Genomic DNA, 43,737 nt, shown 5'->3' on the forward strand with positions numbered 1-43,737 from the left:
ACAATTATGTTCGGCCTCATTCCTACAATAATTATTTAACACCAATGGAGGCCCGTTACAGTTAGATATTTATCGAACAAAGTGTTACAAAAATGCTTGACCAGTACAAATCCTTTTGCAGAATATTCCGGATTGTATATTGTTCTTTTACTGCGGGCAGCTGTTCTTCGGTCAGTTTCAGATCAAACACTTTTCCGGACAGCTCCTTTGTGAGAGTGTCCGGGCTCTCCTGACGTAAGATTATGCCTGAGCGGATCAGGATTACTTCTTTTGCAATGTGTTCGATGTCAGAAACAACATGTGTTGCGAATATGACGATTTTATCGCTGGCAATCTCGGAGACAATGTTCCGGATGCGAATGCGTTCTTTTGGTCCAGTCCGGCAGTAGGCTCATCCAGTATCAGGATTTTGGGATTATCCATGATGGACTGGGCAATCAGCAGACGTTGTTTCATACCTCCGGAAAAGGTGCTGATTCTTTGATCCGCCTGTTCTGTTAGATTGACAAGAGAGAGGACGCGTGGAATCTCATTTCTTGCTGTTCTTTTATCCATGCCTTTTAAGGAGGCGATGTAGGAGAGAAAACGATTGGCAGTAAAAGTTTCGTACAATCCCTGTTGCTGCGGCATAAATCCCAAAAGGGAGCGAAAGTCTTTTCCCAGTTTTTGGATATCCTGGTCATCATAAAGAATCGAACTTTCTGTTGGAACAAGATTTTGCGTGATCAGGTTCATCAAGGTGCTCTTTCCGGCTCCATTCGGACCAAGGAGGGCATAGATACCCGGAGTCAGGGTAAGGTTGATGTGATCCAGTACGGTTTTATCCCCATATTTTTTTGTGATATCCATAAGTTTCAATATCATAGAAATCCCCCCTACTCGTATTAGATAGTTGTATATAAAAAATTATATCAGGATACAAATGCAAAGACCAGTATAAAATGTGAAAATAGAGGCGCATAAAACAAACAAGTCAGAAAATTTTGGGGATTTAGAATCAGACATGCGTGTATAGTTTGATACAACATTTATACAAAAAGGATACAATGTTTTTTTATAATTGTACCAAGTCGCTAGCGCGACGGCTAGCCCCATGTACATGTTTTCGCCACTTTTTTCAAAAAAAGTAGCAGTTTTTGAATATATGTTGTATTGTTGAGATACCCCTACCTTAACAATAACATATAGAAAAAAACTGCTATGTCTACTTTATCATGGATTTTCATTCTCAACAACTACATATCTGAAAAATTTTTTATTCGTCCACCACCTCTTTTGAATTGTAACAGTGTTTCTTATTTCAACTTATTACATTTCAAAGGAGATTTTACGATGGACAAATATTTAGATTCTTTCAGGGAAATGATTTCCCTTCGCGGTCTTACCGACCATACTCTTAAAAATTACTGCACTTACATCCGGGCTTATCTGCATTACCTTACAAACTTTCTCCATAAACTGCCAGAAGACGTTTCATGGGATGAGCTCCGTGATTACATCCGCTGGCTCCAGAAATCCAGAAACCTTTCGGATCGTACAGTCAACTGCGCCATTTCTCAGCTGCGTTTCTTCACTCTTTATGCTCTTCATAAACCATGGGATGATACTCAGCTCCCTATGCGCAGGTTTGATGAATACCTTCCGTTCGTTCCTTCAAAAGAAGAAACCTGGCAGTTTATTTCTTCCATGCCTGATCTGAAACCGAAAACTATGGTCGCCCTCATGTATTCTTCCGGTCTTCGCGTCGGAGAAGTCTGCCGCCTCCGCTATGATGATGTCGAACGTAAAAATATGCGTCTTCACATCACTCACTCGAAAAACAGAAATGACCGGTATGCCATCCTTTCAAAAACAGCTCTTGACCTTTTGACGCGGTATTGGTTTAAATATAACCAGCCTAGGGGATACCTCTTCCCAAAGCAGTCCGGTGAAGACCGTCCCATTGATACCTTTTTTCTTTCCAGGCACATCCATGCCCATGAGGACAGACTGGGATGGGAACGCAGGCTTACCTGTCATTCCTTCCGTCATGCTTTTGGTACACACTTATATGAAAATGGAACGGATCTGCTTACCATAAAAGCTCTCATGGGACATAAATCCCTCCAGTCCACCACGATCTACCTCCATCTTTCAGGCAGTTCCATCCGGCAGGTGGTCAGTCCCCTGGATCGTATGGCTGGCGTTTATCATGAGTAGTTACAAGATCCGGCAGGTTTTTGAACAGTCCTATACTGACATTCTAAACAGAGCCGCTTTCAGTCTGATGTACAGCGCAAAGCCGCGCATGCCATCTTAAACTGTAAATCCGGCAGGCTTGGTGTAAACTTTAGCCAGTGTACGGACTGCGGGCACGTGGAAATACATAACAACTCCTGCCGAAACCGCAACTGCCCAAACTGCCAGGCAGTCCTGAAAGAACTCTGGGTGGATAAACGAAGAGCTGAGGTCATTGATTCCCCTTACTTTCATGTCGTGTTTACGCTCCCCCATCAGTTAAACCCTCTCATTTACTGCAATCAAAAACTGCTGTATGGGCTGCTGCACAGATGCTGCGCAGAAACACTTCTGGAATTATCGGCCGATAAGAAGTGGCTCGGAGCAACACCCGGTATCATCCAGGTACTGCACACATGGAACCAGGAACTGGATTACCATGTGCATATGCACTGCATTGTTTCCGGTGGCGGGCTTACGAAAGATGGGAAGATCCGAAAATCCTCCAAAAACTTTTTTATCCGCACAGAAGTACTGAGGGACAAATTTAAAGGAAAATATATGGCTCACCTTTCCTCGCTTTATAAAAGCGGCTCACTCGTATTTTCTTCTTCCTGCGAAAAGCTGCGTAATTCCTATCACTGGAAAGAGTGGAAAAACAGCCTTTATGAAATGGACTGGTGCCCATACATCAAAGAGACCTTCAACGGATTTGGCAATGCCATTGAGTATCTGGGACGCTATACTCACAAAGTTGCACTCTCCAACAACAGGATCCTTTCTGTTACCGAAACAGAAGTGACCTTCTCTGCAAGAGGAAAGAAACCCACTGATCCCAAGCGCCAGATCACACTCAGCCACGAAGAGTTTATCCGCCGTTTCCTGATGCATGTACTTCCTTTCGGTTTCCAGAAGATCCGGTATTATGGATTCCTTAATAACCGAATGAAATCCAGGAACCTGAAAATGATCTTCCGGATCCAGGGAGAGCAGCGGTTCCGCCAGCGCTACGCAGGTTTATCCATGGCAGAACTGCTCAAAGCCGTATGGGCCATTGACCTGGCTGTTTGTCCGCAATGCGGACACGCTGCCATGCAACAGCTGGGGAGGAGCTATGCTCCTTTCCCATAAAGCATGGATTTTTTCATATCGATTTTTTAAGACCTCCCAATGGAAGGTCTGCGGAGCATGCCCAAAAATCTGTCTGCTGGCAAAAACGTGTCCAATATACCAGGTTTTTATGGGAAATATGCACTTTTCCAGCCCCTGAAAAAGATACGATTCCCATAAGCGTGCTGGCTGAACATCCGCAACTTGGTACAATTAAAAAGAATCACATTCAGAGCAGTTCGATTTTACTCAGAACTGCTCTTTTTGTATCTGCTCTGAATCTGATACTTTTCTAATGAATTATATATGTTATGAAAGTCCATCAGTGGTGCGATCGTGATGTTCTTGTTTAGCCTGAGGATTTGGAAAAAAGATATCTAAATCTAAATTTTTGTTGTATAAAATATAAAAATAGTGTTATGATAGAACAAAATTTAGAGAAAGGAAACGAGAAATATGAAAAAGTTTGTATCATTAGTAGTTGCAGTCTGTATGGTATTTTCACTTGCAGCAGGTTTTGTGGGGACTGCATTGGCTTACGAGGAGCCACCTGAAATGACCCTTCCACATGTAAAGGGATATAATCAGGAAGTGTTGGATATGCTTTCGGTTATGGATGAAAAAACATTGGTGGATTACTCTATTTTGACTATTACTCCGGAGCAGTTTGAAGAAATCGGTGCTGCAGCGAAAGAGATTGTGGATGGAGCACAGACAGAGTACGAAAAGGTATATAGGATTTCTAAATGGGTGCACGAGAATGTGCGATATAGCTATGAGGGAACAGACCAAAATCCATATACAGTATTTAAAGAAAAGGTGGCAATCTGTCAGGGATATTCCAACTTAGTGAAAGCAATGTTGTCTTATCTTGAAATCCCATGTATTTTGGTAAATGGAGATTCTATTGCGGGAGGACATGCCTGGAATATGGCATATGCGGATGGAGAATGGATTTTTGTGGACAGCACATGGGGAACTTTTGGGGAGACCGTAGAGGAATTCAGCAAAACACACAGACCGTATTATAGTGACAGTATCAGAGTCAATGAGGGAGACTACCGCTTTACATATAATAATGGAATTGCGGTTGACGCATACCTTGGAGAGGAAAAAGAGTGGGTGATACCATCTAGTTTCCGGGGCTTGCCGGTAAGCAGTATTTCACAGAATATGTTTTATTTTTCATCAGATGTAGAAAAGATCGTATTTCCGGCAACACTTAAAAATTTAGATTCCGGTTATAATTTCAAAATGTTTTCAAGTTTAAAAGAGATTGTGGTGGATGAAAAAAATGCATATTTTTCTTCTGAGGACGGCGTTTTTTATGATAAAGACAAAAAAGAGCTTCTTGTCTATCCGGCAGGAAAAGAGGATGAGAAATTTGCTGTTCCGGGCAGTGTGACGACATTAGGAGAAACACTGTTTTATGAAAACCCACATGTAAAAGAGGTGTTGATACCTCCGAGTGTTACTTCTATCGGAAAAGAAATTTTTAGAAATCCACAGGAAATCACGGTGTATGCAGAAGAAGAAAGTTATGCGGAGAGCTATGCAAGGGGATATGGCATCGAAGTAAAACCATTGGAAGAATTTGACGATGGAAGTGAAGAGCCGGGACAAACTGTTTCCACCGCGATTTTGGAATATGCATTGCAGCTTGCAAAAAACGTGGATACAGACAATGTGATCGCATCAGTTGCGGGGAAATTTGAGCAGGCATATGCAAAAGCGCAAAATACATTAAAGAGAGCGCAGGAAGGCGATGAGACTCTTACACAAAGTGAAGTAGATCAAAGCTGGAAAAATCTGATCGAGGCAATGCAGTATTTATCTTTTAAGATCGGAGATAAGACACAGCTTAAAAAAGTAATTGAGGCAGCAGACCGTATTGATTTGACATTGTATATGGAGGAAGGAAAAGCTGCTTTTGAACAGGCTTTGAAGGATGCGTATGAAACTGTGCAGAGCGAGGATGTTTTGCAGGCGGAAGTGGACAGTGCATGGCAGAACTTGCTGAAGGCTATGAGTGAGCTGAGACTGAAACCGGACAAATCTCTTTTGGAGAAACTTGTGAAGACAGCGCAGGGATTGAAACCGGATTTGTTTGAGCCGGAAAGCTACCGTGCAGTGCAGACAGCATTGATGTCAGCGGTGGCGGTAATGGAAGATGAGAGCGCAGAACTTCAAGAAGTGGAAAAAGCGCAGAAAGATTTAGAGTCAGCCCTGAAAGGTCTGGTTGCCGTAAAGGGCGAGAAAGAGGCGCCTGTTGCAAAACAAGAGGTGATTGCCAAAACAACAGAGACAGAAAAGAAAAGCGCCGCAGATGAAAAAATAGTCAAAAGTGTTAAAACAGGAGATGAGGCGAAAGCAGCCACATCAGCACTGATGGCAATGATTTCTGCAGCTGTTTTTGGAATGGCAGTTGCCGGAAAGAGAAGAAAATAATAAAATCTGAATGTTGGAAAGGATGCTGTATTGTCAGTGTCCTTTTTTTATTCTACAGGAAATTTCGATTTCCTATTAGAATAAAACCCTCCGGGAGGATGCGCACGCCGCAATAAGGAATTTTACAAAATCTTCTGTGAAAAAGATTGAAGTTGAGTTGTGTTTATTAATATAGAGGGTAATCAACTGGTTTCTTGGATGGGAGGTGTGTGTAAATGAAAAAGAAAGGATGTTTGATTTTATTCTTGGTGATTTGTGTGACAGGGATGATAGGATGCCAAAAAGAACTGCCGGGGAAACAGAAGGTGGTATGGAATGTCACCTGTCCAGCAGGATTTGAAATGATGACAGCAGAGGAAACCTTTAAAAACTATGAAGAAAAACTCAATGTCATTTTGGATGAGAAAAAGGTGGGCTATGAAGTTGAAATTGAACCTATAGCAGCGGAAACCGGAAAAAATGAAGTAGATATTTTGAAAGAGAAAAAGTCACAGGGGAAACAGGCAGATGTCATCACTATTTTAGGGGGATTGATCAATACAGAGGCGCCGGAACAAAATGTGGAACTATACAAAGAATGTGCAGAGAACCAAATATTAAGTTCATTAGATGAACTGCTTGAATCAGATGCGGGTGAAGAACTCAAAAAAGTGATTCCAAAAGAAGATTTGGAAAATGCAAGAATCAATGGAAAAACGTATGGTATTTCCGCAGTGTTTCCGATGATTGATGCAACGGTTTATTCAAAAGATACATTGCAGGAAATTGGGATTGATCCGAAAAAACTTTCTGCGGATATTTTTGAAAATGAACAGATGTTTCGCGAAGTAAAAGAAAAGACAGGCTTTGCACCTTATCAAGTTAGGGGAACGAGCATTTATACAAAGGGAAAATACTGGATAAACTCCTCCTGTCCTGTATTAGGATACCGGGAAGATACTGGATTTATCAATTTGCTGGACACAAAAGAATACCGGGAATATATGCGAAAAATGTGGCAGTGGAAACAGGAAGGACTTCTGAAAATTCTAGGATTTGAAACAACGAACAATGAAAAGTGTATCGTGACAGATGAATATGCAATGGAGAATTACAGAATGGAGCGATACGAGGTAAAGGCAGAGAATAATGGAAAAGAAGAAACTTTGTATGTCGTACCAAATATAGAGCAAGACAATGTAGATCCTTATTGGGGAGATAACAAAAGCGGAATTGCGTCCTGGAGTAAGAACAGGCAATATGCAGAGGATTTTCTGGTCCGCTTGTTTACGGATGAAGAGATTGCAAATTTAATCCAATTTGGAGAGCGGGGAACCGATTATTCGCTTGACGAAGAAGGAAAGGCAATAGTAAAACAGCAGAGTAATATCATTACACGATACTTTGGCTATCAGTATACAAACCCAATGATCACCTATTCTACACCGACAATGTCCGAAGATAAGTTAGCTTATGCAAAAGAATATCATGAAAAATATGAAGGAAATCTGCCAAGAGGTTTTCGGATGGACGTCAGGCCAATTGCAGAGGAAGTAAAGAAGGTAAATCAGATATACGATGCTGTTATCACAAGCGAAGAAGAGAAGAATCAGACATTGGAGTGGAAGTTGTACACATTGAATGTGGAAAACACAGATCAAGCGATAGATGAAATTGTTTCCAAAGTGGATGATGCGGGGATGGGAAAAATTGTGGAGGAAACAAACAGACAGTTGAAGGAATGGCAGGAAAAGAACGGACAGTAGGGGGTGAATCAAATGAAAAAAAGAATAGGAGTTTTTTTGTGTTTTATCATGTTATTCTGGATTGCCGGATGTACCGGGGATACAGACAAACCTTCCAAGAGAGAAAAATTGGACAATGGAATTTATACATCTTATGGCGCAATGGGGATTGAGAGCCCGACAGGATTTTATCATGTGGATTCGGAAGGATTCTTATACTTTTTTGATTATGGTGTAAAGCAGGATGCAATCGTGTGCACTAAGCCAAATTGCAAACATGAGTCATGGGATGAGAATACTTTGGATGAAGAAAAATGTGCAGCCTATATCAAAACGAATTTAGGCGGCGTGACTGGATTTGTATGGGATGAGAAACTGTATTTATTTCAGAGAGATGATGAAAATATAGAGGAACCCGGCAATTTTTTGATAGAGTCGGAATTAAACAGAGGAGAGCAGAAGAAGATTGCAAAGGTTCCGGGTATGGTGATATATAGCTTTGCCGTAAAAGACGGAAAAGTGTATGTGACAGGAAATAAAGCTGAACTAAAAAAAGAAAATGGCGTTACAACACAGAGTTCTATGACAGTTTCCGATTTATACGAAATAGAGTTGGATTCGGGAGAAATAAGACCTCTTTTGCAAGAACAGAAACATTACAATGGTTCTTTTGAAATTTTAGGAGCTGACAGTCAAAAGCTCTACTTAATATATAGTTGGTTTGAAAAGGAATTTGATGGAACGAACTATGAAGAGACAAATAGACAGGTGCATTATTATGAGTATGATTTGAAAACCGGAGAATACAAGGAAACATTTATGAATCTGGATGGATGGCAGGTTGACAAAATAAGTGTATACGGGGACAGGATTTTTGTGGTTTTATCTCCACAGGGACAGCGGGGGACAGAGGAGAATCTTTCCTATGCAGCTGCCGAATACAAGGATGGAGTTTTTGAGAAGATTGCAGACTGTCAGGAGTTTCCAAGAATGTTTTCGGACTGTGTGATCTACAAAGAAAAGGGCGGGGAAGATTTTCAATATTTCTGGTTTGAAGATAGGAAACCAAAGAAATTGAAAGTGAAGAATCTGGATGAATACTATTTGATGGATGCAGGTGGTTGGTTTTATGTAGAGCAGAACAGTGATATGTCTTATGAGATGGTCAAGAAAGAGGATTTCTTTGAAGGAAAAGATGGGGTTAAAATTCACTGAGGTTAAGAAAATCGCGATAGCTTTCTATTGAAAGATTTTGTGTTCCTTTACAGCAGATAAAAATTCAAGGTAAAATATGGTGTATTCCAACCAAGGAAATGGTATAATACTATGATATGAATATTTCATATCGTGATCATTTAGTTGAAAACAGCACAGGAGGTTTTGCGATGAATATAAAACATACACCAGCATATGAGTTGATCGAGGAGAGGGCAATTCCCGACCTTCAGTCAAAAGGATACCTTCTGCGTCATAGAAAAAGCGGCGCAAGGGTGCTTTTGATGGAAAATGATGACAACAATAAAGTCTTTACCATTGGTTTCCGTACACCGCCAAAAGACAGCACCGGAGTTCCGCATATTTTGGAGCACTCTGTGCTTTGCGGTTCCAAAAACTTTCCGGTCAAGGATCCATTCGTGGAGCTGGTCAAAGGCTCTTTAAATACTTTTCTGAATGCCATGACCTATCCGGACAAGACTGTGTATCCGGTTGCAAGCTGCAATGACAAAGATTTCCAGAATTTGATGCATGTATATATGGATGCAGTGTTCTATCCAAATATCTATGAACACGATGAAATCTTCCGACAGGAAGGCTGGAGCTATAATCTGGAGTCTTCGGAGGATGCGCTGACATACAATGGGGTTGTATATAATGAAATGAAAGGAGCGTTTTCTTCTCCGGAGGGTGTTTTGGATCGAGTGATTTTAAATACACTGTTCCCGGACAATACGTACGCCAATGAGTCCGGCGGGGACCCGGAAGTGATTCCGGATCTTACGTATGAGCAGTTCCTTGCATTCCACAAAAAATATTATCATCCGTCCAACAGCTATATTTACCTTTACGGAGATATGGATATGGAAGAGAAATTGAACTGGCTGGATGAAAATTATCTGCACCTGTATGAAAAAGAGGAGATTGATTCCGCAATCGCATTCCAGAAACCATTTGATAAGGTAAAAGAGGTGGAGATGGAATACTCTATTTCCAGCAGTGAATCTTTGGAGGACAATACGTACCTTTCCTACAATAAAGTCATTGGAACAAGCCTTGATAAGGAGCTGTATCTGGCATTCCAGATTCTGGATTATGCACTTTTGTCCGCTCCGGGTGCGCCTCTGAAAAAAGCGCTGATTGATGCGGGAATCGGAAAGGATATTTTGGGTTCCTATGACAACGGTATTTATCAGCCGATTTTTTCCATTATTGCGAAAAATGCCAACAAAGAACAAAAAGAGCAGTTTGTGGAGATCATTGAAAAGACATTAAACGAGATTGTCAAAAACGGTGTCAATGAGAAGGCGTTGAGGGCTGGATTGAATTATTATGAATTCCGATATCGTGAGGCGGATTTTGGCAATTATCCGAAGGGGCTGATGTACGGGCTGCAGATTTTCGACAGCTGGCTTTACGATGACGAGAAACCGTTCATTCATGTGCAGGCGCTTGAGACTTTTGAGACTTTGAAGGCGAAAGTGGGGACGGGCTACTATGAAGAGCTGATCCAGACCTACCTTCTTTCCAACACGCATGGTGCGATCGTGATCGTAAAACCGGAGCAGGGAAGAACCGCAAGGATGGAAAAAGAGCTGGAAGAAAAATTGAAAGCCTACAAAGAAAGTCTCTCCAAAGAAGAAGTGGAGAAACTTGTGCAGGCCACAAGACAGCTGAAAGAATATCAGGAAGAGCCGTCCGCAAAAGAAGACTTGGAGAAGATTCCGGTATTAAAACGAGAAGATATTGGCATGGAGATTGAGCCGATCCGCAATAAAGAAATCCACATGGCAGATACGCTGATCGTCCATCATGAGATTGAGACAAACGGAATCGGATATCTGGAATTGATGTTTGATCTGTCCGGTGTACCGCAAGAGATGCTGCCGTATGTGGGAATTCTTCAGGGAGTACTTGGAATCATCGACACTACACATTATGATTATGCAGAATTGTTCAATGAAATCAATGTCAATACCGGAGGAATCGGAACATCACTGGAGCTTTATCCAAATGTAGAGAAAGCGAAAGAAAAAGAGTTTAAAGCAACCTTTGAGGTGAAGGCAAAAGCGCTGTACTCTCAGATGCCAAAAGCATTTGAGATGATGCAGGAGATTCTTATGGAGTCCAAACTTAGTGATGAAAAGAGACTCTTGGAGATTTTGGCGACTACCAAGTCCAGACTGCAGATGAAGTTTTTATCTTCCGGACATACGGTCGCAGTGATGCGTGCTCTTGCATACGAATCCCCTCTTTCCAAATATAAAGACATGACAAACGGAATTGAATTCTACCGCACAGTCACTTACTTAGAGGAACATTTTGAGGAGGAGAAAGAGAACTTAAAGGAGACGCTGAGAAAACTTTCCATCATGATCTTCCGCCCGGAAAATCTGATGCTCAGTTATACATCTGCAAAAGAAGGGCTTGAAGGAATGGAAACCTGGATTGGAAATCTAAAAGCGAGCCTTCACACAGAGCCGATCAAAGAAGAACACTGCGTACTGGTGTGTGAAAAGAAAAATGAAGGATTCCGCACATCTTCAAAAGTGCAGTATGTGGCAAGGTGCGGTAACTTTATTGACGCAGGATGCGAGTACACGGGAGCTTTGCAGATTTTGAAAGTAATCTTAAGCTATGACTACCTGTGGCAGAATATCCGTGTCAAAGGCGGTGCCTATGGATGTATGAGCAATTTCAATCGTATCGGGGACGGATATCTTGTATCTTACCGGGATCCAAACCTTAAGAAGACTTTGGAAGTGTACGAAGGCGTGGTGGACTACCTTAGAAACTTCGCTGTGGATGAAAGGGACATGGTAAAATATATTATCGGAACGATCAGCAATATGGACCAGCCATTGACTCCGGCGGCAAAAGGGGACCGTTCCATGAACCTTTACATGAACCATGTAAGTGAAGAAGTAATCCGTCTTGAGAGAGAACAGGTTTTAAAAGCCGGACAGGAGGATATCCGCAAACTTGCAGATATTGTAAAGGCAGTGCTTGATGCAGATCAGCTTTGCGTCATCGGCAGTGAGAGCAAGATCGAAGAAGAAAAAGAATTGTTTAAAGAGACAAAAGATTTATTTTAATGGAGGATAGAATGCAGGAAAATTTAAAATCCGGATTTGTGACACTGATTGGAAGGCCGAATGTGGGGAAATCAACCTTGATGAATTATCTCATCGGGCAAAAGATTGCCATCACATCAAAGAAACCACAGACAACGAGAAATAGGATCCAGACCGTCCTTACAAGAGAGGAAGGCCAGATCGTGTTTGTGGATACGCCGGGAATCCATAAGGCAAAAAACAAGCTTGGCGAATACATGGTCAATGTGGCAAAACGCACGCTCAATGAGGTGGATGTGGTGCTCTGGCTCGTGGAGCCGGCCACATTCATAGGAGCAGGTGAAAAGCACATTGTAGAGCAGATAAAAAAAGTGACGACCCCGGTGATCCTTGTTATCAATAAAGTGGACATGGTGAAAAAGGAAGAAATCCTCGCTATCATTGACGCGTATCGAAAGCTTTATGATTTTGCGGAGATTGTTCCGGTATCCGCAAGATGCGGCGACAATACAGAGGAACTTTTGCGTGTGATCTTCAAATATCTCCCGTACGGGCCGATGTTCTATGATGAGGATACCGTGACGGATCAGCCGGAACGCCAAATTGTGGCGGAGATTATAAGAGAGAAGGCTTTGCACAGTCTGAACGAAGAAATTCCACATGGTATCGCTGTGTGTATTGACCAGATGAAGGCGAGAAAAAAAGTGATGGACATTGACGCTACAATTATCTGTGAAAGAGATTCCCACAAAGGAATCATCATCGGAAAACAAGGTTCTATGCTGAAAAAAATCGGCAGCACAGCAAGATTTGAAATTGAAAAAATGCTGGATTGCCAGGTAAACTTAAAACTTTGGGTCAAAGTAAAAAAAGACTGGAGAGACAGTGACTTTTTGATCAAAAACTTTGGCTACCGTAAAGACGAAGAGTAATGCAAGGCAGAAGAATTGGCAAAGATCCACCAGTATGAAAGAGAAGGAATCGGAAAACCTAATGCTAGAGGTGATTACGATGGAAGAAAAATACTGGGACGAATTTATGAAAAGCGGGCTGGTTGACGATTATCTGCTCTATAAGGGGATGCAGATCGCAGGAGAAGTCATGGACCGGTATGAAGAAAGAGACAAAAGTGAGCAGGTGTTAGAAAGTGACGCAGACAGTAACAGTGACAGGGATGGTGTTATCCTCCGCGCCGATTGGAGAATTTGACAGGCGCATTGTATTGCTGACAAAAGAAAAGGGGAAGATTTCTGCTTTTGCAAAAGGGGCGAGAAGGCCGACAAGTCATCTTTTGGGAATCGTGAACCCTTTTTCTTTTGGCGAGTTCACCCTTTATGAGGGAAGATCCTCCTACAATTTGATGCAGGGAAAGATTACAAATTATTTTACGGAATTAAGGGAGGATGTGGAGGCTGCCTATTACGGTTTCTATTTTATGGAGTTTGCGGGATATTATGCAAAGGAATACACAGATGAAACAGAGTCCCTAAAACTTTTATACCAGTCCTTGCGAGCACTTTTGAATCCGCATCTTTCCAACAGGCTGATTCGGTACATATTTGAGCTGAAACTGATCACCGTCCACGGGGAAGGACCGCAGGTATTTTCATGTCTTGGATGTCAAAAACAGGAAGGAACATTTGCTTTCTGTGCAAGACGAGGAGGAATTCTTTGCGAAAACTGCAGAAAGGGAGAACCGGATGCCATCCCTTTGGACAATTCGACCCTTTATACACTGCAGTATATTGTCGCGTCTCCGGTGGAAAAATTGTACACATTTGTGGTTTCGGATGAAGTGCTAAAAAGACTGGGAAAGATTTTAAAGCGCTACAGGGATGTGTATGTGGATCAGAAGTTTAAGTCCTTAGAGATGCTGGAACTTGTGGCAGATATGAAAGACTGACACAAAGGTGCGGCTGTACCTTGAAAAATAAAGGGCTTGCAGGTATAATGAGAACATTGAGAGTTTAGAAATGATACAATTACGAAGAAATGAGAGGTAGAATCATGGTAGAAAAAACAATGGAAAAAATTGTGGCACTGGCAAAATCCAGAGGATTCGTCTATCCTGGCTCTGAGATTTACGGAGGCCTTGCAAATACATGGGATTATGGAAATCTTGGCGTAGAGTTGAAAAACAATGTAAAAAGAGCATGGTGGAAAAAATTCATCCAGGAAAATCCATACAATGTAGGTGTGGACTGCGCGATCCTTATGAACCCTCAGACATGGGTAGCAAGCGGTCATCTTGGCGGATTCAGCGATCCTTTGATGGACTGTAAAGAATGTAAAGAACGTTTCCGTGCAGACCAGTTGATCGAAAACTTTTCCGAGGAGCACGGTATTGAACTTACTGAAAGCGTGGATTCCTGGTCTCAGGAACAGATGAAATCATTTATCGACGAACATAATATTCCATGTCCTTCCTGCGGAAAACATAATTTTACAGATATCCGTCAGTTCAACCTGATGTTCAAGACATTCCAGGGCGTGACAGAAGATGCGAAAAATGTGGTTTACCTTCGCCCGGAAACAGCACAGGGTATTTTCGTAAACTTTAAAAATGTACAGCGTACATCCAGAAAGAAAATTCCATTTGGAATCGGACAGATCGGAAAATCTTTCAGAAATGAGATCACACCGGGTAACTTTACATTCCGTACAAGAGAATTTGAGCAGATGGAGCTGGAGTTCTTCTGTGAGCCTGGTACAGATTTAGAGTGGTTTGCATACTGGAAAAAGTTCTGTCTTGACTGGCTGAAATCTCTTGGAATCAAAGAGGAGGAGATCAAGGCAAGAGATCATTCTCCGGAAGAATTATGTTTCTACAGCAAAGCTACAACGGACGTAGAATTCTTATTCCCATTTGGATGGGGTGAACTTTGGGGAATCGCTGACAGAACAGACTACGACCTGACACAGCATCAGGAGACATCCAAAGAAGATTTAACATATTTTGACGATGAAAAGAAAGAAAAATACATCCCATACGTAATCGAGCCATCACTTGGCGCAGACCGTATGGTACTTGCATTCCTCTGCAGCGCTTACGACGAGGAAGAGTTGGAAGGCGGAGATAAGAGAACAGTCCTTCACTTTCATCCGGCAATTGCTCCGGTGAAGATCGGCGTTCTTCCACTGTCCAAGAAACTCAACGAGGGTGCAGAAAAAGTATTTGCAGAGCTCTCCAAAGAGTACAACTGCGAATACGATGATCGTGGAAATATCGGAAAACGTTATCGCCGTCAGGATGAGATCGGAACACCGTTCTGCGTGACATACGATTTTGATTCTGAAGAAGACGGTGCAGTGACTGTACGTGATCGTGACACAATGGAACAGGAAAGAGTAAAAATTGAAGATTTGAAAGCATACTTTGCGAAGAAGTTTGAGTTTTAAGTAAAAAACGGGAAAAGGGAAACAGTCTGTATAGAGTAATATGCAGGCTGTTTTTATTTTTGCAAAATAGACAAAATTATAAATCTTAATTTTGTAATGGCAATTCACTATTTTACCGAACAGTTCCGGAGCAAGAGGGAGGATAAATATCAGCAAAAACAACAAATCAATATTGACTATATAGTCTGTCAAAAGTATAATAATTGTGATTTGAGACAAAAAAGTAAACGAAAGGAGGCGTAAATCAGGCATATTGCCTGAAGAGTGCCGGAGATGGAGAAGTGTCCGGCAAAAGTAAAAGACAGAAAGGAAGGTAACGATGAAAGGAAAAAAAGCACTATCCTGCATCCTTGCAGCAGCTCTTGTTGGTAGCAGCTTTACACCATGGTCTGTGACAGGAACTTTGGAAACACAGGCTGCAGATGAAGATGCCACGGTCATTGATGTGACAGATTTCGGCGCGGATCCGGGCGGAGCAAAAGACAGCGCCAAGGCCATCATAGCAGCATTGGATGAGGCGGCAGAAATTCAGAAAGAAAATCCAAAAGAGGAGATTGTCATTGACTTCCCGACAGGGGAATATCAAATCTATCCGGATAAAGCAGAAGAGCGTGAACTTTATGTATCTAACACAGTAGGAGCAGATCAGAATTTTAAGAACAAAAAAATCGGAATCCTGGTGGAGGACCTCAATAATATTACCATTGATGGAAATGGTTCAGATTTTGTGTTCCACGGGAAGATGACAACTTTTGCATCCATCCGCAGTGAGAACGTAACATTTGAAGATTTTTCTGTGGATTTTGCAGTTCCTACGGCTGTTGATATCACAGTAGAAGAGACAGAGGGAAATACAGCTACCGTGTATATCCCGGAATGCTATGATTATTCCGTAGAAAACAACAACATTTACTGGTACAGCGACAAGAGTCCGTATACAGATGAATATTACTGGACAGGAAGCAATATATTCCCGAACAATTATCCTCAGAGCATTGACTTGGAGACAGGAATCACTACAAGATCCAATGAACTGTTCAATAACAGAACATCCATCGAGGATCTTGGAAACCATAGAGTAAAATTTACTTATTCCAGCAAACCGGGCAGTGTAAAAACAGGTATGTGTTATCAGATGCGTCCGACAGATCGTGATACTCCGGGTACATTTTTCTGGCTGAGCAAAGATGTTGTGATGAACAATCTGGATATCCAGTATTTGCATGGATTCGGAATGGTTGGACAGACTTCTGAGAACCTCACTTTAAATGACGTGGATTTTAAAGCTCCGGAAAATACAGGGCGCACAACAGCAAGTTATGCAGACTTTGTACAGATGTCCGGATGTAAAGGTTTGATCGACATACAGGACTGCTATTTTGCAAATGCACATGATGACCCAATCAATATCCATGGAACATTCCAGCAGGTAGTGGATATCAGTGAAGACAGAAGAGAAGTAACTGTGCGCTATATCCACAATCAGACAGCAGGATTCCCAAGCTTTGCTGCAGGGGATGAAGTGGAATTTACAAGACAGAGCAACATGCTTCCTGTAGAGGGGTCTGTGCGTACAGTAGAAGAAGTGATCAGCGGACCTACAGGTGACAGCAGTGAGGGAATCAACCTAACAGATACTGTGATTCGTTTCACAGAGCCGATTCCGGAAGAAGTAGTTGCAGGTCAGTATGTGGCAGAGAACATCACTTACACACCAAGTGTGCACATTAAGGGAAATACATTCACACAGATTCCGACAAGAGGAGTACTTGTGACAACAAGACGGCCGGTTGTGATCGAAGATAATATCTTTGAGGGCATGTCCATGGCAGCAATCTATATTTCCTGTGATGCGCAGAGCTGGTATGAATCCGGAAGAGTGGAAGATGTTCTCATCCGGAACAATACATTCTACCGCTGTGGCGGAAATGGTACGATCTTTGTAGAGCCTACAAACCCAACGGTTTCCACAGACAGTACAGTACATAAAAACATCCGGATCCTGGACAACACCTTCTATCAGTCAGGAAACCGAACAGTAGATGCAAAGAGTGTGGATGGAATCACGATTTCCGGAAACAAGATCTACCGTTTTAACCCGGATGTGGAACTGAACTTAAGTGCAAAGGAGAATGAACTGTCTGTAGGACAGACAATGAAACTGGATGTGCAGGCGCAGGCAGATACTCTGGGTGCAGACCTCTACGGATTTAATGGATGTAAAAATGTAGTCATTGAAAATAACTCCTATGACAATGGCCTGAAAATGAATGTATCCATCAGCAACATGCAGAATTCAGATGTACAGATCGGAGAATCCGAAGGAATCCTGATCGGAAACGGACAGATGACAGCTGCAGTTGGAGATATCCATTATGAAAGCAGCAATCCGGATGTAGCAGAAGTCTCCTATGACGGAATGGTGACAGCAGTTTCAAAAGGAACCGCAGACATCACTGCGTACTCTGTGATGAATGGAAGAAAATATGTGTCCAATGTCCAGACCATTACAGTAGGTGAAGAAGGAGATACCATTTATCCGGAAAGCATTTCCCTTACTTCAGACGGAGATGTGCCGGATGGTGTCGGAAGTACGATGCAGTTTACAGCATCCGTTCTTCCGGAAAATGTGACAGACCCATCGCTCACATACAGTGTGACAGATGCAAAAACAGGAGAGAGCACAAATGCTGCCCAAATCACACAGGATGGTCTTCTGACTGCAAAAGCAGGAGGAGTTGTGGAAGTAAAAGCAGCAGCATCCAACGGAATGACAGCAAGCAAGATCATTGTGATCAAAGAGGCGGGAATTGTACTCTCAGATGCATATGAAATTTTAAAACCAGTAGATGGAAAATGGCGGTTAAATGAAGAGGATGGCTCTTTGAGCATCTGGCCTACAGGAGTATCAGAATGGGCAACCGGAAACGGAGCAACCAATATTTTCCTGACAGATGTGCCGAATGCAGATGAAGTTTCCATCACTGTAAGAATGGACGGAAAAACAAGAAACGGCTATGAAGAAGGCGGTATTGTCTTCTACAAAGACAGTGACAACTATACAGCAATCCAGAGAAAACATGCAGGCGGAAACCCGAATATCAATGTGAGCACAGAGACAGCAGGTTCCCCATCTGAGGCAGGAACCTCCGACATTTCTGAAGAGACGGTATACTTCAGACTGGACAAATCCGGAAATGAGATCAAGGGATACTACAGTGTGGATGGTCAAGACTGGCAGCTTGTGCGCACAGTGGAAAACACAGGACTTGGAGACGATTTCAAAGCAGGAATCCTCTGCACATGCGGCGGCGGTGTGACAGAGATCCGTTTCCTTGATTTCACAGTGGATGGAGTTCAGGTGCCATTTGCAGAAGAAGCAGTACTTCCGGAAGTTTCTTCCGTGGAAACCACTTATGATGCAGATACCAATACACTTTCTGCACAGTATGATACAACCGGAGAAAACAAAGACTATGATCTGGTACGCTGGATGATGGCAGATGAGGAAAACGGAGAATATGTTCTTGTAGAAGGTATGAAAGGAAATCCTGTGGAAGTTCCTTATGAACTCTCCGGCAAATACTTTAAACCAGTGGTAATTCCTGGATTATCCAATGGATCTTTTTCAGATCCTGTTCTGGCAGATAACGCGGTGATGGCAGAAACAAGTGCTGCGCAAGATCTGAAATCTGCAAATGCAAGACTGGTGAGCGTGGAAAGCAGACTGAATTTCGGCGAATTCCAGACATCTGATTACTATTATGCAGTCAGCGCACCAGATGCTGATACTGTTTCCCTGGCATTTGTTCCGGAAGAAGGCGCAGATGTGCAGGTGAGACAAAATGGAACCGTGTTGGATCAGACAGAGGATAACAGCTATGAGATTGATCTTCGTGCAGGCATCAATGCACTGGAAGTGTTTGTGACAGCAGAAGATGGAGTGACACAGTGTGTATATCGTTTTGTTGTTCTTCGCAACACAGTATCTGATATCCAAGTAGAAGATATCCAGATCAATGGAGCATCTTTGGAAGGATTTGACCCATCTGCCCATGAATATACACATTTCCTGGATGATGCAGATGCAAAAACAGCAGAAGTGATTGTGACATCTAACGGTAAGACAGCAATCGCTGCAAACGGACAGCGCACAGAAGGAAATAAGGCAGAAGTAGAACTTCTTGAAAACAGCACAGATATCAGTGTTGCAGTCCATGCAGCAGACGGCGCATTGACAGAATACTATGTGATCCATGTACAGAAACCAGATGATACGAATGCAGATCTGGCAGGTGCAGAGGCAGGAAAATTTGTTTCTCTGGATACAGACTTTACTTCCCAGACAACAGAGTATACAGGAAAAGTGTTCGCTGAGGATGTGCCATTTACATTTACAGCAGAAGAAAAGGGCGCTGATATTACATTGGTTGTAGATGGAGAAGAAGTGGCATCCGGCAAGGGCAGCCTGGAACAGAGCGTTCATTTCTACAAAGGAGAAAATGTTGTGAAAGCAGTGGTTTCTTCTGTGGATGGAAAGAATGAGAAAACATACACATTCACATTAGAGGCTCCGGAAGTGATTTATCTCTCCGACTTTGCATATGATGCAGACAAAACTTACTGGGGAAATGATCCTCAAAATAAGATTCGATATGACAGAAGTACAGATAACAACAGCATCACGCTGCTGGAAGAAGATGGAAGTGTCCGCACCTTTGAAAGAGGAATCGGATCTCATGCAACAACAGATATTTATTTCAACATCGAAGGCATGGCTGTAGATACGTTCTCTACATATTTTGGAATTGACCAGGAAGCAGCAGTGAAAAATGAATCCAGTGTTCGTTTTGCATTCTACAAAGATGCAGAAGAAATCGCATATGATGGACAGGAAAATGAAATGCTGGTAGATACTCCGATGAAAGCAATCTCCTTCTCTGTACAGGGAGCGAAAGAATTAAGACTCTTTGCAGATGCGGGAGCACAACAGTGGAGCGATCATGTTTCCTATGGAGATGCAAAATTCACAACAACATTTGAAGAAAAACCGCAGACAGAACCAGAAGAGCTTTCCACAAAAGTTTTGGAATATGCACTGGAACTTGCAGCCGGCGCTGACACAGAAGGTGTGATTTCCTCTGTATTAGACAGATTCAACGCAGCAGTGAAAAATGGTCAGAATATCCTTGACAGAGTCAATGCAGGAGATACCACAGTGACTCAGGAAATGATCGACCAGAGCTGGAAAGAAATCATCACTATGATGCAGTACTTATCCTTCAAAGCAGCAGATAAGGCAGATCTTCAGAAAGTGATCAAAGCAGCAGAGGCAATTGACACAGGACTCTATCTTGAGGAGAGCCTGGAGGGATTTGCAGATGCACTTGCAAAAGCAAAAGAAATCTATGGAGAAGAGCTGGCATCTCAGGATGAAGTGAACACAGCATGGCAAAATCTTCTCAAAGAGATGAGTGAATTAAGACTCAAACCAAATAAAGATCTTCTGGGAGCATTGATCCAAAGCGCATCCGCACTGGATGAAAGTGCATACGATGCAGAAAGTTTTGGCATTATGCGAACAGCGCTTGCAGCAGCAAAGGCGGTATATGCAGATGATGCGGCAACTGAAGAAACAGTAGGAACAGCAGTTGCAGATCTTCAGCGTGCAATGGACAACCTGGTGGCAGCAGCAGTGCCGGCAGGAGATACAGACAAAGCAGCAGAAGACGTTGTGGCGAATGCAGCAGGCGGTACAGATACGAAAACGAAAGCAACAAACAGCGTTAAGAAAGTATCAGCAGAAAAATCAGCAAAAACAGGAGATACGGCAAATCTTGCAGGACTTTTCGTATTATCTATGATTTCAGCGGCAGCTTTGGTTGTGCGGAAAAAGAAATAAAATAAAATGTGCGGGTGGAATGTTGATTCTGCCCGCTATTTTTGTGTGCACATATAGAAAAAGCGCAAAACGGACGCTAAAAATAAAGAAAATATATGCAAATATATAAAAAATAAAAACTATAAGTTTTTTGATATACAAAAGAGATGAAAAATATACAAAAAATAAACAAAAATACAAATAAGAAAAAAGGTTTTTTATATAAAATAGTATAGAAAGAATTTATAAAGGAGGGAAAAACGTGAAAAAGAAAAAACTGGCAAAGCAAGCGGCAGCGGCAGCCCTGTCCGTTGCTGTGGCAGCGTCCCTGATGCCGTTCGATATGTTAAAGACACAGGCCAGGGAAGAAAAATCTCAAGAGCATGCCCTGGAGATTTGGTTCGATGAGCCGACAAGTGAAGGAACACTTACGCCGGGCATGGCAGGAGCTTTTGGAACAACGGAAGAAGACAATATCTGGCAGCAGCTCACACTTCCGATCGGAAACGGTTCCATCGGCGCCAACATTTACGGGGATGTGCAGGAGGAGCGTCTGACATTCAATGAAAAGACATTGTGGAATGGAGGACCATCCACATCAAGACCGGACTACAATGGCGGAAACATTGCGACCTCAAACGGTGAGGCTATGTCGGATATTTTTAAGCAGATCCAGCAGTGTTACCGGGAAGGAAAGGATGATGAGGCAGCGAATCTTGCAAACAGGCTTGTAGGCTCAAGCGATGGATATGGAGCTTATCAGTCCTGGGGAGACATTTATCTGGACTTTGGATTCCAAGATGGGGATTACACATCCTATGAACGTGCGCTTGATCTGAAAAATGCGGTCAGCACCGTGGATTTTGAAAAGGATGGGACAGAATATCACAGAGAATATTTTGTCAGCTATCCGGATCAAGTAATGGCAATGAAACTGACTGCAAAAGGCGATGACAAGATGAACGTGAATATCAGCTTTCCTGTGGACAATGCAGAAGGTGTGACAGACCGGAATCTTGGAAAAGATGCAGAAGTTCTGGTAACAGACAATCAGCTGACTGTTTCCGGACAGATGCAGGATAATCAGATGTTGTTCAATGGACAGCTCGTGGTTGCGGACGCAAAAGGCGGTACTGTAGAGCCGGGCGCGGACAAGGAATCTTTGGATGTCAAAGGTGCAGAGGAGATTGTCATCTATGTGGCGGCAGACACGAACTATGATGATGTATATCCTGACTATCGCACAGAGGATACAGAGGAAACTTTGGATGCAAGAGTAAAGAGCTTTGTAGACAATGCAGTGGAAAAAGGATATGACAGTGTAAAAGAATCCCACGAGGCAGACTACAAAGAAATTTTTGACCGTGTGTCTTTGGACTTAGGGCAGGGGACAAGTGTCCCGGAACAGCCGACGGATGAACTTTTGAGTGATTATAAGACTGACGCGGCCAAAGCGGAAGATGCACGATCATTGGAAACATTACTGTTCCAGTATGGTCGTTATCTGACGATCGCATCCTCCAGAGACGGCGACCTTCCGAGTAACCTGCAGGGAATCTGGCAGAACCGTGTAGGAGATGCCAACCGTGTACCTTGGGGATCTGACTATCATATGAATGTCAATCTTCAGATGAACTACTGGCCTACATATTCCACAAATATGCTTGAATGTGCAACTCCGCTCATTGATTATATCAATGCACTCAGAGAGCCAGGAGAAGTCACAGCACAGACGTATTTTGGTGTGGAAGAAGGACAAGGTTTCACCGCCCACACACAGAACACGCCGTTTGGATGGACATGCCCTGGATGGAGTTTCAGCTGGGGATGGTCACCGGCAGCGCTGCCGTGGATTTTACAGAATTGTTATGAATATTATGAGTACAGTGGTGACGAAGAGTATTTAAGAGAGAACATTTACCCGCTTTTGAAAGAGAGTGCACTTTTGTATGACAACATTCTCATGGAAAAGGATGGACGTCTTGTATCCGCACCAGCATACTCACCGGAACATGGCCCGATCACAGCAGGAAATACATACGAACAATCCCTGATCTGGCAGCTCTATGAGGACACCATTCATGCAGCGGAAGTGCTTGGCGTGGATGCGGACAAAGTGGCAGAGTGGAAAGAGACACAAAGCAAATTAAAACCAATTGAGATCGGTGACAGCGGACAGATCAAAGAATGGTACACAGAGACAACGCTTGGCAGCATTGGAGAGAGAGGACACCGTCATATGTCCCATCTTCTCGGACTGTTCCCGGGAGATCTGATCAGTGTGGACAATGCCGAGTATATGGACGCAGCAATCGTATCTTTGAAAGACAGAGGATATGAATCCACAGGATGGGGAATCGGTCAGAGGATCAACGCCTGGGCAAGAACAGGTCTTGGCGATGATGCTTACAGGTGTATCCAATCTTTGTTTAAAAACGGTATTTATCCAAACCTTTGGGACGGACATGCACCGTACCAGATTGACGGAAACTTTGGTTATACATCCGGCGTGGCAGAAATGCTGATGCAGAGCAACATGGGATACATCAATATTCTGCCATCTCTTCCACAGGAGTGGTCAGATGGACATGTGTCCGGACTGGTGGCAAGAGGAAACTTTGAAGTAGACATTGACTGGGAAAATATGACACCGTATCAGGTGGAGATCACATCCAGAAACGGTGGAGAGGCAGTCGTACAGGCAGATGGACTTTCTCTTGCAACTGTGACGGACGAGGACGGAAACCCGGTATCCTATCAGGCAGTGAGCGAAGATCGGATTTCCTTTGACACAGAAAAAGGAAAGACATACCGCATCACAAACATTCCAGGAGGAGAAACTACACTGGAAGCAGTGGAGAATGTAAAAGCAGCCAGAACCAGCGCAGATGAAGTGGAAGTAAGCTGGGATGCCCTGGACGATGCAGATGTATCCTATACAGTATACCGCCAGATAGATGATGGTGATGTACAGGTGATTGCAAAGGATATAAAGGATGCATCCTTCACAGACAAAGCTGCTGAGGAAGTACTTGGAACATTGAAATATCAGGTGCAGGCAGTAAAGACAACAGAAGAAGATGTGATGTCAGGAGAGATCTCCGCACAAGTGCTTGTGCGCGAAGTGATCCACCAGAACGGACTGATTGATGACAGAAACAGTGCGATCGCTTATGAAGGCGGATTTGGCCAGTACGGAGAGAGTGGACTTCACGATGGGACAAGTACATTTATCGAACAGCCAGCAGGCGGAGAAACGATTGCAATGACATTTGAAGGAACAGGCATCGACGTTTATGCAACAGCAGGTCCTGACCGTGGAATGATGGATGTCTATATTGACGGAGAAAAGCATGGTATTGCGGACAGCTATCGTTCTTCAAAACAGAATTTCTCCAAGATTTATGAGGTGAGCGGACTTACACAAGGCATTCACACCATTGTCCTGGAACTTACAAACACAAAGAACGATCAATCTTCCAAGACAAAGATCGAGTTCGATGCATTTGACGTGGAAAATGAAAATGCGGTTGTAAACAAAGTGACCGTATCCGGCAAAGGCGGTGTGACAACACTGGCAGTGCCGAACAGCACCTGGCAGATGACTGCGGATGTGGACACGAAAAATGCAAACAAAGATGTGACATGGAGCGTTGACAATGACGAACTGGCAACCATTGATGAGAACGGACTTCTTAATATCAAAGATAAGCCAGGTGTTGTCACAGTAAGCGCAGTATCTGCGCTGGACGAAGAAGTAAAAGGCTCTGTGGAAATGGTGATTGATATTCCAACAGATGATGTGGTCCTGGATAGCGGCACGATCACAGAATGCAATATTCCAGGCAGCCAGAATAATGGAGGAGGAACCCTCAACACGGACAACATGACATGGAACGGCAGTGGATGGAGCACCTGGGGAGGAGAAACCGGACATCTGAGAGATGATAAAGTGGACGGCACTCACGAAGGCGATTCCATGACCTTTACTTTCACAGGAGTGAAACTGGAAATCTACGGTGCCATGAACAGTACGTTCTCCAAATTCGGAGTATCCATTGACGGACAGGAGTACGAAGATGTGGATGTATCCACAAAACAGGATGAGAAGAACACATTGCTTGTATCCTATGATGGACTTACAAATGACGAACACACTGTGACGATCACAGTGAAGAGTCTTAACGGAAAGACAAAGGTTGCTCTGGATTACTTTAAAGTATACAAACCACTTCAAAGCGGAGCAGATGTGACAACAATTGTGGAAGATTCTGTGAACGGACAGAAGAATCCGGAAATTGAATACACAGGTTCCTGGTCACCTTGGAGCGGCGGAGAAAACCACCACGGCGGATATAAGACAGAGTCCAGCACAGCCGGAGACAGCGTGACATATCGTTTCTATGGAACAGCAATTGATGTGTACGCACCGACCAATCCTTCCACAAGCGGTGTATTTGTGACACTGGACGGAGAGGAAAAAGAACCGGTACTCACATACAGTACAGAGGAAGAGAAAGAATACCAGAAACACATTGTGACATACGATGGACTGGATGCTGATAAAGAGCATGTGCTCACACTTACAGTGGCTGCACCAGGAGAGATTGAAGGAAGCGCATCTGCTACAAGAGCAAACTTTGGACTGGACTATTTTGTAGTGCACAGTGCCGGAGAGGTTGTATTCTCCGGAATCGACAAGCAAACTCTTCAGAGTGCGATCGCAGAGAATCTGGACAAATATCCGGAACAATATGAAGAAGCAGGATATGGAGTGTTCGAGGACGCCATGATAGCAGCTGTGGATGTCATGAACAATGCAGCCGTTCTGCAGGAAGATGCAGATAAAGCAGCAGAAGAGTTAAGAGAAACAGCAGACATGCTTGTAGCGGTGGAAACACCAAAACCGGATGTAAGTGAGATGGGATTGTATGTATCCGGTCTTGAGAGCAAGACACTGGTTCTTATCTGGAATGCAGTGGACGATGCAGTATCCTACGAAATCCTTCAGGGAGACGAAGTGATCGGAACAACAGATGACACTAATTTCCGTGTATCTGAACTGGATCCGGATACAGAATATCAGTTCACTGTCAATGCAGTGAACCGCGCAGGCGAGAAAGCAGGAGAGTCTGTTGTGGCTCACACTGAAACATCAGCGGAAGAGTCCACACCAGAGCAGGTCAAAGATCTTGCCTTTGATAAAGAGAGCAAAACAGTGACATGGAGTGCATCTTCAACAGAAGGTATTGTTTCCTACACTGTATGGGTCAATGCAAAGAAAGCAGCACAGATTCCGGCAGATCACACGCTTGCCTATACAATGACAGATTTGATTGATAACGCAGTCTACACGGTTTCCGTGGCAGCTGTGGATCAGGATGGAAATGCATCCATTCCGCTTAGCATTACATTCCGCTATAAGGATGAGACAAAACCAGCAGAGGAAATTTCCACAGCAGTTTTGGAATATGCGATCCAGCTTGCAAAAGAGGCGGATACAGAAGGCGTCATGACAGAAGTGCTTGAAAAATTTGACGCAGCATTAAAACATGCAGAGGACATTTTAGGTAAAGTGCAGGCAGGAGATCCGTCCGTAACACAGGAGATGGTGGATGAGAGCTGGCAGAACCTCATCAAGATCATGCAGTACTTCTCATTTAAAGAGGCGGACAAAACAGATCTTGAAAAAGTCATTGCAGCTGCAGAGAGTCTGGATCTTACCAAATATCTGGAGGAAGGACAGAAAGAATTCCTCGCATCATTGGAAACTGCAAAAGAAGTGTACGATGATGCAGGTGCAACCCAGGAAGAAGTAACCGCAGCATGGAAAGAACTTCTCCTTGCAATGTCAAACTTAAGACTGAAACCAGACAAGAGTGCTCTGAAGGCTTTGATCCATCAGGCAGAAGGACTGAACCTGGAAGAATGCGAAAAAGCAGATATTCAGATGTTTGAAGCAGCACTTGCAAAAGCACAGAGTGTATATGAAAACGAGGCGGCAACACAAGAAGAAGTGACAAAAGCCGAGGATGAGCTGACTTTGGCGATCGGGAAAGTTCTGGCATCCGCAGCAGGAGCTGAGGACAAGAAGGACCAAGAAACAAATGCCGGAAGCAATACTTTGGCAGGTCAAGAGAAATCCGGCGCTGACACAAATAATGTGAAAGCTGCAAACCATGCGGACAATAGTGCAGCAAAACGCAGTGTCAAGACAGGAGATGCAGCCAATATAATTGGGCTGGCAGCTCTGGCATCCGCATCCGCTGCAGTCGCAGCATTTGCGCGGAGAAAACGTGTGGAAAAATAAAAAATTGTTTATATAGGGAATAAGGGAATCAGAGTAATATAAAAATGCCCCTTTCCGGAAAGTCATTGGGCTAACCGGGGAGGGGCGTTCTTTTTAAGATGCTATGTAACACTCATTTGCTTTCCTTGTCTTACAGACAGTGCCTATTTTTTGCTCCGTAGCTGCGAGCATTCTGGGATCGCACAATCTGGAGTGTGACGGACAGACGTTGATACAGCGCATACATGAGATACAGCGCGAACCATCCGTTTCTTTTGGGTGCGAGAATGAGATGGCTCCTGTCGGACATGCCTTTGCACACACCCCGCATTCTGAGCAGGAAGAGGATGCCACCGGCGTCAAAGGAAGGGTATGGACATCCTTGTAAGGATCGTTTCCAGGGACAGTTACAGAAGAAGGAGCCTTGGTTCTGTTTAAATAATCCAAGATTCTTGCGGCATATCCGGCAAGCTCTTCTTTGTCTTTTGTATCCGGCCGTCCGGCTCCAAATTTTCTTATAATAGAGTGTTCCGTGGAGGCAGCGATCGCTGCGACACATACAAAACCAACAGTTTCCAGCGTATTCTTCAACTCTAAAAGCGTATCCTCATAAGCTCTGTTCCCAAAAGCGGCGACAATAACAGCCGGCGTCTCGTTTCCTTTCATTTTGGAAAGAGCCTGGAGGGCAGGCCCGGGAACACGTCCGCCAAAGGAAGGAACGGAGACAATACAAAGTGTCCCTTTATCAAAACAATAAGCGCTGTAATCTTTTCCCAAAATGGAGAGGTCAATACAGTCGCAGGCAAATGGAAACTGAGATGCCAGACAATCAGCAGTCTCTTTTGTTTTTCCTGTTGGACTAAAATATATATTTTTTATGGAAGTGATCGTCATACAAAAGTCTCCTTTCAGAATGTACGGTAACGGTTTAAGCAGGCAAAGATTTCCTGTCTTCTGGGCATGGCAAGTCCACAAAATGCGTACCGGCCGCAAAGAAATTTCAGGCCCTCTTCTCTAATTTTCTTTTCTATCATATCTACAGTGTGTACAACATCCGCACCGGTTTTTTGATTCTCCAAAAGATATTTCAGGATATGTCCAAGAGCAGCGCTCTGCTCGGAATCTGTCAGCTGTTCCACATAGCGCAGCTCCACTGTGTTTTTATCGATGGAAAATCCATCCCGTCCATGTAGTTTTAATTTCAGAAAATCTTTTTGGCGGGATGTCTTTCCAAATACGGAGCGTTTTTGGTCTGGAAAATGGTATCCCGGAGCATGAACAGATGGAGCAGGGTATTGTTTGCAGAGCTCTTTTACGTGTTCTGTGATGTCTAAAGGATAGTAGTTGTCCATCTGGATAATGGTATCGGCAATGTGGAAATAAGCTCCTGAACTGCCGGCCACAAGCACAGTGGAAATACCATTTTCTTTGTATAAATCCATAGCACGCTCTATAAATGGCGTGATAGGTTCTTTGTCCCTTTTGATGACCTGCTGCATGAATTCATCACGAACCATAAAGTTGGTGGCAGAAGTATCCTCGTCGATCAGAAAGAGTCGGCTGTCCGCCTCCATACCCTCCACCACATTGGCTGCCTGGGAAGTACTTCCGCTGGCATTTTCTGTGGAAAACCGATAGGTATCCTTTTTGTTTGGAAGATCATTGATAAAAAGGGAGATGTCTACATTTTTAATGCATCTTCCGTCTTCTGCCCGAAGTTTCATAGCGCTGTCGTCTGTAATGACATATTCACGTCCATCCCCGGCGATGTGATTGTAAACACCAAGCTCCAGTGCGTTCAAAAGAGTGGATTTTCCGTGGTAGCCGCCTCCAGCGATCAAAGTGATCCCATTTCGGATTCCGAGTCCTTTTAAGATTCCGCGGTGAGGAAGAGGAATGGAAACCTCAAGGGAAGACGGGGATTGGAAACGAACAGCCTCCTTTAGAGGACGGTCGGAGATGCCGCTTTGCCTTGGAAGAACGGAACCATTTCCCACAAAAGCGCACAGTCCGTGTTCTTTCAAATATTCACGGATGCAAAGCTGATCGTCACAGAGGAACACCTGCTCCTCCAAAGCTTTTTGATCCAGGTTGCGGTAAAAGACTTGTTTTACGCATTTTGGTAAAAACTGAAACAGCATCTTCTCAAGTTCCAGAGCATTGATGGTGCGGCCGTTTGCCGGAAATCCTGCCTCAAAGCGAAGAAAAATTCCCTCATGTGCCACTTCGCAGGCAGTGCGGGAGAGCATTTCCTGTCCTGGTCTGCTGGTAGAAAAAACACCGCTTTTTCCACTGCCCTTTGCCTTGAAAGAATACTGGCCAAGCTGGGAAGAAAATGCCCGCAAAATGAAATCCTCAAGCGCGATCCTGCGGTGTTCTCCTGAGTAGTATTCCTCAGGGAATCCCGCCGTTTTATGTGGGATCAGTACGCTAAGTCTGGACGGTGATGCAAAAGGGTCGCCCTGCACATGGTCAATGGAAAGTTTATACCCAGGGAAATCATAGGTTCCCTGGAGTGATTTATATGCCGGATAGCTCTTCCGGTGAATCGCATTTAAAGCTTTTTGCAGCTCGTTTGCTGATTTCATATAATGCCTCCTTATACGTCAAAAATTTTACTTTATTTAGTATAGACAAATTTTGGTGAACACACAATGAAAAATTACCAGAAATCTACAATTTGCAAGGGAATACCACTTGACGAACAAAGCCAAAACCTTTACAATTATTAAAGCAGAAAATCTGCTCAGACAGGTGATAATGCAAAGCAGAGGGGAGCGGCTTTTAAGGAATGAGGAGAAAGTCGTTTTTTCGTGTTTTGTATTAACAAAAAATACAAATAGGAGGACATATTAACATGGCTAAATGGGTTTATATGTTTACAGAAGGCAATGCTACCATGAGAAATCTGCTTGGTGGTAAAGGCGCTAACCTTGCTGAGATGACAGGTCTTGGACTTCCGGTACCACAGGGATTCACTGTTACAACAGAGGCTTGTACTCAGTACTATGAAGATGGCAGACAGATCAATGATGAGATCATGGGACAGATCATGGAAGCTATCACAAAATTGGAAGAGATCACAGGAAAGAAATTCGGGGATAAGGAAAATCCATTACTTGTTTCCGTTCGTTCCGGTGCAAGAGCTTCCATGCCAGGTATGATGGACACGATCCTGAACCTTGGTCTGAACGAAGAAGTTGTTGAGACTCTGGCAAAGAACTCCGGCAATGCTCGCTGGGCTTGGGACTGCTACAGAAGATTCATCCAGATGTATTCTGACGTAGTTATGGAAGTAGGTAAGAAATACTTCGAAGAGCTCATCGACAAGATGAAAGAAGAAAAAGGCGTAACACAGGACGTAGAGCTTACAGCAGAAGACCTGAAAACTTTGGCAGGTCAGTTCAAAGCTGAATATAAAGAAAAAATCGGTTCAGACTTCCCGTCTGATGCAAAAGAACAGTTGATGGGCGCTGTAAAAGCCGTATTCCGTTCATGGGACAACCCACGTGCAAACGTATACCGTCGTGACAACGATATCCCATATTCCTGGGGAACAGCTGTCAACGTACAGATGATGGCATTCGGTAACATGGGAGATGACTGTGGAACAGGTGTTGCATTCACACGTGACCCGGCTACAGGTGAGAACGGACTGTTCGGAGAATTCCTCACAAATGCACAGGGCGAGGACGTTGTTGCAGGTGTTCGTACCCCAATGCACATCTCCGAGATGGAACAGAAATTCCCAGAAGCATTTGCACAGTTCAAAGATGTGTGCAAAACTTTGGAAACACACTATAGAGACATGCAGGACATGGAGTTCACTGTAGAGCACGGTAAACTGTTCATGCTGCAGACACGTAATGGTAAGAGAACAGCACAGGCTGCTCTGAAGATTGCTTGTGACCTTGTAGACGAGGGAATGAGAACAGAAGAAGAAGCTGTTGCTATGATCGACCCACGTAACCTTGACACACTGCTTCACCCACAGTTTGACGCAGCTGCACTGAAAGCAGCTACACCGATGGCAAAAGCACTTGGCGCATCACCAGGAGCTGCTTGCGGTAAGATCGTCTTCACAGCAGATGACGCTGTGGCTTGGGCTGCAAGAGGAGAAAAAGTTGTTCTTGTACGTCTTGAGACATCACCGGAAGATATCACAGGTATGAAATCTGCTCAGGGTATCCTGACAGTTCGCGGTGGTATGACATCTCACGCTGCCGTTGTTGCACGTGGTATGGGAACATGCTGTGTATCCGGATGCGGTGACATCGTAATGGACGAAGCAAACAAGAAATTTACATTGGCTGGAAAAGAATTCCATGAAGGAGATGCAATCTCTCTTGACGGTTCTACAGGTAATATCTACGACGGAATCATCCCTACAGTAGATGCTCAGATTGCCGGAGAATTCGGAAGAATCATGGCTTGGGCTGACAAATACAGAACAATGAAAGTTCGTACAAACGCAGATACACCTGCAGATGCTAAAAAAGCACGCGAACTTGGAGCAGAAGGTATCGGACTTTGCCGTACAGAGCATATGTTCTTCGAAGGCAACAGAATCGATGCATTCCGTGAAATGATCTGTGCTGAGACAGTAGAAGAAAGAGAAGCTGCTCTTGAGAAGATCCTTCCGGAACAGCAGGGAGACTTCGAAAAACTTTACGAAGCATTGGAAGGTAACCCAGTTACTATCCGTTTCCTTGACCCACCGCTTCATGAGTTCGTTCCAACAGAAGAGGAAGATATCAAGAAACTTGCTGATGCTCAGGGTAAATCCGTAGAGCAGATCAAAGCGATCATTGATTCTCTTCATGAGTTCAACCCAATGATGGGACATCGTGGATGCCGTCTTGCAGTTACTTATCCGGAAATCGCTAAAATGCAGACAAAAGCTGTTATCCGTGCAGCTATCAATGTGAAAAAAGCTCATCCGGACTGGAATGTAAAACCGGAAATCATGATTCCATTGGTTGGAGACGTAAAAGAGCTCAAATACGTTAAGAATTTTGTAGTTGAGACAGCAGACGCTGAGATCGCAGCTGCAGGAAGCGACCTTGAGTACGAAGTTGGTACAATGATCGAGATTCCAAGAGCTGCTCTTACAGCAGATGATATTGCAAAAGAAGCTGACTTCTTCTGCTTTGGTACAAACGACTTAACACAGATGACATACGGATTCTCCCGTGATGACGCTGGTAAATTCTTAGATGCATACTATGATGCAAAGATCTTTGAAAACGATCCATTTGCAAAACTTGACCAGACAGGCGTTGGCAAGTTGATGAAGATGGCAATCGAATTAGGAAAACCAGTGAACGGAAAACTTCACGTAGGTATCTGTGGAGAGCACGGTGGAGACCCAAGCTCTGTAGAATTCTGCAACAGCATTGGTCTTGACTATGTATCTTGCTCACCATTCCGTGTACCGATCGCAAGACTGGCTGCTGCTCAGGCTGCAATCGCACAGAAAAATGCATAAGAAAAGCCAGAGGCTTTAGAATATAATAGGAGTGCCGTTTTGGCACTCCTATTTGGCTTTTTAGTTTCCGAGATTCCGACAGCAGAAATTTTGATAGTTTTTTTAGAAGAGATTTTTCGGATATCTTTCCAATACTAAACCGTATGCATACATTTACAGCTTTAAAAATTTAAACGTTTGCCATCAGGAACATTCCGCGAGTATGTCATCATGGCTATTACGTTATATATGGTTACTTTTGCGAATATTTCCTGGAATATAAGGTTTTGTTTTTTGCTATGCATACTTGCAAGACCTAAGATATATTTTTATTCTTTGAAAGCTGTTTCTATCGACCAGTGTAACTTGTATAATTCTTTAACAATTTCGGGTGGAAACTCATTTCTTGGAACATTTGTTAAAATGGTTTCTGATAATGTATCAGATATTTTTACGCGTATGATTCTTATTTTCAGACCATACATTTTATCTTCCCGGGACGGATGTAATCAAAAGTTGTATGGGCTGTATCCATCTATATCTTTCAGTTTCTTTTTTATTTTCTGGTTTCATGCGGTACATCCTTAAAATATATATTTAAGGGGGTTCGCCACTTGTTTTAGCAATTTGTCAAGCATTTTTTGATTTTTATATGTTTATGCGAAAAAAAGAAAAAGAAATTTCTGCGCTATAGGGAAGTTCTCTTTCTTAATAAAGTTAATTTAATGACATTGACTTGACAAGGGACAGATTAAAGTTTTGCTGCAGAGTGTTTTCAAAGTTTTATTGTTTCAATAACTACGTCCACCAAGTCTATAGAAGTGTGTGCAATAGGTGGGATGATAGTGGGAAAGAAATCCTATTAAGTGAATGTTTCCTTACATTTTTAACATCACATTCAAAACGTTTATAAGAAAAAGGTTTTATAACATATTCAAACGAATGAAAAGAAAACGCCTTTGGCATAAATTCCTTACTGGAGGTAAGAAAAATTAAAATACATTTGCCGTCTACTTTTCGGACTTTAGCCGCAGTTTCAAGACCATTAAGTCCGTTCATATAAATGTCCATAAATACAATGGAATAGCGCTCTGTTTGGAAAGACTCCAGAAATGAGACTCCGTCGGAGAAAGAGGAAAGGGTAAAGAGTAAGCTGAAAGCAAAGCTTTGATTGAAATTGGAGACACATATCCTGGATGTTTTCCAAACAAAACTGCTCGTCATTTACGATTGCTATGTTCATTTTATGGCCTCTCTACATAAATATAGTTATTATAACACATGGAATTTTTGTTTTCTATCAAATAGGACTATAATCATTGCCAGAATGATGACCTTCTGCCAAAGGGCCTGTAAATAATTTGGCATGAAATATAATGGAAAAATTATTATCGAGGAGGTAGATTCATGAAAATGGGAAAAGTAAAAAAGTGGGTTGCATACATTGAGCTTATTTGTATGATAATCTGTCTTATTGCGGTAAATATGCAAACAGTTACAGCAAAAGAGCAGAAAACCTACTTGGCAGTAGGGGACAGTATTTCCACAGGATATGGGCTGGAAAATAAAGAGGAGTCTTTTGTATCTGGTTTAGCGTCGATCATTGGATATTGTCTGGATGATCAAGCCCAGGATGGAGAGACATCAAACTCTTTGCTTACAAAGATAACATCTGGAAGTCTGGATGAATCCATAGAGAATGCGGATATTGTGACAGTCACCGTGGGCGGTAATGATATGATGAATGCAGTATATGAATATCTTTTGAAGGCATACAACAAGGCAAATCCAGAGTCACCGACAACAGTGGAAATGATGAGACAACGCCTCATGGCAGGAGAGGTACAGACTGTGCTTTTTGCAGCACAGAACATTTCCGGATTTCCGACGTCAAAAGAGGCGCTTCGAGCAGCGGCATCTTTTAGCAGAAGTTTTGCACAAGTGATTCAAAAAATCAGAGAGAAAAACGGAAATGTTGGAATCTGTGTGGCCACACAGTACCATCCATACCAGTGGCTTGCAACAGGAAACAGTCTGATCGACAGTGAGATCACACCCATCATAGCAGCGGTTGATGCAGGAGTGGGAATACTGAATCAGATCATCAGAAACGGAGAGGGGTATGAGGTTGCAGATGTATATACAGTATTTAAAAACTCAGAAAATGTGCTGACCAATGCATACTTGCAGTATGAATCTCCATTTTCCTTTAGCGGAAATCTTGATTTCCATCCAAATAAAGAAGGGCATAGTGTGATTGCAGCTACATTTTTGTCAATAATGAAAAACAATTTTCAAAAACAGACAGTAGGAAAGCGTGATCAGGTAAAATCTGAAAGTCCGAAAACCGGAGACAATGGCAGTATGGCAAAAGCTGTGGTGTGTATGGCAGCCATTGCAGCCGTTTGTGTGACAAAGAAAAAGCTTAAATAAGTACAAAGAATATCACTAAAGTCTGAATTAAAATTATAAAAAATATCTATAATTTAGGTTTTCAACTTTAACTTCTTGGTGATTGCGCACAACTTTTCTTGACATTTTAAAGTTAAATAGTATAATTAGATTAAAATAAAAGAAACTGTTTCTTGGAAACATGGACAGCGTTGGGAAAAGACGATGCCCGCAGTATATTTGTCGGTGAAACTATCAAAGTGATAGAAAAACAGACAAAGAAGGTGGAGGCTGTATAGGGATAGAGTGTTTGAAAAGAATCAGCAGTCTCTGGTAGGCTGTTGGTTCTTTCTTTTTTACTAGGAAAATATCATAAAAAATTTTAGCGGAAGGAGGTTAAACGGGCTATGGGGAAAAAGAGATGGTGTTATCTGCTTTTGTGGATTTGTTTGATCGGTGTCCTGCTGGCTGCGGGCATACTGGTCGGCGCTCAGGGAGGAAGTGAGGAGACGATACAGGAGGCCATGCGGGATGCAGTTTTGCATGAATCCAATCAAGTCAGTCTGTTCGGCGTCCGTCTGGTGAACCCGGGGCTGATCTCAGCGTTCATCGTGACGGGTGTATTGCTCATCGCAGCGGCGTGTATACGGATTTTTGTGATTCCGCGTTTTGCCTATGTGCCCGGGAAGTTTCAGCTTGTCCTGGAGACAGTTGTTTCATTGTTCGACGGGCTGGCAAAGTCGAACAGCCCGTGGCGTAACAACTTTTTGGGGGCATATATCTTTGGTGCCGGAGCCTATATTTTCTGTGGCACACTGTTTGAATTGTTTGGTTTTCAGATTATTTCAGACAAAGGAAATTCTGTAGCTCTTCCAGCGCCGCTTTCGGATATCAATGCAGCGATCATGCTGGGAGTGTTGTCCTATTTTGTCATTGTGTCCGGTGCGATCGCAGGAAACGGCCTTAGGGGTATCGGCAAAGCGTTGAAGGAAATATCATTGCTCATATCCATGAGTTTTCGTATGTTTGGAGCGTTGCTGAGCGGCCTTTTGGTGACGGAACTGGTTTACTATTATGTGGCTCTAAGTTTTGTGCTCCCGGTACTCGTAGCTGTGTTGTTTACATTGCTGCATGCAGTGATACAGACTTATGTGCTTACAATGTTGACAGCATTATTTTATGGCGAGATGTCAGAGCCTTCACATAAAAAGAAAAAGTAACACTTATTTTAGGAAAGGGTGGATAAAAATATGAAAAGTTTAAAAAAATCTACAGTTGCTCTGTTAGCGATTTTACTTATGACGGTATTTTTTGCAATTCCGGTGTGCGCGACATCAGGCAAGGCCGCCGGTGATACTTCTTCAAAGACGGAGAATGTAAGTGTGGAAACACAGGAAAAAGATGACACTGATGCAACGGGATCGAAAGCCATGGCAGTTGGTCTGGCCATAGGACTGGCAGCTGCAGGAGGCGCCATCGGTATGGGGATCGTTGGAGGAAAGACCGCGGATGGAATTTCCAGACAGCCGGATATGGAGAGCAAGATCCGTACAACCTTAATGCTGTCACTTGTATTTATTGAAACGGCGATCATTTACGCGTTGCTTGTTGTAATTCTTGTCATTTTTGTTTTGTAAAGGTGGGGATTGATATGAATATTCCATTAAATATCGATTGGCAGCAGATCCTATTGCATCTTTTTAATTTCGCGATCCTGGCAGGCGGGCTGTATATTCTGCTTTATCGTCCGGTAAAGAATTTTATGAAAAAAAGGGAAGACTATTACAACGATATGATGCAGGAGGCAGAAAACGCAAAGGAGGAAGCCGGAAGGCTGAAGGAAGAATACCAGGAAAAACTTACGCAGATGGATGTGGAATTTGAAAAGAAGAGGACAGAGGCCCAAAAGGATCTGGACAGGATGCGCCAGGAGCAGCTGGAGGAGATCAAAAAAGAGGCGGAGGAATTGATGGAAAAAGCAAAAGCTGCCTCGGAGCAGGAACACAAAAAGATGCTTTCAAAGGCATCTAAAGAACTTACCGAGATGGTAGTCTCCGCTGCTGAAAAAATCACATTAAAATCTCAGGGCGACCCATATGAACAGTTCCTGGATATTGCAGAAAGGGAGAGATTGGATGGAAAAGAGAAATGAAAATACAGCAGTCATCCGAAGTAAGGAGGCCCCGGGAGTAGAAAACAAAAAGAGACTTTTGGAGTTTTTAAATAAGACCTATGAAAAAGAATTCACTCTTGAGTGGAAAGAGGACCATGGTCTGCAAGATGGGTTTATCCTTCAGGTTGGAACGGACATTTATGACTGGAGCATTGAGGGAAGAATGCGGCAGTTTAAAGAACGTCTGGAACAGCTAAATCCGGGAAACGGCGGAATCATCCCTCTTATCCGGGAAACCGTGCAAAACTGGATGCCAAAGGCCAGGCCTGAAGAGTTTGGCCAGGTCATTGCCGTGGGAGATGAGATCGCCACAGTTTCCGGACTTGAGAATGCGGCGTATGGAGAGATCCTTTTATTTTCATCAGGGATCAAAGGAATGGCCCAGGAGCTTAGTCGAGATGAGATTGGATGTATTTTATTTGGGGACGATGAAGAGATCATTGAAGGAAGCATTGTTCGCAGAACAGGGAAAATGGCAGGAATCCCCGTAGGGGAGGATTTCCTTGGCCGTGTGGTCAATGCCCTTGGTGAATCGATTGACGGAAAAGGAGACATACAGGCAAAGGAGTATCGGCCGATTGAAAGACCGGCTCCGGACATCATTGACCGTGATCCGGTGGATACACCTCTGGAGACAGGGATTCTTTCCATTGATGCGATGTTTCCGATCGGAAGAGGGCAAAGGGAGCTTATCATTGGCGACAGACAGACAGGAAAAACAGCGATTGCGCTGGATACCATTCTGAATCAAAAGGGAAAAGATGTGATATGCATCTATGTGGCCATTGGACAGAAAGCCAGTTCTGTGGCATCGCTGGTAGAGACATTGGAGAGGTTCGGAGCATTGGAATATTCCATCGTCGTCAGTGCTACGGCAAGTGACACGGCTACTTTGCAGTATATTGCCCCATATGCCGGGTGTGCGATGGGGGAATACTTTATGAATCAAGGCAAAGATGTGCTGATCGTGTACGACGATCTGTCCAAACATGCAATCGCCTACCGGGCTTTGAGTCTTTTGCTGGAGCGCTCACCGGGGCGTGAGGCATATCCTGGAGATGTCTTTTATCTGCATTCAAGGCTGTTAGAGCGTTCTGCTCATCTTTCAAGAGAAAAAGGAGGGGGCAGCATGACTGCACTTCCGATTGTAGAAACGCAGAATGGGGATGTGTCCGCATATATCCCGACCAATATCATCTCCATCACGGACGGGCAGATTTTTCTGGAGAGTGAATTGTTTTTTGCAGGCCAGCGGCCAGCGGTCAACGTAGGGCTTTCTGTCTCACGTGTAGGCGGTGATGCGCAGACAAAGGCTATGAAAAAGGCAGCGGGAGCGATCCGCCTTGATCTGGCTCAGTACCGCGAAATGGAGATCTTCACACAGTTTTCCAGTGATCTTGACGATATCACAAGGCAGCAGCTTGCCTATGGGCAGGGACTGATGAGGCTTTTGAGGCAACCGCAGTACCATCCTTTAAAACAGTATGAGCAGGTGATTTTGCTTGTCGTTGCTCTCAACCATGTCATGCAGGATGTCCCTATTAGAAAAATCGATCAATTTCGAAAAGATCTGCTTTCTTATATGAGAAGCCGTATGAGCGAACTTTGTAAAAGGATCAAAGAGACAGGGGAACTGACCGAGGAGGATAGGAAAGCCATCATAGAAAGCGCACAGGCGTTTGTAAAAGTATCCGGTTTTGGCGCCCTGGGAAAGGATAACGGGTAAAGATTATGTCTGGTACAGCTGAAATCAAAGGGCGGATCGGAAGTGTGGAGGAGACGAGAAAAATTACAAATGCCATGTATCTGATCGCGTCGACAAAACTACAGAGAGCTAAGAATGATCTGGAAAAGACAAGGCCCTATTTTGACGCGCTTCGAAATGAGATAAAGAGGATCTTTCGTACAGTCAATGATGTTGACAGCCCATACTTTTATCCTCCATACAGGGAGCCGAAGATAGAGGGGACCTACGGTTGTCTGGTCATCACTGCGGATAAAGGACTTGCAGGGGCGTACAACCAGAATGTGATCAAAGAGACAGAGAATCTTTTAAAAGAACATGAAGATACACAGCTGTTCGTAGTGGGAGAATATGGGCGCCATTTTTTTACAAAGCATCACGTTCCAATTGAACATACGTTTTTGTACACTGCCCAGAACCCGACCATGGACCGGGCAAGGGAGATCAGCTCACTTTTGCTGGAAAAATACGACAAGGGTGACCTGAGAAAAATTTATATCATCTATACAGACATGGAGGACAGTATGACGATGGTGGCGAAACGCACCAGACTTTTGCCGTTCCACAGAGCTCATTTTTCTACTCCGGTGAATGAAAAGGTAGTTTCCACACCGTTTGAATTTCTTCCTTCTGTGACGGATGTATTGAACAGCGTGATTCCAAGCTATCTGTCCGGGTTTATCTACAGTACGCTGATCGACAGTTTTTGCAGTGAGCAAAATGCAAGGATGACGGCAATGAACGCGGCAAATCAGAATGCAGAGGAACTGCTTTCCACGCTTGCGGTTCAATACAACCAGATACGGCAGTCTGAGATCACACAGGAGATCACGGAAGTGACTGCGGGCGCAAAGGCCCAGAAACGCAAACGGAAACGCAAGCAGCAGAAGAAACAAAGAAAGGAAGTGTGAATGCGATGAAAACGGGAAGAATTGTACAGATATCTGGGCCGGTCATTGATGTGGAATTTCCCTTTGATACGCTCCCAAAGATTCGTGAGGCACTGTATATAAATGCCCCGGAGGGCAAACGGATGATGGAAGTGGCGCAGCATACAGAGGACAATACTGTGCGCTGTATCATGCTGGCTGCAAGCGAAGGGATTTCAAGAGGAATGCCGGTCTATGCGCCTGGCCAGACGCTCACGGTTCCTGTGGGGGAACATACTTTGGGCCGCATGTTCAATGTCCTTGGTAAACCAATCGATGGAAAGGGACCTTTGGAGGGAGAACAGGAAGTGCACAGTATTTACCGGAAACCTCCGGAGTTTGAGGAGCAAAGAACGGTCGGTGAAGTGCTGGAGACAGGGATCAAGGTGATCGATCTTTTGGAACCTTATCCAAAGGGAGGAAAGATAGGACTGTTTGGGGGAGCCGGCGTGGGAAAGACCGTACTGATCCAGGAGCTGATCCATAATGTTGCCATGGAGCACAATGGATATTCTGTATTTACCGGAGTCGGAGAGCGCAGCAGAGAGGGAAATGATTTGTGGAAAGAAATGCAGGGCAGCGGTGTTGCAGATAAGACTGCTCTTGTCTTTGGACAGATGAATGAATCCCCGGGCGTGCGTATGAGGGTTGCTCTGGCAGGTCTTACTATGGCGGAATATTTCCGCGATGAAAAGCACAAAGATGTACTTTTGTTTATTGACAATATTTTCCGTTTTGTGCAGGCAGGCAGCGAGGTTTCCACGCTCCTTGGACGTATGCCGTCCGCTGTTGGATACCAGCCTACGCTGGCAAATGAGATGGGGCAGTTGCAGGAGAGGATCACATCTACACGGCAGGGGTCGGTCACATCCGTGCAGGCAGTGTATGTTCCTGCCGATGACCTGACAGACCCGGCAACCGCAACCACGTTTACCCATCTGGATGCGACCACTGTTTTGAGCAGAAAGATCGCAGAACAGGGAATTTACCCTGCAGTGGATCCTCTGCAGTCCAGTTCCCGAATTCTGGATCCGGAAAAAGTCGGGGAAGAGCACTATGAAGTTGCAAGGAGAGTGCAGGAAGTTCTGGAGAAATACAGTGAGCTCCAGGACATCATTGCCATTCTTGGGATGGATGAACTAAGTGACGAGGATCGGCTGACAGTGCTGAGGGCCAGAAAGATTCAGCGTTTCTTTGCACAGCCTATGCATGTGGCGGAGAAATTTACCAATATAAAGGGAATTTATGTTCCTTTAAAAGATACTATCCGCAGCTTTAAGGCAATCGTGGATGGGGAGGCGGACGATTATCCGGAGATGGCATTTTTTAATGTGGGAACCATTGAAGATGTAAAGAAGAAGGCAAGAGACATGGGGGTGACAGGGTAGATGAGTGAGTCATTCAATGTGCATATTCTGGCTGCCAACCATCCTTTTTACGAAGGGGAATGCCAATCCCTGATACTGCCTACATTAAACGGCATGTACGGAGTGCGGGCACATCATCGCAATATGATAACAGCCATTGTTCCCGGCGAGCTGCAGTATCAGCTTCCTGGAGAAGAAAAGCAGGTGGCATCCGTTTCCGCAGGACTTGCTAAAATTGAAAACGGAGAGGTGCTGGTACTGGTGGATTCTGCAGAACGGCCGGAGGAGATTGATGTAAACAGGGCGAAAAGGCAGGCAGACGAGGCAAAAGAAGCGATTTTGCAAAAGAAAAGTATCCAGGAGTACCGGATAGCACAGGCATCTCTTGCCCGTGCGCTCAGCCGCCTGCGGGTGAAGAATAGGATTATCAAATAACTGCAGGGTTCGCATTGATAAAACAGTGAAAATTTGAAAACATTAGATTGTCACGTAACAATACTAGTATTAAAGGGAGATATAGAACTGTATAGGCGCTAGGAAGGGGGCGTTGCTCCATAGATGAGTAATTCATCTATGGAGCAACGCTCCTTTTTCGTGCCAAAAAACAGAAAACGGACCCCGAAGAGTCCGTAATCCGTGGTATAATTAATTATGCTCAATAATTCAAAATACCATAAAAATTATACCGAATTCGGCGAACCTTATTAACTGGTTTTGCCATTAAATTTGGAGGGTTTGGTTCCTGATGATGATTCTGTCCGTCTGCTGATCCACGAATTGGGGGAATTAGATTACAGCTTGCTGTATCAGGCTTACTCTGCCAAAGGCAGAAATCCGGCAGTGGACCCAAAGACCATGTTCGAGATCCTGACCTATGCATATTCCCAGAACATTTATTCATCCAGAAAGATTGAAACGGTATGTAAACGAGATATCAACTTTATGTAGCTGCTTGCCGGACAAAAAGCACCGGATCACAGCACCATTGCACGTTTCCGTACCGGATTTCTGGTAGATGCCTGCGAGGATCTTTTTTATCAGATGGTAAAGCGGCTGGAAAAAGCCGGCGAATTGTCAAAGGAAACTGTTTTTATTGAAGGGACCAAACCGGAAGCATGCGCGAACAAATATACTTTTGTCTGGAAAAAATCTGTAGGGAAACGGAAAAGCCAGAATCAGAAATATCTGGAACTGTTTCAACGTTTTCTGGAACGCCAGACTATCTACAACTGGCATACGGCCAGTTTCCAGGGTCCGAACAATTATTGTAAGACAGATCCGGACGCTACATTTATGCATATGAAGGATGACCATATGCGAAAGGCCCAGTTGAAACCAGGTTATAATGTACAGATTGCAGTAGACAGCGAATATATCGTAGCGGCGGAGATTTTTCAGGACCGGAATGATATATGGACACTGGTTCCGTTTTTAAAAGAAATGGAGAAAAAGCTGGAGTTCCGGTATCCCAGTATCACTGCGGATTCCGGATATGAAAGTGAAGAAGGATATACCTATTTACGAGAGCAGAAACAAAAGCCCTATATCAAACCCCAGACCTATGAGAGATGGAAAAAACGGAGTTTTAAAAAAGATATCAGTAAACGGGAAAACATGGGATATGATGAGGCAACAGATATCTATCTATACCTGTCATGCAGGAAAGAAACTGCATCCTCTTTTCATAAAGAAACAGAAAAGCCAAAGCGGATATGAATCGGAAGTCACCGTCTATGAATGTGAAGACTGCACCGGCTGTCCATATAAAGAAAAATGTACAAAAGCAAAGGAAAACAAACGGCTGTATATTTCTAAGAGCTTTTTGGAAAAGCGTCAGGAATCCTATGAAAATATCCTGAGCGGAAAAGGAATCCAATACAGAATGAACCGCTCAATCCAGGTAAAGGAGCATTTGGAGTTCTGAAAAACGACTATGAATTCCAAAGATTTCTGTTTCGCGGGAAAACAAAAGTAAAACTGGAGATTCTTTTGCTCAGCATGGGGTATAATCTGAATAAACTACATGCGAAAATACAAAATGACCGAACGGAAAGTCATCTGTTTCAGATAAAAGAATCAGCTTAACGAAGCCCATAAGGAGGTTCTTTATTAAAGTACGCCAAAAATCAGGAGAATATCCACAAGCGAAAGGATACTCTCCTGATTTTTCTATAAACAGAGCGAAGGTGCCGCTCAATCATGAACCGCTCCCCGTCAAGTAGACAGTGAAAAAAATATAAGTTTTTCTGCCAGTAGGCTTTACCTGCTGGCAGTTTTTATGCTACATGTAAATAGCCTTTCATGCTTTT

Annotated in this window: 25 protein-coding genes and 2 pseudogenes; 22 read left to right on the forward strand and 5 right to left on the reverse strand. The window is 43.6% G+C overall.

The window, feature by feature from the left end:
• Positions 1 to 261: 261 nt before the first annotated feature.
• A complete protein-coding gene (locus B5F18_RS10460) occupies positions 262 to 864 on the reverse strand; it encodes an ATP-binding cassette domain-containing protein (RefSeq protein ID WP_087157610.1) in 603 nt (200 codons plus the stop codon).
• Positions 865 to 1,332: 468 nt separating this feature from the next.
• Between B5F18_RS10460 and B5F18_RS10465 the strand changes: the two genes are divergently transcribed.
• The 12 genes and pseudogenes from B5F18_RS10465 to B5F18_RS10520 all read left to right on the forward strand — a co-directional run bounded on the left by B5F18_RS10465 (position 1,333) and on the right by B5F18_RS10520 (position 27,378).
• Positions 1,333 to 2,199 (forward strand): tyrosine-type recombinase/integrase, encoded by an 867-nt coding sequence (locus B5F18_RS10465; RefSeq protein WP_087157611.1) that lies wholly within the window; start codon positions 1,333 to 1,335, stop codon positions 2,197 to 2,199.
• Positions 2,192 to 3,348 (forward strand): annotated as a pseudogene (locus B5F18_RS10470) (IS91 family transposase). Before B5F18_RS10465 ends, B5F18_RS10470 begins: the two are co-directional and overlap by 8 nt.
• Before the next feature lie 435 nt (positions 3,349 to 3,783).
• Positions 3,784 to 5,775 (forward strand): transglutaminase domain-containing protein, encoded by a 1,992-nt coding sequence (locus tag B5F18_RS10475; RefSeq protein ID WP_087157612.1) that lies wholly within the window; start codon positions 3,784 to 3,786, stop codon positions 5,773 to 5,775.
• 215 nt (positions 5,776 to 5,990) lie between these two features.
• Positions 5,991 to 7,520 carry a DUF3502 domain-containing protein gene (locus B5F18_RS10480; protein WP_087157613.1) on the forward strand — a complete coding sequence of 510 codons (1,530 nt, stop codon included), beginning with the start codon at positions 5,991 to 5,993 and terminating at the stop codon, positions 7,518 to 7,520.
• Between the two features lie 12 nt (positions 7,521 to 7,532).
• Positions 7,533 to 8,714 carry a hypothetical protein gene (locus B5F18_RS10485; RefSeq protein ID WP_087157614.1) on the forward strand — a complete coding sequence of 394 codons (1,182 nt, stop codon included), beginning with the start codon at positions 7,533 to 7,535 and terminating at the stop codon, positions 8,712 to 8,714.
• 170 nt (positions 8,715 to 8,884) lie between these two features.
• Positions 8,885 to 11,809 carry an insulinase family protein gene (locus tag B5F18_RS10490; RefSeq protein WP_204217108.1) on the forward strand — a complete coding sequence of 975 codons (2,925 nt, stop codon included), beginning with the start codon at positions 8,885 to 8,887 and terminating at the stop codon, positions 11,807 to 11,809.
• 11 nt (positions 11,810 to 11,820) lie between these two features.
• On the forward strand, positions 11,821 to 12,720 hold the full coding sequence (gene era, locus B5F18_RS10495) for a GTPase Era (RefSeq protein WP_087157615.1): 900 nt from the start codon (positions 11,821 to 11,823) through the stop codon (positions 12,718 to 12,720).
• Positions 12,721 to 12,781: 61 nt separating this feature from the next.
• Positions 12,782 to 12,997, forward strand: a complete 216-nt coding sequence (locus B5F18_RS10500) for a hypothetical protein (RefSeq protein ID WP_143468408.1) — start codon at positions 12,782 to 12,784, stop codon at positions 12,995 to 12,997.
• The gene (gene recO / locus B5F18_RS10505) at positions 12,963 to 13,691 is read left to right on the forward strand and encodes a DNA repair protein RecO (RefSeq protein ID WP_087157617.1); all 729 of its coding nucleotides are present in this window, start codon (positions 12,963 to 12,965) and stop codon (positions 13,689 to 13,691) included. Before B5F18_RS10500 ends, recO begins: the two co-directional genes overlap by 35 nt.
• Before the next feature lie 104 nt (positions 13,692 to 13,795).
• Positions 13,796 to 15,187, forward strand: coding sequence for a glycine--tRNA ligase (locus tag B5F18_RS10510; RefSeq protein ID WP_087157618.1), 1,392 nt, complete (start codon positions 13,796 to 13,798; stop codon positions 15,185 to 15,187).
• Between the two features lie 319 nt (positions 15,188 to 15,506).
• Complete coding sequence (locus B5F18_RS10515) at positions 15,507 to 21,089, forward strand: NPCBM/NEW2 domain-containing protein (protein WP_087157619.1); 5,583 nt, start codon at positions 15,507 to 15,509, stop codon at positions 21,087 to 21,089.
• 241 nt (positions 21,090 to 21,330) lie between these two features.
• On the forward strand, positions 21,331 to 27,378 hold the full coding sequence (locus tag B5F18_RS10520) for a glycosyl hydrolase family 95 catalytic domain-containing protein (RefSeq protein ID WP_087157620.1): 6,048 nt from the start codon (positions 21,331 to 21,333) through the stop codon (positions 27,376 to 27,378).
• A 93-nt stretch (positions 27,379 to 27,471) separates the two neighbouring features.
• On the opposite strand, the gene B5F18_RS10525 is transcribed toward B5F18_RS10520, so the two are convergent.
• Entirely contained in the window at positions 27,472 to 28,251 is a 780-nt protein-coding gene (locus tag B5F18_RS10525; protein ID WP_087157621.1) for a 4Fe-4S binding protein, read from the reverse strand.
• A 14-nt stretch (positions 28,252 to 28,265) separates the two neighbouring features.
• Positions 28,266 to 29,945, reverse strand: coding sequence for an ABC-ATPase domain-containing protein (locus tag B5F18_RS10530; RefSeq protein ID WP_087157622.1), 1,680 nt, complete (start codon positions 29,943 to 29,945; stop codon positions 28,266 to 28,268).
• Positions 29,946 to 30,214: 269 nt separating this feature from the next.
• On the opposite strand from B5F18_RS10530, the gene ppdK reads away from it, so the two are divergent.
• Positions 30,215 to 32,845, forward strand: coding sequence for a pyruvate, phosphate dikinase (gene ppdK / locus B5F18_RS10535; RefSeq protein WP_087157623.1), 2,631 nt, complete (start codon positions 30,215 to 30,217; stop codon positions 32,843 to 32,845).
• Positions 32,846 to 33,153: 308 nt separating this feature from the next.
• Here the strand turns inward: ppdK and B5F18_RS13075 are convergent, their stop codons facing one another.
• The gene (locus B5F18_RS13075; RefSeq protein WP_143468409.1) at positions 33,154 to 33,309 is read right to left on the reverse strand and encodes a transposase; all 156 of its coding nucleotides are present in this window, start codon (positions 33,307 to 33,309) and stop codon (positions 33,154 to 33,156) included.
• A 328-nt stretch (positions 33,310 to 33,637) separates the two neighbouring features.
• Positions 33,638 to 34,048 (reverse strand): LytR/AlgR family response regulator transcription factor, encoded by a 411-nt coding sequence (locus B5F18_RS13080; protein WP_087157624.1) that lies wholly within the window; start codon positions 34,046 to 34,048, stop codon positions 33,638 to 33,640.
• Between the two features lie 183 nt (positions 34,049 to 34,231).
• On the opposite strand from B5F18_RS13080, the gene B5F18_RS10545 reads away from it, so the two are divergent.
• The 9 genes and pseudogenes from B5F18_RS10545 to B5F18_RS12435 all read left to right on the forward strand — a co-directional run bounded on the left by B5F18_RS10545 (position 34,232) and on the right by B5F18_RS12435 (position 43,513).
• Positions 34,232 to 35,257 (forward strand): SGNH/GDSL hydrolase family protein, encoded by a 1,026-nt coding sequence (locus B5F18_RS10545; RefSeq protein ID WP_087157625.1) that lies wholly within the window; start codon positions 34,232 to 34,234, stop codon positions 35,255 to 35,257.
• Between the two features lie 365 nt (positions 35,258 to 35,622).
• Positions 35,623 to 36,435, forward strand: coding sequence for a F0F1 ATP synthase subunit A (locus B5F18_RS10550; RefSeq protein ID WP_087157626.1), 813 nt, complete (start codon positions 35,623 to 35,625; stop codon positions 36,433 to 36,435).
• A gap of 30 nt (positions 36,436 to 36,465) precedes the next feature.
• Positions 36,466 to 36,852, forward strand: coding sequence for an ATP synthase F0 subunit C (gene atpE, locus B5F18_RS10555; protein ID WP_087157627.1), 387 nt, complete (start codon positions 36,466 to 36,468; stop codon positions 36,850 to 36,852).
• Positions 36,853 to 36,866: 14 nt separating this feature from the next.
• Positions 36,867 to 37,367: an ATP synthase F0 subunit B gene (locus tag B5F18_RS10560; protein ID WP_087157628.1), complete on the forward strand. Its 501-nt coding sequence runs from the start codon at positions 36,867 to 36,869 to the stop codon at positions 37,365 to 37,367.
• Positions 37,351 to 39,114, forward strand: coding sequence for a F0F1 ATP synthase subunit alpha (atpA, locus tag B5F18_RS10565; protein ID WP_204217109.1), 1,764 nt, complete (start codon positions 37,351 to 37,353; stop codon positions 39,112 to 39,114). Before B5F18_RS10560 ends, atpA begins: the two co-directional genes overlap by 17 nt.
• 5 nt (positions 39,115 to 39,119) lie before the next feature.
• Positions 39,120 to 40,043 (forward strand): ATP synthase F1 subunit gamma, encoded by a 924-nt coding sequence (gene atpG / locus B5F18_RS10570; protein WP_087157630.1) that lies wholly within the window; start codon positions 39,120 to 39,122, stop codon positions 40,041 to 40,043.
• Between the two features lie 5 nt (positions 40,044 to 40,048).
• The gene (gene atpD, locus B5F18_RS10575) at positions 40,049 to 41,449 is read left to right on the forward strand and encodes a F0F1 ATP synthase subunit beta (RefSeq protein ID WP_087157631.1); all 1,401 of its coding nucleotides are present in this window, start codon (positions 40,049 to 40,051) and stop codon (positions 41,447 to 41,449) included.
• Entirely contained in the window at positions 41,450 to 41,863 is a 414-nt protein-coding gene (atpC, locus tag B5F18_RS10580; RefSeq protein ID WP_087157632.1) for an ATP synthase F1 subunit epsilon, read from the forward strand.
• A 273-nt stretch (positions 41,864 to 42,136) separates the two neighbouring features.
• Positions 42,137 to 43,513 (forward strand): annotated as a pseudogene (locus tag B5F18_RS12435) (transposase).
• Positions 43,514 to 43,737 lie beyond the last annotated feature (224 nt).

The organism is Lachnoclostridium sp. An181 (assembly GCF_002160325.1).
Taxonomy (GTDB): domain Bacteria; phylum Bacillota; class Clostridia; order Lachnospirales; family Lachnospiraceae; genus An181.

Excerpts from the sequence above, each read along its gene's own strand:
- B5F18_RS10460 (WP_087157610.1), bottom strand. The coding sequence starts at position 864 with ATGATATTGAAACTTATGGATATCACAAAAAAATATGGGGATAAAACC.
- B5F18_RS10465 (WP_087157611.1), top strand. The coding sequence starts at position 1,333 with ATGGACAAATATTTAGATTCTTTCAGGGAAATGATTTCCCTTCGCGGT.
- B5F18_RS10475 (WP_087157612.1), top strand. The coding sequence starts at position 3,784 with ATGAAAAAGTTTGTATCATTAGTAGTTGCAGTCTGTATGGTATTTTCA.
- B5F18_RS10480 (WP_087157613.1), top strand. The coding sequence starts at position 5,991 with ATGAAAAAGAAAGGATGTTTGATTTTATTCTTGGTGATTTGTGTGACA.
- B5F18_RS10485 (WP_087157614.1), top strand. The coding sequence starts at position 7,533 with ATGAAAAAAAGAATAGGAGTTTTTTTGTGTTTTATCATGTTATTCTGG.
- B5F18_RS10490 (WP_204217108.1), top strand. The coding sequence starts at position 8,885 with ATGAATATAAAACATACACCAGCATATGAGTTGATCGAGGAGAGGGCA.
- era (WP_087157615.1), top strand. The coding sequence starts at position 11,821 with ATGCAGGAAAATTTAAAATCCGGATTTGTGACACTGATTGGAAGGCCG.
- B5F18_RS10500 (WP_143468408.1), top strand. The coding sequence starts at position 12,782 with ATGCTAGAGGTGATTACGATGGAAGAAAAATACTGGGACGAATTTATG.
- recO (WP_087157617.1), top strand. The coding sequence starts at position 12,963 with ATGGTGTTATCCTCCGCGCCGATTGGAGAATTTGACAGGCGCATTGTA.
- B5F18_RS10510 (WP_087157618.1), top strand. The coding sequence starts at position 13,796 with ATGGTAGAAAAAACAATGGAAAAAATTGTGGCACTGGCAAAATCCAGA.
- B5F18_RS10515 (WP_087157619.1), top strand. The coding sequence starts at position 15,507 with ATGAAAGGAAAAAAAGCACTATCCTGCATCCTTGCAGCAGCTCTTGTT.
- B5F18_RS10525 (WP_087157621.1), bottom strand. The coding sequence starts at position 28,251 with ATGACGATCACTTCCATAAAAAATATATATTTTAGTCCAACAGGAAAA.
- B5F18_RS10530 (WP_087157622.1), bottom strand. The coding sequence starts at position 29,945 with ATGAAATCAGCAAACGAGCTGCAAAAAGCTTTAAATGCGATTCACCGG.
- ppdK (WP_087157623.1), top strand. The coding sequence starts at position 30,215 with ATGGCTAAATGGGTTTATATGTTTACAGAAGGCAATGCTACCATGAGA.
- B5F18_RS13075 (WP_143468409.1), bottom strand. The coding sequence starts at position 33,309 with ATGTATGGTCTGAAAATAAGAATCATACGCGTAAAAATATCTGATACA.
- B5F18_RS13080 (WP_087157624.1), bottom strand. The coding sequence starts at position 34,048 with ATGACGAGCAGTTTTGTTTGGAAAACATCCAGGATATGTGTCTCCAAT.
- B5F18_RS10545 (WP_087157625.1), top strand. The coding sequence starts at position 34,232 with ATGAAAATGGGAAAAGTAAAAAAGTGGGTTGCATACATTGAGCTTATT.
- B5F18_RS10550 (WP_087157626.1), top strand. The coding sequence starts at position 35,623 with ATGGGGAAAAAGAGATGGTGTTATCTGCTTTTGTGGATTTGTTTGATC.
- atpE (WP_087157627.1), top strand. The coding sequence starts at position 36,466 with ATGAAAAGTTTAAAAAAATCTACAGTTGCTCTGTTAGCGATTTTACTT.
- B5F18_RS10560 (WP_087157628.1), top strand. The coding sequence starts at position 36,867 with ATGAATATTCCATTAAATATCGATTGGCAGCAGATCCTATTGCATCTT.
- atpA (WP_204217109.1), top strand. The coding sequence starts at position 37,351 with ATGGAAAAGAGAAATGAAAATACAGCAGTCATCCGAAGTAAGGAGGCC.
- atpG (WP_087157630.1), top strand. The coding sequence starts at position 39,120 with ATGTCTGGTACAGCTGAAATCAAAGGGCGGATCGGAAGTGTGGAGGAG.
- atpD (WP_087157631.1), top strand. The coding sequence starts at position 40,049 with ATGAAAACGGGAAGAATTGTACAGATATCTGGGCCGGTCATTGATGTG.
- atpC (WP_087157632.1), top strand. The coding sequence starts at position 41,450 with ATGAGTGAGTCATTCAATGTGCATATTCTGGCTGCCAACCATCCTTTT.